This is a genomic window from Streptomyces sp. NPDC057617, from assembly GCF_042800555.1.
Lineage (GTDB): Bacteria > Actinomycetota > Actinomycetes > Streptomycetales > Streptomycetaceae > Streptomyces.
Map to the genome: position 1 here is coordinate 492,152 of NZ_JBHVGV010000003.1, position 52,613 is coordinate 544,764.

Annotated in this window: 46 protein-coding genes, 1 tRNA gene and 1 pseudogene (1 of these 48 cut by a window edge); 31 read left to right on the top strand and 17 right to left on the bottom strand. The window is 71.1% G+C overall.

Annotated features, from left to right (window positions below):
* The 4 genes from priA to ACFU9P_RS11075 form a co-directional block, all read left to right on the top strand.
* On the top strand, nt 1–715 hold the 3' portion of the coding sequence (gene priA / locus ACFU9P_RS11060) for a bifunctional 1-(5-phosphoribosyl)-5-((5-phosphoribosylamino)methylideneamino)imidazole-4-carboxamide isomerase/phosphoribosylanthranilate isomerase PriA (protein WP_376375348.1). It extends 20 nt beyond the left edge of the window; 715 of the gene's 735 nt are visible here — the last part of the coding sequence; the start codon falls outside the window, past its left edge; it ends in the stop codon at nt 713–715.
* Nucleotides 712–1,146, top strand: coding sequence for a RidA family protein (locus tag ACFU9P_RS11065; protein ID WP_384078696.1), 435 nt, complete (start codon nt 712–714; stop codon nt 1,144–1,146). Before priA ends, ACFU9P_RS11065 begins: the two co-directional genes overlap by 4 nt.
* Nucleotides 1,143–1,898, top strand: coding sequence for an imidazole glycerol phosphate synthase subunit HisF (hisF, locus tag ACFU9P_RS11070; protein ID WP_376375062.1), 756 nt, complete (start codon nt 1,143–1,145; stop codon nt 1,896–1,898). Before ACFU9P_RS11065 ends, hisF begins: the two co-directional genes overlap by 4 nt.
* A gap of 292 nt (nt 1,899–2,190) precedes the next feature.
* The gene (locus ACFU9P_RS11075; protein ID WP_384078699.1) at nt 2,191–3,111 is read left to right on the top strand and encodes an alpha/beta hydrolase; all 921 of its coding nucleotides are present in this window, start codon (nt 2,191–2,193) and stop codon (nt 3,109–3,111) included.
* A 69-nt stretch (nt 3,112–3,180) separates the two neighbouring features.
* On the opposite strand, the gene ACFU9P_RS11080 is transcribed toward ACFU9P_RS11075, so the two are convergent.
* Nucleotides 3,181–3,813, bottom strand: a complete 633-nt coding sequence (locus ACFU9P_RS11080; protein ID WP_376375068.1) for a TIGR03085 family metal-binding protein — start codon at nt 3,811–3,813, stop codon at nt 3,181–3,183.
* Between the two features lie 83 nt (nt 3,814–3,896).
* Here ACFU9P_RS11080 and hisI point away from each other — a divergent pair, with 83 nt between their 5' ends.
* The 11 genes and pseudogenes from hisI to lgt all read left to right on the top strand — a co-directional run bounded on the left by hisI (nt 3,897) and on the right by lgt (nt 12,797).
* Nucleotides 3,897–4,271 (top strand): phosphoribosyl-AMP cyclohydrolase, encoded by a 375-nt coding sequence (gene hisI, locus ACFU9P_RS11085; protein ID WP_046500891.1) that lies wholly within the window; start codon nt 3,897–3,899, stop codon nt 4,269–4,271.
* A 69-nt stretch (nt 4,272–4,340) separates the two neighbouring features.
* Nucleotides 4,341–5,843 carry an anthranilate synthase component I gene (locus ACFU9P_RS11090; protein ID WP_384078702.1) on the top strand — a complete coding sequence of 501 codons (1,503 nt, stop codon included), beginning with the start codon at nt 4,341–4,343 and terminating at the stop codon, nt 5,841–5,843.
* Nucleotides 5,844–5,857: 14 nt separating this feature from the next.
* On the top strand, nt 5,858–6,532 hold the full coding sequence (locus ACFU9P_RS11095) for a TIGR02234 family membrane protein (RefSeq protein ID WP_384078704.1): 675 nt from the start codon (nt 5,858–5,860) through the stop codon (nt 6,530–6,532).
* A 119-nt stretch (nt 6,533–6,651) separates the two neighbouring features.
* Nucleotides 6,652–6,897 (top strand): annotated as a pseudogene (locus tag ACFU9P_RS11100) (HGxxPAAW family protein); the annotation flags it as partial.
* 192 nt (nt 6,898–7,089) lie between these two features.
* A complete protein-coding gene (locus ACFU9P_RS11105) occupies nt 7,090–7,560 on the top strand; it encodes a DUF2752 domain-containing protein (protein ID WP_384078961.1) in 471 nt (156 codons plus the stop codon).
* Between the two features lie 127 nt (nt 7,561–7,687).
* The gene (gene trpC, locus ACFU9P_RS11110; protein WP_046500885.1) at nt 7,688–8,497 is read left to right on the top strand and encodes an indole-3-glycerol phosphate synthase TrpC; all 810 of its coding nucleotides are present in this window, start codon (nt 7,688–7,690) and stop codon (nt 8,495–8,497) included.
* A gap of 7 nt (nt 8,498–8,504) precedes the next feature.
* The gene (gene trpM / locus ACFU9P_RS11115) at nt 8,505–8,681 is read left to right on the top strand and encodes a tryptophan biosynthesis modulator TrpM (protein WP_384078706.1); all 177 of its coding nucleotides are present in this window, start codon (nt 8,505–8,507) and stop codon (nt 8,679–8,681) included.
* A gap of 123 nt (nt 8,682–8,804) precedes the next feature.
* On the top strand, nt 8,805–10,040 hold the full coding sequence (trpB, locus tag ACFU9P_RS11120) for a tryptophan synthase subunit beta (RefSeq protein WP_384078708.1): 1,236 nt from the start codon (nt 8,805–8,807) through the stop codon (nt 10,038–10,040).
* Nucleotides 10,037–10,849 carry a tryptophan synthase subunit alpha gene (gene trpA / locus ACFU9P_RS11125; RefSeq protein WP_376375088.1) on the top strand — a complete coding sequence of 271 codons (813 nt, stop codon included), beginning with the start codon at nt 10,037–10,039 and terminating at the stop codon, nt 10,847–10,849. The genes trpB and trpA overlap by 4 nt, the downstream gene beginning before the upstream one ends.
* A 76-nt stretch (nt 10,850–10,925) precedes the next feature.
* Nucleotides 10,926–11,792, top strand: coding sequence for a DsbA family protein (locus ACFU9P_RS11130; protein WP_384078711.1), 867 nt, complete (start codon nt 10,926–10,928; stop codon nt 11,790–11,792).
* Between the two features lie 69 nt (nt 11,793–11,861).
* Entirely contained in the window at nt 11,862–12,797 is a 936-nt protein-coding gene (lgt, locus tag ACFU9P_RS11135) for a prolipoprotein diacylglyceryl transferase (RefSeq protein ID WP_384078713.1), read from the top strand.
* A gap of 69 nt (nt 12,798–12,866) precedes the next feature.
* Here lgt and ACFU9P_RS11140 read toward each other — a convergent pair whose 3' ends face one another.
* From ACFU9P_RS11140 to ACFU9P_RS11170, 7 genes are read right to left on the bottom strand one after another with little or no spacing between them, the layout of a single operon-like run.
* Nucleotides 12,867–13,619: an HpcH/HpaI aldolase/citrate lyase family protein gene (locus ACFU9P_RS11140; RefSeq protein WP_384078964.1), complete on the bottom strand. Its 753-nt coding sequence runs from the start codon at nt 13,617–13,619 to the stop codon at nt 12,867–12,869.
* 47 nt (nt 13,620–13,666) lie between these two features.
* Nucleotides 13,667–14,887, bottom strand: coding sequence for a CaiB/BaiF CoA transferase family protein (locus ACFU9P_RS11145; protein WP_384078715.1), 1,221 nt, complete (start codon nt 14,885–14,887; stop codon nt 13,667–13,669).
* Complete coding sequence (gene rbsK, locus ACFU9P_RS11150; RefSeq protein WP_384078717.1) at nt 14,888–15,769, bottom strand: ribokinase; 882 nt, start codon at nt 15,767–15,769, stop codon at nt 14,888–14,890. It lies immediately after the preceding gene.
* Nucleotides 15,766–17,484 (bottom strand): ADP-ribosylglycohydrolase family protein, encoded by a 1,719-nt coding sequence (locus ACFU9P_RS11155; RefSeq protein ID WP_384078719.1) that lies wholly within the window; start codon nt 17,482–17,484, stop codon nt 15,766–15,768. Before ACFU9P_RS11155 ends, rbsK begins: the two co-directional genes overlap by 4 nt.
* Nucleotides 17,481–18,800, bottom strand: a complete 1,320-nt coding sequence (locus ACFU9P_RS11160; RefSeq protein ID WP_384078721.1) for an ADP-ribosylglycohydrolase family protein — start codon at nt 18,798–18,800, stop codon at nt 17,481–17,483. Before ACFU9P_RS11160 ends, ACFU9P_RS11155 begins: the two co-directional genes overlap by 4 nt.
* Entirely contained in the window at nt 18,691–20,124 is a 1,434-nt protein-coding gene (locus ACFU9P_RS11165; protein ID WP_384078723.1) for an ADP-ribosylglycohydrolase family protein, read from the bottom strand. The genes ACFU9P_RS11160 and ACFU9P_RS11165 overlap by 110 nt, the downstream gene beginning before the upstream one ends.
* Nucleotides 20,112–21,152: an ADP-ribosylglycohydrolase family protein gene (locus tag ACFU9P_RS11170; protein WP_376375354.1), complete on the bottom strand. Its 1,041-nt coding sequence runs from the start codon at nt 21,150–21,152 to the stop codon at nt 20,112–20,114. The genes ACFU9P_RS11165 and ACFU9P_RS11170 overlap by 13 nt, the downstream gene beginning before the upstream one ends.
* Before the next feature lie 266 nt (nt 21,153–21,418).
* On the opposite strand from ACFU9P_RS11170, the gene ACFU9P_RS11175 reads away from it, so the two are divergent.
* The 9 genes from ACFU9P_RS11175 (at nt 21,419) to ACFU9P_RS11215 (ending at nt 33,264) form a co-directional block, all read left to right on the top strand.
* Nucleotides 21,419–22,147, top strand: coding sequence for a VIT1/CCC1 transporter family protein (locus tag ACFU9P_RS11175; protein WP_384078725.1), 729 nt, complete (start codon nt 21,419–21,421; stop codon nt 22,145–22,147).
* A gap of 473 nt (nt 22,148–22,620) precedes the next feature.
* Nucleotides 22,621–27,180, top strand: a complete 4,560-nt coding sequence (gene gltB / locus ACFU9P_RS11180; RefSeq protein WP_384078727.1) for a glutamate synthase large subunit — start codon at nt 22,621–22,623, stop codon at nt 27,178–27,180.
* Nucleotides 27,173–28,633, top strand: coding sequence for a glutamate synthase subunit beta (locus ACFU9P_RS11185; RefSeq protein WP_384078729.1), 1,461 nt, complete (start codon nt 27,173–27,175; stop codon nt 28,631–28,633). The genes gltB and ACFU9P_RS11185 overlap by 8 nt, the downstream gene beginning before the upstream one ends.
* 227 nt (nt 28,634–28,860) lie before the next feature.
* Complete coding sequence (locus ACFU9P_RS11190) at nt 28,861–29,589, top strand: vWA domain-containing protein (RefSeq protein ID WP_384078731.1); 729 nt, start codon at nt 28,861–28,863, stop codon at nt 29,587–29,589.
* 121 nt (nt 29,590–29,710) lie between these two features.
* Nucleotides 29,711–30,190 (top strand): pyridoxamine 5'-phosphate oxidase family protein, encoded by a 480-nt coding sequence (locus ACFU9P_RS11195; protein ID WP_376375124.1) that lies wholly within the window; start codon nt 29,711–29,713, stop codon nt 30,188–30,190.
* 165 nt (nt 30,191–30,355) lie between these two features.
* Nucleotides 30,356–30,559, top strand: coding sequence for a cold-shock protein (locus ACFU9P_RS11200; protein ID WP_015607926.1), 204 nt, complete (start codon nt 30,356–30,358; stop codon nt 30,557–30,559).
* A 91-nt stretch (nt 30,560–30,650) separates the two neighbouring features.
* Nucleotides 30,651–32,198 carry a DEAD/DEAH box helicase gene (locus tag ACFU9P_RS11205; protein ID WP_384078733.1) on the top strand — a complete coding sequence of 516 codons (1,548 nt, stop codon included), beginning with the start codon at nt 30,651–30,653 and terminating at the stop codon, nt 32,196–32,198.
* A gap of 259 nt (nt 32,199–32,457) precedes the next feature.
* Nucleotides 32,458–32,847: a ribonuclease domain-containing protein gene (locus ACFU9P_RS11210; RefSeq protein WP_384078735.1), complete on the top strand. Its 390-nt coding sequence runs from the start codon at nt 32,458–32,460 to the stop codon at nt 32,845–32,847.
* 30 nt (nt 32,848–32,877) lie between these two features.
* A complete protein-coding gene (locus ACFU9P_RS11215; protein ID WP_376375133.1) occupies nt 32,878–33,264 on the top strand; it encodes a barstar family protein in 387 nt (128 codons plus the stop codon).
* A 41-nt stretch (nt 33,265–33,305) separates the two neighbouring features.
* On the opposite strand, the gene ACFU9P_RS11220 is transcribed toward ACFU9P_RS11215, so the two are convergent.
* Nucleotides 33,306–34,805: an ankyrin repeat domain-containing protein gene (locus ACFU9P_RS11220; protein WP_384078737.1), complete on the bottom strand. Its 1,500-nt coding sequence runs from the start codon at nt 34,803–34,805 to the stop codon at nt 33,306–33,308.
* Between the two features lie 41 nt (nt 34,806–34,846).
* Complete coding sequence (locus tag ACFU9P_RS11225) at nt 34,847–35,914, bottom strand: hypothetical protein (RefSeq protein ID WP_384078739.1); 1,068 nt, start codon at nt 35,912–35,914, stop codon at nt 34,847–34,849.
* 345 nt (nt 35,915–36,259) lie between these two features.
* On the opposite strand from ACFU9P_RS11225, the gene ACFU9P_RS11230 reads away from it, so the two are divergent.
* From ACFU9P_RS11230 to ACFU9P_RS11245, 4 genes are all read left to right on the top strand, one after another.
* Complete coding sequence (locus ACFU9P_RS11230) at nt 36,260–37,069, top strand: serine protease (protein WP_376375142.1); 810 nt, start codon at nt 36,260–36,262, stop codon at nt 37,067–37,069.
* 162 nt (nt 37,070–37,231) lie between these two features.
* Entirely contained in the window at nt 37,232–37,618 is a 387-nt protein-coding gene (locus tag ACFU9P_RS11235; RefSeq protein ID WP_384078741.1) for a chorismate mutase, read from the top strand.
* Between the two features lie 120 nt (nt 37,619–37,738).
* Nucleotides 37,739–40,258: an aminopeptidase N gene (gene pepN, locus ACFU9P_RS11240; protein ID WP_384078743.1), complete on the top strand. Its 2,520-nt coding sequence runs from the start codon at nt 37,739–37,741 to the stop codon at nt 40,256–40,258.
* A gap of 258 nt (nt 40,259–40,516) precedes the next feature.
* Nucleotides 40,517–41,926 (top strand): lysine N(6)-hydroxylase/L-ornithine N(5)-oxygenase family protein, encoded by a 1,410-nt coding sequence (locus ACFU9P_RS11245; RefSeq protein ID WP_384078745.1) that lies wholly within the window; start codon nt 40,517–40,519, stop codon nt 41,924–41,926.
* A 75-nt stretch (nt 41,927–42,001) separates the two neighbouring features.
* On the opposite strand, the gene ACFU9P_RS11250 is transcribed toward ACFU9P_RS11245, so the two are convergent.
* Nucleotides 42,002–43,795, bottom strand: coding sequence for a bifunctional metallophosphatase/5'-nucleotidase (locus tag ACFU9P_RS11250; RefSeq protein ID WP_384078747.1), 1,794 nt, complete (start codon nt 43,793–43,795; stop codon nt 42,002–42,004).
* 216 nt (nt 43,796–44,011) lie between these two features.
* On the opposite strand from ACFU9P_RS11250, the gene ACFU9P_RS11255 reads away from it, so the two are divergent.
* Nucleotides 44,012–44,776: an SIMPL domain-containing protein gene (locus ACFU9P_RS11255; protein WP_384078749.1), complete on the top strand. Its 765-nt coding sequence runs from the start codon at nt 44,012–44,014 to the stop codon at nt 44,774–44,776.
* Nucleotides 44,777–44,939: 163 nt separating this feature from the next.
* Nucleotides 44,940–46,373, top strand: a complete 1,434-nt coding sequence (gene pyk, locus ACFU9P_RS11260; RefSeq protein WP_384078751.1) for a pyruvate kinase — start codon at nt 44,940–44,942, stop codon at nt 46,371–46,373.
* 11 nt (nt 46,374–46,384) lie between these two features.
* On the opposite strand, the gene ACFU9P_RS11265 is transcribed toward pyk, so the two are convergent.
* Nucleotides 46,385–47,155 carry a transcriptional regulator gene (locus ACFU9P_RS11265; protein WP_384078753.1) on the bottom strand — a complete coding sequence of 257 codons (771 nt, stop codon included), beginning with the start codon at nt 47,153–47,155 and terminating at the stop codon, nt 46,385–46,387.
* A 107-nt stretch (nt 47,156–47,262) separates the two neighbouring features.
* Nucleotides 47,263–47,337: transfer RNA gene (locus tag ACFU9P_RS11270), tRNA-Leu, on the bottom strand.
* A 98-nt stretch (nt 47,338–47,435) separates the two neighbouring features.
* On the opposite strand from ACFU9P_RS11270, the gene ACFU9P_RS11275 reads away from it, so the two are divergent.
* Entirely contained in the window at nt 47,436–48,119 is a 684-nt protein-coding gene (locus tag ACFU9P_RS11275) for an ANTAR domain-containing response regulator (protein ID WP_376375166.1), read from the top strand.
* Between the two features lie 88 nt (nt 48,120–48,207).
* Here ACFU9P_RS11275 and ACFU9P_RS11280 read toward each other — a convergent pair whose 3' ends face one another.
* From ACFU9P_RS11280 to ACFU9P_RS11295, 4 genes are read right to left on the bottom strand one after another with little or no spacing between them, the layout of a single operon-like run.
* Nucleotides 48,208–48,924, bottom strand: coding sequence for an ABC transporter ATP-binding protein (locus ACFU9P_RS11280; RefSeq protein WP_376375169.1), 717 nt, complete (start codon nt 48,922–48,924; stop codon nt 48,208–48,210).
* Nucleotides 48,921–49,817, bottom strand: a complete 897-nt coding sequence (locus ACFU9P_RS11285) for an ABC transporter ATP-binding protein (RefSeq protein ID WP_384078967.1) — start codon at nt 49,815–49,817, stop codon at nt 48,921–48,923. The genes ACFU9P_RS11280 and ACFU9P_RS11285 overlap by 4 nt, the downstream gene beginning before the upstream one ends.
* A gap of 5 nt (nt 49,818–49,822) precedes the next feature.
* Nucleotides 49,823–51,613 (bottom strand): branched-chain amino acid ABC transporter permease, encoded by a 1,791-nt coding sequence (locus ACFU9P_RS11290; RefSeq protein ID WP_384078756.1) that lies wholly within the window; start codon nt 51,611–51,613, stop codon nt 49,823–49,825.
* A gap of 5 nt (nt 51,614–51,618) precedes the next feature.
* Nucleotides 51,619–52,548 (bottom strand): branched-chain amino acid ABC transporter permease, encoded by a 930-nt coding sequence (locus tag ACFU9P_RS11295; RefSeq protein ID WP_217309142.1) that lies wholly within the window; start codon nt 52,546–52,548, stop codon nt 51,619–51,621.
* Nucleotides 52,549–52,613: the final 65 nt, after the last annotated feature.

Sequence of the window (52,613 nt, forward strand, 5' to 3'; positions counted from 1 at the left end):
CCCCGCCGTCGATGTCCGCGACGGCCAGGCCGTACGCCTGGTGCACGGTGAGTCCGGTACGGAGACGTCCTACGGCTCCCCCCTCGAAGCCGCCCTCGCCTGGCAGCGCTCCGGCGCCGAGTGGCTGCACCTCGTCGATCTCGACGCCGCCTTCGGCACCGGCGACAACCGGGAGCTGATCGCCGGGGTCACCGCCGCCATGGCGGACACCGGCATCAAGGTCGAACTCTCCGGAGGCATCCGCGACGACGCCTCTCTCGCCGCGGCCCTCGCCACCGGCTGCACCCGGGTCAACCTCGGCACGGCCGCGCTGGAGACCCCCGAGTGGGTCGCGCGGATCATCGCCGAGAACGGTGACCGGATCGCGGTCGGTCTGGACGTACGGGGCACGACCCTGCGCGGCCGGGGCTGGACGCGGGACGGCGGCGACCTGTACGAGACGCTGGCCCGGCTGGACTCCGAGGGCTGCGCCCGCTACGTCGTCACCGACATCGCCAAGGACGGCACCCTCCAGGGCCCCAATCTGGAGCTGCTGAAGAACGTCTGCGCCGCGACCGACAAGCCGGTCGTCGCCTCCGGCGGCGTCTCCTCGCTGGCCGATCTGCGCGCCCTCGCCTCGCTCGTACCCGTGGGCGTCGAGGGCGCGATCGTCGGAAAGGCGCTGTACGCCAAGGCGTTCACCCTGGAAGAGGCGCTCGCGGCGGTGGCCGGATGACCGCCGGAGCGGGAGCGGCCGACACGGGCGCCACAGGCACGGGCGTCAGAAGGGTCTCGTCCGGCGGCCCCTGGGAGGAGGCCTTCGGCTACTCCCGCGCGGTCGAACTCCCCAACGGCCTGGTCCTGGTGTCCGGCTGCACCTCCGTGGTCGACGGCAGGATCGCGGAGGGCGGCCCGTACGAGCAGGCGAGGACCGCCTTCGGCGTCGCGATCAAGGCGCTCGGAAAGCTGGGCCTCGGCGCCGAGCATGTCGTCCGTACGCGTATGTACATCACCCATGTCAGGGACGCCGACGAAGTGGGGCGGGCGCACAAGGACCTGTTCGATGCCGTACGTCCGGCCGCCTCGATGGTCGTCGTCGCCGGGCTGATCGACCCGAGCCTGTTCGTCGAGGCCGAGGTCGAGGCGTACCGGGGAGGTACCCGGTGACTCTTGCCGTACGGGTCATCCCCTGCCTGGACGTGGACAACGGCCGGGTCGTCAAGGGCGTCAACTTCCAGAATCTGCGGGACGCCGGCGACCCCGTCGAGATGGCCGAACTGTACGACGCGGAGGGCGCCGACGAGCTGACGTTCCTCGACATCACCGCGTCGTCCGGCAACCGCGAGACCACCTATGACGTGGTGCGCCGCACCGCCGAGCAGGTCTTCATCCCGCTCACCGTCGGCGGCGGCGTCCGGACCCCCGAGGATGTCGACAAGCTGCTGCGGGCCGGCGCGGACAAGGTCGGGGTCAACACCGCGGCCATCGCGCGGCCCGAGCTGATCCGGGAGATCGCCGAGCGGTTCGGGCGGCAGGTGCTGGTGCTGTCGGTCGACGCGCGCCGTACGCCGTCGGGCTCGTTCGAGGTCACCACGCACGGCGGGCGCCGGGGCACCGGGCTCGACGCGGTCGAATGGGCGCACCGGGCGGCCGAGTTGGGGGCGGGTGAGATCCTGCTCAACTCGATGGACGCGGACGGTACGAAGGACGGCTACGACACCGAGATGATCGCGGCCGTACGCCGGCATGTGACCGTGCCCGTCATCGCGTCGGGCGGCGCGGGCCGGCTCGCGGACTTCGCGCCCGCGGTCGAGGCGGGCGCGGACGCCGTGCTGGCGGCCTCCGTCTTCCACTTCGGTGATCTGCGGATCCCGGAGGTCAAGAACGCGCTGCGGGAAGCGGGCCATCCGGTGCGCTGAGGCCGGGTGTTGACGCTGTTCGTTGACGTGGGCGCTGTCGCGGGCGTCGGCGCGGGCCCCGTGCGGGCCCGTGCGGGCGCCGGCTCGGGTGCTGACCCGGTGCTGCTTGCGGTCCGGGTCAACACCCGCGTGCACCGCTCCGTTTGTGAAATCGGGTGGATTCCGGTGAAATCCGGTGAAGACTGACGGCTTCCGGTGAAGACCGGTGAACTCACTGGTGCTTTTCGGGCGAATGCACCGGGACAGTGGAAGCGCCAGCCGTCACGACCTCGTCACCGAGAGGGCCCCCACCGTGCAGCAGCAGCTCGCTCAGCCGCGTACCCCTGCCCGTATCCGCCGGATCCGCACGGTCAGAGGCTTACTCGCCGCGACCGCCGCGACCGGCGGTCTCCTCGCCGCCTCGCTCCCCGGTACGGCCGCGGCGGCGGCCAATCCGTACGAGCGCGGACCGGCCCCGACCGTCGCCAGTATCGAGGCCCCTCTCGGCCACTACACCGTCTCGCAGACCACCGTCGCGCGGTCGAGCGTCACCGGCTTCGGCGGCGGTACGGTCTACTACCCGGCCTCCACCGCGGACGGCACCTTCGGCGCGGTCGCCATCGCGCCCGGCTTCACCGGTACCCAGTCGAGCATCGCCTGGTACGGGCCCCGACTCGCGTCGCAGGGCTTTGTCGTCTTCACGATCGACACCGTCACCGTGCTCGACCAGCCCGCAAGCCGGGGCCGTCAACTCCTCGCCGCACTCGACTATCTGACAGGCGGCAGCTCGCCGGTCATAAACCGGATCGACCCCGCCCGGCTGGGCGTCATGGGCCACTCCATGGGCGGAGGCGGCTCCCTCGAAGCCGCCAAGAGCCGTACGTCCCTGAAGGCGGCGATCCCGCTCACCGGCTGGAACCTGGACACCACCTGGCCCGAGGTCCGTACACCCACCCTGGTCGTCGGGGCCGACGGCGACACGGTCGCGCCGGTCACGGTGCACTCCGAGCCGTTCTACACGTCGCTGCCCTCCGCCCTCGACAAGGCGTATCTGGAGCTGAAGGGCGCGGTGCACCGGACGCCGATCACCGCCAACACCACGATCGCGAAATACAGCGTCTCCTGGCTGAAGCGGTTCATCGACGCGGACACCCGCTACGAGCAGTTCCTGTGCCCGCTGCCCGCGCCGGGCCCGACGATCGCCGAGTACCGGGGGAACTGCCCGCACTCCTGAGGGCTTTCGGTGCGGCCGTACGGGCCGTACGGCCGGCTCTTCGGCACGACCGTACGACCGTACGGCCGCTCAGATCCCGAGCTTCGCCTCCTGGACCCGCGCGATCGCGTCCTTGTCGCCGTCCAGCTCCACATCCGCCGCGCTCTGCCGCCCGAACACGAACAGCACCAGCTCACCCGGCTCGCCGGTGACCGTCACCACGGGCGTGCCGCGGTGGGCCACCGCCGTCTGGCCGTCCGGACGGCGCAGCACCAGGCCCACCGGGGACCTGCGCCCCAGCATCCGGCCGCCCTTCTCCACCCGCGACCACAGCGTGTCCGCGAAGACCCGGTCCAGCTCGCGCGGAGTCCAGTCGGGCTGCGCCCGCCGGACGTCCTCGGTGTGCACATAGAACTCGATCGCGTTGGCCGCCTCGTCGATCTGCTTGATGCCGTACGGGGAGAGCCGCGGCGGTCCCGTACGGATGAGCTGGATCAGCTCCTCGTACGGCTTCGCGACATATTCGGCCTGGACCCGCTCCATCCGGTTCCTGAGCGCGGGCACCAGCAGCCCGCCGGCCGCGTCGGGGCGGCGCTCGCGCACCACCACATGGGCCGCGAGGTCCCGGGCGAGCCAGCCCTCGCAGAGGGTCGGCGCGTCGGGCCCCGCCGCTTCCAACAGATCGGCGAGCAGAAGCCGTTCACGCTTGGCATGGGTCGACATGGCACCCAGCGTACGGCGGCCGGGACCCGTCCGCCCAGTGGACACCGGGCCGGCCGGCGGCGCGGGCGCGGCACAATGAACACATGAGCAGCACCGGTACCCCCGGCCCGGGCGGCGGACTCGACCCCGCCATCGCGGACCGCCTCAAGCGCACCCCCGACGGACTGCTTCCGGCCATCGCCCAGCAGTACGACACCGGCGAGGTGCTGATGCTGGGCTGGATGGACGACGAGGCCCTGCACCGCACCCTCACCACAGGACGCTGCACCTACTGGTCGCGCAGCCGCCGCGAGTACTGGGTCAAGGGCGACACCTCCGGCCATGTCCAGCACGTCAAGTCCGTCGCGCTGGACTGCGACGCGGACACCGTGCTGGTCCAGGTCGACCAGGTGGGCGCCGCCTGCCACACCGGCGCCCGCACCTGCTTTGACGCCGATGTCCTGCCGCTCGGACGGTGACCGGACCGGGTGTCCCGTCGCTCGAACAGTGACAGAACCGGCCCGTCACACCGAGTAGGGTCAGCCGCCATGCACCTTGAGACCTTCCGCAAGCTGGCGGTGGACCGCCGCGTCATCCCCGTCAGCCGGCGTCTCCTCGCGGACGGCGACACCCCGGTCGGCCTGTACCGCAAGCTCGCCGCCGAGCGCCCCGGCACCTTCCTGCTGGAGTCCGCGGAGAACGGCCGCTCCTGGTCCCGCTACTCGTTCGTCGGGGTACGGTCCGCCGCCACGCTCACCGAGCGCGACGGCCGTACCCACTGGCTCGGCACCCCGCCCGTCGGCGTCCCCGTGGACGGCGACCCGCTCGCCGCGCTGCGCGCCACCGTGGAGACCCTGCACACCCCGCGCGACCTCCCCGCCGGCATGCCGCCCTTCACCGGGGGCATGGTCGGCTACCTCGGGTACGACATCGTCCGCCGCCTGGAGAAGATCGGCGAGCACGCCCGCGACGACCTGCGGATCCCCGAGCTGACCATGCTGCTCACCTCGGACCTCGCCGTACTGGACCACTGGGACGGCACGGTCCTGCTGATCGCCAACGCGATCAACCACAACGACCTGGACACCGGGGTGGACGAGGCGTACGCGGACGCCGTCGCCCGGCTCGACGCGATGGAGGCCGATCTGGCCGAGCCGGTCCACTCCGCGCCGGCCGCGCTGCCCGCCTCCGAACTGCCCGAGTACACCGCGCTCTGGGGCGGTCCCGACTACCGGGCCGCCGTCGAGGACATCAAGGAGCGGATCAGGGCGGGCGAGGCCTTCCAGGTCGTCCCGTCCCAGCGGTTCGAGACCCCCGTCAGCGCGAGCGCCCTGGATGTCTACCGGGTGCTGCGGGCCACCAACCCGTCGCCGTACATGTACCTCATGCGCCTGCCCCACGAGGACGGCGGGACCTTCGATGTGGTGGGCTCCAGCCCGGAGGCCCTGGTCAAGGTCGAGGACGGACGGGCCATGGTGCATCCGATCGCCGGGACCCGCCCCCGGGGCGCCACCCCGCAGGAGGACCAGGCGCTCGCCGAGGAGCTGCTCGCCGACCCCAAGGAGCGCGCCGAGCACCTCATGCTCGTCGACCTCGGCCGCAACGACCTGGGCAGGGTCTGCGCGCCCGGCACCGTCGAGGTGGTGGACTTCATGTCGGTCGAGCGCTACTCGCACGTCATGCACATCGTGTCCACCGTCACTGGCCGGGTCGCGCAGGGCCGTACCGCCTTCGACGTGCTGACCGCCTGCTTCCCCGCGGGCACGCTCTCCGGGGCGCCCAAGCCGCGTGCCATGCAGATCATCGACGAGCTGGAGCCCACCCGGCGCGGGCTGTACGGCGGCTGCGTCGGCTATCTCGACTTCGCCGGGGACTCCGACACGGCCATCGCCATCCGTACCGCCCTGCTCAGGGACGGTACGGCCTATGTCCAGGCGGGCGCGGGCGTGGTCGCCGACTCCGACCCGGTCTCCGAGGACATCGAGTGCCGCAACAAGGCGGCCGCCGTGCTCCGGGCGGTGCATACCGCCAACCGGCTGAACACCGGGTGACACGGTAGGGGATAGTGGGGTACGTGAGTGCCGTACCCGTACCCCAGCCCCGCCCCGCCGCCCAGGCGGGCACCGCGCCCGGCCGCGGCCGACGCGGTCTCGCGGCGGCCCTGCTCCTCGGTGCCGTCGGCGCCGCCGTGGCGCTGATCGCCTCCGGCCAGATATGGGCCGAGGGCACGGCGGCCGTCGGCGGCGGTTCCGTACCGCTCGACGCCGACGGCCGTGATGTGACCGGAGTCCCCGCGGCCCTCGCCGTCGTGGGACTCGCGGCGCTCGTCGCCGTCTTCGCCGTCCGCAGCGCCGGGCGGCTGCTGGTCGCCGCCCTGCTGGCGCTGAGCGGCGCGGGAGCGGCCCTGGCCGCGTTCCTGGGCGCCTCGGACAGCGCGGCCCTGGACGAGCTGGCCGCGAAGACCACCGGGGACACCGCCGCGACGGTGGACGCCCTGAGCCATACCGCCTGGCCCTATGTGACCGCGGCCGGCGGCGTGCTGATCCTGCTCGCGGGGGTGCTGGCGGTGCTGTACGGCAGCCAGTGGCCCGCGATGTCCGGGCGGTACGAGCGGACCGGCGGCCCCGGCACGGGCGCCGCCGGGCGTGGTCCCGGCCGTACGCCCACGGTGGACCCCGACCGTCCCGAGGACCTGTGGAAGGCCCTGGACCGGGGCGAGGACCCGACGCGCGAGAGCTGAACCACATCGCCCGACCCCGCGCCGCCGAACGGGTGGCGCATGCGGGACAATGTCGGTCGAGCGTCCGACGCACACTCCGACACACTGCACATCAGGACATCAGGAACGAGGAGCACCTCATGGCGCACAGCGGCGGCCACGGACACACCCCGGCGGCTTGGACCGGTGTCATCATCTCCTTCATCGGCTTCTGCGTCGCGGGGGTCTTCATGGTCGCGGCGAACTCGGCCGGGTTCTGGGCCGGGATCGGTCTCATCGCGCTCGGGGCGCTCGTCGGCCTGGTGATGAAGGCGGCGGGCATGGGCACGCCCAAGGAGCCCGAGGAACTGGTACGGGCGAGGGCGCTGGCCGCGAGGCCGCAGGCGGCCCAGGCCGTGGCCGGGGCGGGAGCTGCGGCTGAGACCGGCACCGCGAAGGCCGAGGCGCAGACCGAGCCCGAGCCCCAGACGCAGACCGCCTGACGGCCGGCCCCTCGGAAACACAGACGCTCCGACGCAGTCCGGCCGGGCCGGGCTGCGTTTTTCCGTAGCAGCGGCGACAATCACCGGGTGGACGCCATGCCAACTCCCGCGCACGACCCGTCCTCCCCGCCCTCCCTGCCGGTCCCGCCCGTGTTCGCACCGGCTCCCGCCCCGCTCGCGCGGCGGCTGTTCCCGCCGGTCGCCGTCCTCGGCGGGATCGCCGTGGCCTGGACCTATGTCGGTCTGGTCGACCCGAATGAAACCGGCCACTACCCGGTCTGCCCGCTGCTCCTGCTGACCGGTCTCTACTGCCCCGCCTGCGGCGGTCTGCGCAGCGCCCACGCCGTCGCGCACGGTGACCTGGCCACCGCCTTCGGCGCCAACGCGCTCGCCGTCATCGGCTACGCGATCTTCGCCGCGGTGTGGGTGGCCTGGGTCGTACGCGCCGGGAAGGGCCTGCCCGTACGGATCACCCTCGGACCCCTCTGGTGGTGGGGCCTCGGCGCGGTGGTCCTGATCTTCACGGTGGTCAGGAACCTGCCTTTCGGCTCCTTGCTCGCCCCGTGAAATGCCAGGTGGGGCGGGGCGCGGCCAACCGGATGCGGAGCCTTCGGCCAGTTCCGGATAGCATCGATATGGCTGATCCTGAACCTGTACCTCGACTACCACTCCACCTGGAAAGGGGGCCGCTCGCGTGAGTGTGCTCGACGAGATCATCGAAGGCGTACGCGCCGACCTCGCAGAGCGGCAGGCGCGCGTCTCCCTCGACGAGCTGAAGCGGCGCGCGGCCAGGGCCCCGGAGGCCAGGGACGGGGTGGCCGCGCTGCGCGGCGACTCGGTCCAGGTCATCTGCGAGGTCAAGCGCTCCAGCCCGTCGAAGGGCGCGCTGGCCGCGATCGCCGACCCCGCCGGGCTCGCCGCCGACTACGAGGCGGGCGGCGCGGCCGTCATCTCCGTACTGACCGAGCAGCGGCGCTTCGGCGGCTCGCTGGCCGATCTGGAGGCCGTACGGGCCCGGGTCGACATCCCGGTCCTGCGCAAGGACTTCGTCGTCACCTCGTACCAGCTCTGGGAGGCGCGGGCGTACGGCGCGGACCTGGTGCTGCTGATCGTCGCCGCACTCGACCAGCCCGCGCTGGTCTCGCTGATCGAGCGGGCCGAGTCGATCGGGCTCACGCCGCTGGTCGAGGCGCACGACGAGGAGGAGGTCGAGCGGGCCGTGGACGCGGGCGCGCGGATCATCGGCGTCAACGCGCGCGATCTGAAGACCCTGAAAGTGGACCGCGGAACATTTGAGCGGGTCGCCCCCGAGATCCCGGCCGGCATTGTGAAGATCGCCGAGTCCGGGGTGCGCGGGCCGCACGACCTGATCGCGTACGCCAACGCCGGGGCCGACGCCGTTCTGGTCGGCGAGTCCCTGGTGACCGGGCGCGACCCGAAGGCCGCGGTGGCCGACCTCGTCGCGGCGGGCGCCCACCCGGCGCTGCGGCACGGCAGGGACTGACCCCGCCGTGCACACCGCCGCCGTACCCGTACCGCACACGCCGCACGCGGCCCTGGCGCGCGGCTGCCGCCCGCGCGGGTGCCGCGCGCCGGCCCGGCGGGTACACGGGCGGCGGGTCCGGTACGTGATCGGCGACGAGCCGGGCCAGGTCAACGGCATGCGATGGCGCGAGGCCGCGTCTTAGGCGTGGCCGGGCCGAGGGTGCGGTGACCGTGCGTGGTGCGTACGGTGCCGTGCCGCGGGCTGTCGCGCCTTGGCGCAACACGGTGCTCTCTCCCCGTCTTCGTTGCTTCTGAGGAGTTCTCGCGTGTCCGAGTTCTTTGTTCCCGACCCCGAGGGTCAAGTCCCCAGCGCCGAAGGGTACTTCGGTGCCTTCGGCGGCAAGTTCATTCCCGAGGCGCTGGTCGCCGCCGTCGACGAGGTCGCCGTCGAGTACGAGAAGGCCAAGGGCGACCCCGCCTTCGCCGCCGAGCTGAACGGGCTGCTCGTCGACTACACCGGCCGCCCCAGTGCGCTGACCGAAGTGCCGCGGTTCGCCGAGCACGCCGGGGGCGCCCGGATCTTCCTCAAGCGTGAGGACCTCAACCACACCGGATCCCACAAGATCAACAATGTGCTGGGGCAGGCGCTGCTGACCAGGCGCATGGGCAAGACCCGGGTCATCGCCGAGACCGGCGCCGGACAGCACGGCGTCGCGACCGCCACCGCCTGCGCGCTGTTCGGGCTCGACTGCACCATCTACATGGGCGAGATCGACACCCGGCGCCAGGCCCTGAACGTCGCCAGGATGCGGATGCTCGGCGCCGAGGTCGTGCCCGTCTCGTCCGGCAGCAGGACGCTGAAGGACGCCATCAACGAGGCGTTCCGCGACTGGGTCGCCAATGTGGACCACACCCACTATCTGTTCGGCACGGTCGCCGGCCCGCACCCCTTCCCCGCGATGGTGCGCGACTTCCACCGGGTCATCGGGGTGGAGGCCAGGCGCCAGCTCCTGGAGCGCGCGGGCCGGCTGCCCGACGCGGCCGTGGCATGCGTGGGGGGCGGGTCCAACGCGATCGGGCTCTTCCACGCGTTCATCCCCGACACGGCCGTACGGCTGGTGGGCTGCGAGCCCGCCGGGCACGGGATCGACAGCGGCGAGCACGCCGCGACCCTGACCGCGGGCGAACCCGGCATCCTGCACGGCTCGCGGTCGTACGTCCTCCAGGACGAGGAGGGCCAGATCACCGAGCCGTACTCGATCTCGGCCGGCCTCGACTACCCGGGCATCGGCCCGGAGCACGCGTATCTCAAGGACAGCGGCCGTGGCGAGTACCGCGCGGTCACCGACGACGACGCGATGCGGGCGCTGCTGCTGCTGTCGCGCACCGAGGGCATCATCCCGGCGATCGAGAGCGCGCACGCGCTGGCCGGCGCGCTGGAGGTGGGCCGGGAGCTGGGGAAGGACGGGCTGATCGTCGTCAACCTCTCCGGGCGCGGCGACAAGGACATGGACACGGCCGCCCGCTACTTCGGGCTGTACGACGGGGAGGGCACCAAGTGAGCGGGAACATCCGGCTGTTGGGCAAGACGCTCGCGGCGGCGAAGTCCGAGAACCGGGCCGCGCTGATCGCCTATCTCCCGGCGGGCTTCCCGACCGTGGACGGCGGGATCGAGGCCGTGAAGGCGGTCCTGGACGGCGGCGCCGACGTGGTCGAGGTGGGGCTGCCGCACAGCGACCCCGTGCTCGACGGGCCCGTCATCCAGACCGCCGACGACATCGCGCTGCGGGGCGGGGTGAAGATCGCCGATGTGATGCGTACGGTCCGTGAGGCGTACGAGGCGACCGGCAAGCCCGTCCTCGTGATGACGTACTGGAACCCGATCGACCGCTACGGCATCGAGCGCTTCACCGCCGAGCTGGCCGAGGCGGGCGGCGCCGGCTGCATCCTGCCCGACCTGCCCGTACAGGAATCCGCGCTCTGGCGCGAGCACGCGGAGAAGCAGGGGCTCGCGACGGTCTTCGTGGTCGCGCCCAGCAGCAAGGACGCCCGGCTGGCCACGATCACCGCGGCGGGCAGCGGTTTTGTGTACGCGGCGTCGCTGATGGGCGTCACGGGTACGCGTGAGTCGGTCGGCCGGGAGGCCCAGGACCTGGTGGCGCGCACCCGCGCCACGACCGAGCTGCCGGTGTGTGTCGGGCTCGGTGTGTCCAACGCGGACCAGGCCGCCGAGGTCGCGGGCTTCGCGGACGGTGTCATCGTCGGCTCGGCGTTCGTGAAGCGGATCCTGGACGCGCCCGACACGGCGGCCGGACTGGTGGCCGTACGGAAGCTGGCGGCCGAGCTGGCCGAGGGCGTTCGCAAGCGCTGACGGGTCGGCTCACACGTACGGGTGGACCTGGGACCGGGGAGGTGCGCAGGCACCTCCCCGGTTCGTTGCTGTGGGCGTGAGCGAGAAGAACCGTGAGGCAAAACGGAGCGCGAGAGAGCGGCTCCAGCAGGAACGTGCGGCGGACCGGGTGCGGGAGAAGCGGCGGCGCACCGTGGTCATGTCCGTGGCGGTCGTCGGGGTGCTCGGCGCGGTCGGAGTGATCGGCGTGGTCGCCGCCGAGGTCGGCAAGGACAGGAGCGACAGCGCGGGGCAGCCGGCGAGCGCGCCCTCCGGGGCCGTGGGCAAGGGCGGTCTCGCGATTCCGGTCGGGTCACCCGACGCGCCGTCCATGCTCACGGTCTGGGAGGACTTCCGCTGCCCGGCGTGCGCCCAGTTCGAGAACGGGTTCCGGGACACGATCCACAAGCTGGAGCGGGCGGGACAGCTCAAGGTCGAGTACCACCTCGCCACGATCATCGACGGCAACATGGGCGGCAGCGGCTCGCTGCGCGCGGCCAACGCGGCGGCGTGCGCCCAGGACGTCGGCAAGTTCTCCCCGTACCACGACGTCCTGTACCAGAACCAGCCGCTGGAGACGGACGACGCCTTCGCCAAGAACAGCCATCTGCTGGATCTGGCGCGCAAGGTCGAGGGGCTGGAGTCGGCGCCCGGGTTCCGCCAGTGCGTGGAGAAGGGCGAGCACGACGACTGGGTGCAGAAGTCCGCCGCGGCGTTCCGGACGGGCGGCTTCTCCGGGACGCCGGCGGTCCTGCTGAACGGTGAGTCGGTGCTGCCGAAGAAGGGCTCCGAGAACATCACGCCGGACAATCTGAAGAAGTGGGTCGAGGAGGCCAACAAGGGCAAGAAGCCGGTGACGCCCTCGGCATCCGCCTCGCCCGCCTCGGCCCCTGACTCCTCGCCCGCCGCGTCCCCCGCCGTCTGACCTCGTTATCCAGAAGTTGCCGGGCGGGTCGCCCCAGATCCCGCCCGGCACTGTACGGTCGGTTCTGCCATGGACTTCGCCTACATTCCCAGCCCGTCGACCGGAGTGCTCCACCTCGGACCACTCCCGCTGCGCGGCTATGCGTTCTGCATCATCATCGGTGTCTTCGTCGCGGTCTGGTACGGCGGCAAGCGCTGGGTCGCCCGGGGCGGCAAACCCGGCACCGTGGCCGACATCGCCGTCTGGGCGGTGCCCTTCGGCCTGGTCGGCGGGCGGCTCTACCATGTGATCACCGACTACCAGCTCTACTTCAGCGACGGTGAGGACTGGGTCGACGCCTTCAAGATCTGGGAGGGCGGCCTCGGGATCTGGGGCGCGATCGCGCTGGGCGCGGTCGGCGCCTGGATCGGCTGCCGCCGCCGGGGCATCCCGCTTCCCGCGTACGCCGACGCCATCGCGCCCGCGATCGCCATCGCGCAGGCGATAGGGCGCTGGGGCAACTGGTTCAACCAGGAGCTGTACGGGAAGCCGACGGATCTGCCGTGGGCGCTGGAGATCTCCTCCGGCACCAACCGCGAGGCGGGCCTCTACCACCCGACGTTCCTGTACGAGTCGCTGTGGTGCATCGGTGTCGCGCTGCTGGTCATCTGGGCCGACCGCCGCTTCAAGCTCGGGCACGGGCGGGCGTTCGCCCTGTACGTCGCGGCGTACTGCGCGGGCCGCGCCTGGATCGAGTACATGCGCGTCGACGAGGCGCACCACTTCCTCGGTCTCCGGCTGAACGTCTGGACGGCGGCCGTCGTCTTCGTCCTGGCGGTCGTCTACTTCGTGGTGTCGGCGCGGGTACGCCCCGGCCGCGAGGAAGTGGTGGAACCGGAGCGGGACGCGGTGGTCGAACAGAAGCCGAAGGACGACGAAGCCGAGGCGGAGGGGGACGCGGACGCCGACTCCAATGGCGCTGCGGTGACCGCCACCCCTGGCGCCGAGCCGGCCGACAAGACCTGACCGGCGCGAAGCTGACCGGTTGCGTGGCAGACGGCCACGCCTGTCCTCAATCGCCGGACGGGCTGAAATTCAGCCCGTCCGGCGATTGAGGACAAGGGCCAGCGTCCGCCTCGCCGCCGCCACGATCGCCGCATCCACAAAGCGGCCGTCGGGCAACGCATGCGCCCCCGCCTCCGCGGCCGCCGCCTCGATGATCTCCTCCGCCTCCGCCACCTCCCGCGGCGTCGGCAGATACGCCCGTTCGATCACCGCGAGCTGACGCGGATGGATCGCCGCCCGGCCCAGCATCCCCAGCGTCCGGCCATGGCGGCACGACGCCGCCAGGCCGTCCATGTCGCGGACATCGGGGAACACCGACTGGACCGGCGGGGCCAGACCCGCCGCGCGGGCCGCGACCACGGCCCGGCTGCGCGACCAGTCGAGCCCGGAGTCGTCCCGTACCCCCAGATCCGCGCGGAGATCCGCCTCGCCCAGGGCGATGCCCCGTACCGCCGGGTGCGCGCAGGCGATGGCGTGCGCGTGCTCCAGGGCGAGCGCCGATTCCAGCAGGGCGTACAGCGCGACATCCGGGGCCCGGGCCGCGATCCGGTGGATGTCGGAGGGGTGCGTGACCTTCGGGAGGCGCAGCCCGGTCAGTCCAGGCAGCCCCACCAGCCACGCCAGATCGTGCTCGTCGGTGATCCGTACATGCACCGGGACCGGATGCGGCGAGGACAGGAACTCGGCGACGGCGTCCCGCGCGTACTCCTTGCGGTCGGGAGCCACCGCGTCCTCCAGGTCCACGATCACCACATCCGCACCGCAGGACAGCGCCTTCGTCATCACCTCCGGCCGGTCCCCGGGTACGTACAGCCAGGTCAGAGCGATGGTCACAGCGCGCCGTCCGAGCGGAGCGCGGCGATCTCGGATACGGACAGACCCAGCTCGGTGAGGACCGCGTCGGTGTCCGCGCCATGCGGGCGGCCCGCCCAGCGGATGGCGCCCGGGGTCTCGGAGAGCCGGAAGAGGACGTTCTGCATCCGCAGCGGCCCCAGCTCCGGGTCCGGGACCTCGGTGACGGTGTCCAGCGCCCGGTATTGCGGATCGTCCATGATGTCCCGGATGTCATAGACCGGTGCGACCGCTGCCTCGGCCTTCTCGAACGCTGCCATCACCTCGGCGCGGGTGTGCCGGGCGATCCAGCCTCCGACCGCCTCGTCGAGTACGTCGGCGTGCGCGGCGCGTCCGCTTCCGGTGGTGAACCAGGACTCGTCGATCAGCTCGGGCCGGCCCACCAGCCGCATCACCCGCTCCGCGACCGACTGCGCGGAGGTGGAGACCGCCAGCCAGGAGCCGTCGGCGGCGCGGTAGGTGTTGCGCGGGGCGTTGTTGCCGGAGCGGTTGCCCGTACGCGGCTGGACCAGGCCGAGCTGGTCGTACCAGAGCGGCTGCGGCCCGAGCACGGTCAGGATCGGCTCGATGATCGCCAGATCGACCACCTGGCCGCGGCCCGTGAGGGTCCGCCCGCTGAGGGCCGTCATCACCGCGTACGCCGTGGCCACCGCGGCGATCGAGTCGGCGAGGCCGAAGGGCGGCAGGGTCGGGGGTCCGTCCGGCTCGCCCGTCATGGCGGCGAAGCCGCTCATCGCCTCGGCGAGGGTGCCGAATCCGGGGCGGTGGGAGTACGGGCCGAACTGGCCGAAGCCGGTCACCCTGGCCAGCACCAGCCGGGGGTTGGCGAGCGAGAGTTCGGGCCAGCCGAGACCCCATTTCTCCAGGGTGCCGGGCCGGAAGTTCTCGATGATCACATCCGCCCGGCCGGCCAGCCGGAGCAGCAGATCGCGTCCGCCGGGGGTGGACAGATCGAGGGTAACGGCGCGCTTGTTGCGGCCGAGGAGCTTCCACCACAGGCCCACCCCGTCCTTGGCGGGGCCGTGCCCGCGCGAGGGGTCGGGTCGGCTCGGATGCTCGACCTTGATCACATCGGCGCCGAAGTCACCGAGCAGGGTGGCGGCGAGGGGACCCGCGAAGAGGGTCGCGAGGTCGAGTACCCGCAGCCCGGCGAGCGGGGGAGTGGCCGCTGAGGTGGTGGTGGGGGCCGGCACGGTCATTCAGGCCTCGATCTCGGTGCGGTACGGCATGGAGGTGGACGCCCCGGGGCGCTGTACGCAGAGCGCGGCGGCGGCCGAGGCCCAGCGCATCGCCTCGGGCATCGGCCGGCCCTCGCCGAGCGCCACGGCCAGCGCGCCCACGAAGGTGTCCCCGGCGGCGGTGGTGTCCACGGCCTCGACCCTCGGCGCGGGCACGGCGAGGGCCCTGCCGCCGCGCGCCGCGTACAGGCTGCCCGACGCGCCGAGGGTGATCACGACCTCGGGGACCTGCCGGAGCAGGGACTCGGCCGCGCCATGGGCGTCGGCGATCCCGGTGAGGGTGGCCGCCTCGTGCTCGTTGGGGACCAGCAGGTCGACGGCGGCGAGCAGATCGGGCGGCAGCGGCTGTGCGGGCGCCGGGGTGAGGACGGTCCGTACGCCATGGCGGCGCGCGGCCCCGGCGCCGGCCCGTACGGCGCTCAGCGGAAGTTCGAGCTGGAGCAGCAGGGTGTCCGCGGCGGCGATCACGGTCTCGTCGCCGGGGACGAGATGGGTGACGGTGCCATTGGCGCCGGGGACCACGACGATCGCGTTGCTCCCCTCGTCGTCCACGACGATGTGCGCGGTGCCCGAGGGGCCCTCGACGGTGCGCAGCAGATCCGTGTCGACGCCGGACGCTTCGAGGGTGTGCCGCAGCCGCTCCCCGAACTCGTCCTCGCCGACCGCGCCGATCATCGCCACCTCACCGCCCGCGCGGGCCGCGGCGACGGCCTGGTTGGCGCCCTTGCCGCCGGGGACCGTACGGAACTCCCGGCCGGTGACGGTCTCGCCGAGCTTCGGGGCGCGCGCGGCGTACGCGACGAGATCCATATTGGTGCTGCCGAGCACCACGATGCCGGTCATGGGCGGAGCGCCTCCCTGTGGGTGAGTTCTGCGAGTGCGTCGAAGCCGATGCCGTCGAAACCGGCGACGGAGGTGGCGAGACGGTTCTTCAGCGGGACCGTCCACCGCTCGGGCAGTGCGGCCGGATCGCCGGCGAGCAACCCGGTGACGGAACCGGCGGTCGCGCCGTTCGAATCGGTGTCCCAGCCACCGGACACGACACGGCAGATGGACCCGCCGAAGTCGCCGTCGGCATGGGTGAGCGCGGCGGCGAGCAGCGCGGCGTTCGGGACGGAGTGGACCCAGTGGTAGTGGCCGTAGGCGGAGTGGATCCGGTCGACGACGGCCGCGAAGTCCGCCTGCTCGCCGGCGGCTTCGATGCCGAAGCGTACGGCCCCGGCGAGCCGGGATCTCGGCGGTACGACGGACAGTCCGGCCCGCAGACAGGCGTGTACGTCCTTGGGCCCGGTGATGTACGGTCCGGCCGCGGCGGCGATCATGCCCGCGACGAACATCGCGCCGTACACCCCGTTCGCGGTGTGGGTGAGCGTCGCCTCCCGGTGCGCCTGCGCGGCGGCGGCCCCGGGGGCGCCGGGGTGTGTCCAGCCGTGCACGTCGGCGCGGATCGCCGCGCCGATCCACTCCCGGAACGGATTGCGGTACCGGGCGGTGTCCGGCGGCTCGATCCCGCAGAGCAGATTGCGGTACGCGACGCGCTCGGCGGTGAACGTACAGCCCGCGGGCAGCTCGTCCAGCCACACCCGGGCGACATCCGCGGTGGTGAACGAGCGGCCGTGGCGGCGCAGGAGGAGCAGATTGAGCAGGGGGTAGTTGAGGTCGTCGTCCTCGGGCATGCCGTCGATGTTCTCGGCGAGGGAGGTCGGCGCGGAGCGGCGGTTCCAGGGGTACGCGGCGGCGAGCCCGGGAGGCAGCCCCTCGGCGGTGAACCAGGTGCGCAGGGGCCAGTTGCCGGTGGCCCGGGCGAGCGCGCGGATACCGGTGAGGGGCAGCTTCTCGACGGGCTTCCCGAGCAGACAGCCGACCGCCCGCCCGAGCCAGGCGGCATGAAGCCGGGCGACGGTGAGATGGACGGCGGCTTCTCGACCGTCGGCGGCGGCGCTCGCCGTACCGTACGGCGGGCCTGACGAGGCGCTCGTACCGTACGGCCGGCCTGGCGAGGCGGCCGTACCGTCGCCGGTACGGTACGGCAGGTCCCGCGCTGCGGGGCCGCCCGGTCGGCCTCCTGCCGGAGCCGTCTCGCCTCTGGCGGCCGGCTCCGCCGGGGCGTGCGGGCGGTCCGGCGCGGCGGGCGTGCCGCCTTCCCGGGCGTACGGTCGGCCTTCTGCCGGAGCCGACTCGCGCGCGGCGGCCGGCTCCGGCGCGGCGGGTCTGCCGACTGCGGTACGGGCCTCTGGCGCGGCTGATCCGTTGCCGCGGCCCGGCCTGCCCGGCCAGGCCGGGCAGGCCGCCCTGATCGCTGACAGCTCCGTCGGTTCGTACTGCTCCTGGGGGCAGGGGAGCAGCGCCAGTTCGTCGAGGAGTTCCTCCGCCAGCGCGCGCAGGTGCGGGGGCGCGGGAGCGGGGGAGGCGCCCGTGCGGGGCGGGGCGGTGGTGCCGCCCGCCGTGTGCCAGCGCTCGGCGACGGCCTTGGCATCGCGGCCGTCCTCCTCGGCCTGGCGCAGCTCGTGGCCGACCAGATCCTCCGGTTGCACCCAGGTCAGACGGAGGTCCGTCATCGCGCCGCCACCGGCCGGGTCTCCGCACGCCGTGCGTCGTGCGGGGTGTTCGGCGGGGCCGGCGCGTCCGGCGCGTCGCTCAGCCGGTCGTCCGTCAGGCGCCCGAACGCCGACTCGTGCGCCCGGCGCCGCTCCGTGTCCCTGGTGAACATCTCGTACGCCACCTCCGTCAGCACCTGCGCGGGAGCGTGCAGATCGAGGCGGCTCGCGTCGGCCACGCGATGCGCCCAGTCCGCCGGGATCGCGGCCTCACCGCCCAGCGCCCCGGCGAGCGCGCCGCTCATCGTGGCGATCGAGTCGCAGTCCCTGCCGTAGTTGACCGAGCCCAGCACCGTACGGTGATAGTCGCCCCCGCCGATCAGCAACATGCCCAGCGCGATGGGGAGTTCCTCGATGGAGTGCAGCCGGGACGGACGGCGGGCGCCCAGCGAGGGGTTGCGGTAGTGGGGGCCGACCGTGTCGAAGGGGGCGACGGCCTCGCGCAGCCCGCGCAGCGCCGACCCGCTGTCACGGTGCCGGGCGGCGACCCCGCACACCGCCTCGATCGCCGCGCGCGTACCGTCCTTCGCGAAGCGGAGACAGGTCTCGACGACGGTCGTGGGCGTGGCGTCCGGGAGACAGGCGGCGGCGACCGCCGCGGCGAACACCCCGGCGGCCTCCCGCCCGTACGACGACTGGTGCGCGCCCGCGATGTCGATCGCCTCGGCGTACGCGGCGGCCGGATGCGCCGCGTTGACCAGCCCCACCGGCGCCATGTACATCGCCGCGCCGCAGTTGACGATGTTCCCGGTGCCCGCCTCGCGCGGGTCGACATGCCCGTAATGCAGCCGTGCGACCAGCCACTTCTCCGCGAGGAACAGCCGCTGGAGGAGCAGCGCCTCGCTCTCCAGCTCGGGGATCCAGCGGGGGACGGTCATCAGATCGGGGACGAGATGGTCGGCGATCGCGTACGCGTCGAGATGGTCGCGGACCGTTTCGTACACCCGGACCAGCGCGTGGGTCATCAAGGTGTCGTCGGTGACATGTCCGTCGCCCTTGTGGTACGGGGCGATGGGGCGGGCGGTGCGCCAGTTGTCGTTCCAGGGGCCGACGATGCCGGAGACCCGGCCGCCGTGGCGCTCCACGATCTGCTCGGGGGAGTAGCCCTCGACCGGGCCGCCGAGCGCGTCGCCGACGGCCGCTCCGACCAGACAGCCGGTGATCCGGTCAGCGAGCGTGCGTGTCACCGTGCGCGCGGAGGGGGTGCCCTGCGGTCGCGCGGCGGCGGCCGGGGCCGGCTCCGGAGCCGGGGTGGGGGGAGTGCTCAGCGTCGTCATGCCGGAATTGTCCCCCCGGAACGGTCAGTTCCGTGGCTGCCAGGAGCCCGGCGAGTTCCACCAGATCGGTTCTGGCGAGCCGGGGCAGCGCGCATCCCGCGAGGGTGCGGCAGGCGTCCCGCCAGGTGGCGGGAACGGAGTCGCCGCCGCCGAGCGCGCCGGTCAGCGCGCCGGCGAGGGCGGGCGCGGAGTCGGCGACCCGGGAGAGACAGGCCGCGGCGGGCACCGCGCCGCTGACCTCGCCCCGGGCGGCGAGGGTCAGGGCGAGGGCGACCGGGACGGTCTCGGCGGCGGCGATGCCGTAGCTGTAGACATGGTCGACGATCTGGTGTTCCAGCAGCGGTACGAGCGCGAAGGCGCCGGCCGGTTCATGGGCGAAGTCGCGGGCCGGTTTGAGGGCGTGCCGGGCGTTGCGGCCGATCTCCGTGGTCGTGGGCAACTGGTCGAGCGCGGCCTCGACGGCGGCCTCGGCGTCCGCGCCGTCCAGCGCGGCGGCGACGGCGGCGGCCATGGCGCGGGCGCCGTGCACCCCGTCCCCGTCCTGGGTGTAGCGGGCGTCGAACTCGGCGAGTTCGGCGGCGGCGGCCGGGCGGCCGGGGTGGACGACGGCCAGCACGGCGGCCCGTACACAGGCGGCGTCGTCGAAGAAGTGCGGGTTGTCGTGGCCGGTGGCGGGCGGGCGCAGCCCGGTGGCGAGATTGCCGAGGCCCGCCCGTACGGAGATCCGCGCCCGCAGCGGCGGTACGGCGGACTCGACCTCGGGCGCGCGGGCCGCCGCCGCGGCGATCTCGCTGGCCAGGGAGTTCCAGGCCAGATCGACGGCGGCGCGCATCCGGCGGTCGGCACTGAGCCCGTCGAAGTGGCGTCCGGCGGCGGTGAGGACGGACTCGGCGGTGAAGGCGGCCCATTCGGCGTCGTCGGAGGGGCCGAGCCGCAGCGGCTCGGGCGGCTGGTTGAGCGCGATGGGGACGGGCAGCGTGGTGGTCGCGTTCTGCTCGGCGAAGGTGTCCAGCTCCCGGGTGAGCCGCCGGGTCCACTCGGGCATCCGGGCGGCGCGGTGCCGGGCGGCGGGCCATCCGGCGGCGTCCCCGGCGGCGAGCCCGAGCAGCAGCCCCTCGATCCGGCGCAGCGGATCCCGCCCGGTGCCGTACGGTCCGGTCCCGTCCGTGCCGGTGCCGGTGCCGGTGTCGTGCCGTCCGGTGCTGTGCTCTCCCGGGTCGTCCCGTCCGCCGGTCCCGTCGCGGGCGCCCGAGTACGGCGTCTCCGGCCGGGCGCCGTCCTTACCGGACCGTCCCGGCGGGGCGCCCCCGGTCACCGGTGCCATGACGCCACCTCGTCCTCGTCCGGGGTCAGCAGGTCGGCGATGTCCAGGACGTGGTAACCGCGCATCGAGGGGAGACAGCTTCCCCGGGCCGGGCCGATGGACGCGGACCACTCGGGGGGAATCGCCCGCGCCCCCGACACCGCTCCGGCCAGCGCGCCCGCCACCGCCGCGGTGGTGTCCGCGTCGCGGCCCATGTTGACCGCGGTCAGGACCGACGTACGGAAATCGCCCCGGGCCGCCGCGAACGCGCCGAAGGCCAGGCCCACCGCCTCCGGGGCCAGATCGGTCCAGGGATAGCCGCCGATGACCACCGAGGAGCGCAGCGCCCGCTCCATGGTGAGGGTGTCCGGATACCCGCGGCCGGCGGCGACGACCCCCCGGCGCAGGGTGCGGGCCGTCCAGGAGTCCATGGGTACGACGGAGAGTGCCGCGGCGATCACGGAGGCGGGCCCCGCGCCGGTCATCGCGGCGGCGACCCCCGCCGCCACCGCCCGGCCGCCGTAGATCCCCTCTCCGTCGTGGCTGACGGTGCCGTCGACGGCGACCAGCCGGGCCGCCTCCGCGGGGCGGCCCGCCGCGAACACCCCGAAGGGCGCCGCGCGCATCGCCAGTCCGTCGCTCCAGGCGTGCCGGTGCTGGGCGGTGATCGGGGCGGCGAGCCCGCGCCGGAGGTTCTCCAGCGTGCCGCGCTCGCTGAAGCCCGCACCGCGGAACGGGCCCTCGTCGAGGTCCGCGATCCAGTGGTGCCAGGCGTTCTCGACATGGGCGACGGTCAGCGCCGAGCCGTGCCGGGCGAGCAGCAGCCCGGAGAAGATGGCGTACTCCGTGTCGTCCGTGCCCGCCGGGCTCTCGGTCACGAAACCCTCGATACGGCCCCAGCGGCGGCGGATCTCGGAGGGCCGCATGTTCTCCGCGGGGGCGCCGAGCGCGTCCCCGACGGCGAGTCCGAGCAGCGCGCCGCGCGCGCGGTCGCGGAGGACCTCGGACGCGTCGGGACCGGCGGCGGGGCCGCATGCGGTCGACTCCATCATGTGGCCCTTTCACACGCGCCCGGGTGCGGGATGTGTTCCCGGTGGTCCTGGATCTCTGCCACGCCGGGCGCCCGGGGAGTCCGGGAAACGCCGCTGTCACCCGGCTGACACGGCCCGCCGCCCCCGTCCCCGATGCCGTCCCCGATGGCTTGTCATGCTCGGTAAGTACGGCCTTCCTTGCTGGCGGGAGCGGTTTTTCGTGCGTATTTTCGAAGCGTTGAGACGTTGGGAAGAAGCGTCGGGACGTCGGGAAAGGGAGAACCATGTCGATCATCGACACCGAGGCCACGCTCCACGAGGCACACCGCGACAACCACACGCACCGTGATGTCAACGGCGGCTGGCTGCGTCCCGCGGTCTTCGGCGCGATGGACGGGCTGGTCTCCAATCTGGCGCTGATGACCGGGGTCGCGGGCGGCGCGGTCTCCCAGCAGACGATAGTGATCACCGGGCTCGCGGGTCTCGCGGCCGGTGCCTTCTCGATGGCCGCCGGCGAGTACACCTCGGTGGCCTCGCAGCGCGAGCTGGTTCAGGCGGAGCTGGAGGTGGAGCGCGGCGAGCTGCGCAAGCACCCCGCCGACGAGCTGGAGGAGCTGGCCGCGCTCTACGAGTCGCGCGGGGTGGAGCCGAAGCTGGCCCGTGAGGTGGCCAGGCAGCTCTCCCACGACCCCGAGCAGGCCCTGGAGATCCACGCGCGCGAGGAGCTGGGGGTCGACCCGGACGATCTGCCGTCGCCGGTGGTCGCCGCGGTGTCGTCGTTCGGGTCCTTCGCGCTGGGCGCGCTGCTGCCCGTACTGCCGTATCTGCTCGGTGCGACGGCGCTGTGGCCCGCGGTGGCGGTGGCGCTGGGCGGACTGTTCGCCTGCGGCGCGCTGGTGGCCCGGGTGACCGCGCGGAGCTGGTGGTACAGCGGGCTGCGGCAGCTGGTGCTCGGCGGGACGGCGGCGGCGCTGACGTACGGTCTCGGAGCCCTGTTCGGGGCGGCGCTCTGACCGGGGCGCGTCGCCCCGACCCGGGGGAGCCCCTTCGTACAGCGCCCCGGTAGCGCCCTCCGCTACAGCACCCCGACCCACGCCCGAACGGGCCCTCCGTACCCCCTCCGGCCTTGCGGTACGGGCATCGAGCCCGCACCCTGTGACGTACATCCCCGGCCGTTCCGGGCGCCGGGGTGCGACACTATGCCCGGCGCCACATATGCCGCCGTTACCCGGCGGTTTCGAGTCGTTAATGACCGGGCATGAGCCGAAGGCGCCGCGGGCAACGAAGCCTGCTCCGCCGCCCCCGGACGGACGACGATCTGTCCGTCTGCTCCCCACATCCACCGCTACGAGCGGTGTCCACATGCTGGAATAAGCTATCCGTTCCGCGAGAAGCTACCCATCATGTAACCTGCGTGAAATTTCTTGGAGGGCCAGCGTCGTCCCTCGGTAATCGCATATGCCACGAAACGACGACGGGAGAGCCGATGCGTTCCGACGCCTGGTCGCCCATGGACGGTCGCCCCGCCCCTCAGGGTATGTACGACCCCCGTAACGAGCACGACGCCTGTGGCGTCGGGTTCGTGGCCACCCTCACCGGTGTAGCCAGCCACGCGCTGGTGGAGCAGGCGCTGACCGTACTGCGCAATCTGGAGCACCGGGGCGCCACCGGGTCCGAGCCCGACTCCGGCGACGGCGCCGGGATCCTGCTCCAGGTGCCGGACGCCTTCCTGCGCGAGGCCGCCGGTTTTGATCTGCCCGAGGCCGGCTCGTACGCCGTGGGCATCGCCTTCCTGCCCGCCGACGACGCCACCGAGGCCGTCTCACGGATCGGGACGATCGCCGCCGAGGAAGGCCTGACCGTCCTCGGCTGGCGCGAGGTGCCCGTCGCCCCCGGACTGCTCGGCGCCACCGCGCGCGCCACGATGCCGGCCTTCCGCCAGCTCTTCGTCGCGGACGGTACGAGCACGGGCATCGCCCTCGACCGCAAGGCGTTCCTGCTGCGCAAGCGCGCCGAGCGCGAGGCCGGGATCTACTTCCCCTCGCTCTCCGCCCGTACGCTCGTCTACAAGGGGATGCTCACCACCGGCCAGCTGGAGCCGTTCTTCCCCGACCTCTCGGACCGCCGGCTCGCCACCGCCATCGCGCTGGTCCACTCACGGTTCTCCACCAACACCTTTCCGAGCTGGCCGCTGGCCCACCCGTACCGCTTCGTCGCGCACAACGGCGAGATCAACACGGTCATGGGCAACCGCAACTGGATGCGCGCGCGTGAGTCGCAGCTCGCCTCCGAGCTGTTCGGGCCCGACAAGCTGGAGCGGATCTTCCCGGTCTGTACGCCCGACGCCTCGGACTCCGCGACCTTCGACGAGGTCCTCGAACTGCTCCACCTCGGCGGCCGTTCGCTGCCCCACTCCGTGCTGATGATGGTCCCGGAGGCCTGGGAGAACCATGACTCCATGGACCCGGCCCGGCGTGCCTTCTACCAGTTCCACGCCACGATGATGGAGCCGTGGGACGGCCCGGCCTGTGTCACCTTCACCGACGGCACCCAGGTCGGGGCGGTCCTCGACCGCAACGGGCTGCGCCCCGGCCGCTACTGGGTGACCGACGACGGCCTCGTCGTCCTCTCCTCCGAGGTCGGCGTCCTCGACATCGACCCGGCCAAGGTCGTCCGCAAGGGCCGCCTCCAGCCCGGCCGGATGTTCCTGGTCGACACCGCCGAGCACCGCATCATCGAGGACGACGAGATCAAGGCGGACCTCGCCGCCGAGAAGCCGTACCGGGACTGGCTCGAAGCCGGCGAGATAGAGCTGGAGGACCTGCCCGGGCGCGAGCACATCGTGCACACCCACGCCTCGGTCACCCGCCGCCAGCAGACCTTCGGCTACACCGAGGAGGAGCTGCGGGTCCTGCTCGCGCCGATGGCGCGCGCGGGCGCCGAGCCGATCGGTTCCATGGGCACCGACTCGCCGATCGCCGCGCTCTCCGCCCGGCCCCGGCTGCTCTTCGACTACTTCACGCAGCTCTTCGCGCAGGTCACCAACCCGCCGCTGGACGCCATCCGCGAGGAACTGGTCACCTCGCTGCGCTCGTCACTCGGCCCGCAGGGCAATCTCCTGGAGCCCACCGCCGCGTCCTGCCGCAGTGTCACCCTGCCCTTTCCGGTGATCGACAACGACGAGCTGGCCAAGCTCGTCCACATCAACGCCGACGGCGACATGCCGGGCATGAAGGCCGCGACGCTGTCCGGTCTCTACCGGGTCGGCGGCGGCGGAGAGGCACTCGCCGCCCGGATCGAGGAGATCTGCGCCGAGACCGACGCCGCCCTGGAGAGCGGCGCCCGGATCATCGTGCTCTCCGACCGGCACTCCGACGCCGAGCACGCCCCGATCCCCTCGCTGCTGCTCACCGCCGCCGTGCACCACCACCTCATCCGCACCAAGCAGCGCACGCAGGTCGGGCTGCTCGTCGAGGCCGGCGACGTCCGCGAGGTGCACCATGTGGCGCTGCTCATCGGATACGGAGCCGCCGCGGTCAACCCGTACCTCGCCATGGAGTCCGTCGAGGACCTCGTCCGCGCCGGTACGTTCATCGAGGGCCTCGCGCCCGAGCGGGCCATCCGGAACCTGATCCACGCCCTGGGCAAGGGCGTCCTCAAGGTCATGTCCAAGATGGGCATCTCGACCGTCGCCTCCTACCGGGGGGCACAGGTCTTCGAAGCCGTCGGCCTCGACCAGTCGTTCGTCGACAAGTACTTCAACGGCACCGCCACCAAGATCGGCGGTGCCGGTCTCGATGTGGTCGCCGAGGAGGTCGCAGCCCGGCACGCCAGGGCGTACCCGGCCTCCGGGATCTCCGCCAGCCACCGCAAGCTGGAGATCGGCGGCGAGTACCAGTGGCGCCGCGAGGGCGAGCCGCATCTCTTTGACCCGGAGACGGTCTTCCGCCTCCAGCACGCCACCCGCGCCCGCCGCTATGACATCTTCAAGAAGTACACCGAACGGGTGAACGAGCAGTCCGAGCGGCTGATGACCCTGCGCGGCCTCTTCGGCTTCGCCCCCGACCGTGAGCCGGTCCCGCTCGACGAGGTCGAGCCGGTCTCCGAGATCGTCAGGCGCTTCTCCACCGGCGCCATGTCGTACGGCTCCATCTCCCGCGAGGCGCACGAGACCCTCGCCATCGCCATGAACCAGCTCGGCGGCAAGTCCAACACCGGCGAGGGCGGCGAGGACGCCGATCGCCTGTACGACCCGGCGCGCCGCTCCTCCATCAAGCAGGTCGCCTCCGGGCGCTTCGGCGTGACCAGCGAGTATCTGGTCAACGCCGACGACATCCAGATCAAGATGGCGCAGGGCGCCAAGCCCGGCGAGGGCGGCCAGCTCCCCGGGCACAAGGTCTACCCCTGGGTGGCCAGGACCCGGCACTCCACCCCCGGCGTCGGGCTGATCTCCCCGCCCCCGCACCACGACATCTACTCCATCGAGGACCTCGCCCAGCTCATCCACGACCTCAAGAACGCCAACCCGCGGGCCCGTATCCATGTGAAGCTGGTCTCCGAGGTCGGCGTCGGCACGGTCGCCGCCGGGGTCTCCAAGGCACACGCCGATGTGGTGCTGATCTCGGGACACGACGGCGGTACGGGCGCCTCGCCGCTCACCTCCCTCAAGCACGCCGGCGGCCCCTGGGAGCTGGGTCTCGCCGAGACCCAGCAGACCCTCCTGCTCAACGGTCTGCGCGACCGGATCGTCGTCCAGACCGACGGGCAGCTCAAGACCGGCCGGGATGTCGTCATCGCCGCGCTGCTCGGCGCCGAGGAGTTCGGTTTCGCGACCGCGCCCCTCGTCGTCTCCGGCTGCGTCATGATGCGCGTCTGCCACCTCGACACCTGCCCGGTCGGCATCGCCACCCAGAACCCGGTGCTGCGCGAGCGGTTCTCCGGCAAGGCCGAGTACATCGTCAACTTCTTCGAGTTCATCGCCGAAGAGGTCCGCGAGATCCTCGCGGAGCTCGGCTTCCGTACCCTCGAAGAGGCCGTCGGCCACGCCGAACTCCTCGACACCGAGCGGGCCGTGGACCACTGGAAGGCCCAGGGCCTCGACCTCAAGCCGCTCTTCCACGTCCCCGACCTGCCCGGGAACGCCGTACGCCACCGGACCGTCGAGCAGGACCACGGCCTGGAGAAGGCCCTCGACAACGAGCTGATCAAGCTCGCCGCCGACGCCCTCGCCGCCGACAGCGCCGAGGCCGCCCAGCCGGTGCGCGCCCAGACCGGCATCCGGAACATCAACCGGACCGTGGGCACCATGCTCGGCCACCAGGTGACCAGGAAGTTCGGCGGCGCGGGCCTGCCCGACGACACCATCGACATCACCTTCACCGGCTCGGCCGGCCAGTCCTTCGGCGCGTTCCTGCCGCGCGGCATCACCCTGCGGCTGGAGGGCGACGCCAACGACTATGTCGGCAAGGGCCTGTCCGGCGGGCGCGTGATCGTACGGCCCGACCGCGGCGCCGACCATCTCGCCGAGTACTCCACCATCGCGGGCAACACCATCGGCTACGGCGCGACCGGCGGCGAACTGTTCCTGCGGGGCCGCACCGGCGAGCGCTTCTGCGTCCGCAACTCCGGCGCCACCGTGGTCTCCGAGGGCGTCGGCGACCACGGCTGCGAGTACATGACCGGCGGCCACGCCGTGGTCCTCGGCCCGACCGGGCGCAACTTCGCCGCCGGCATGTCCGGCGGCATCGCGTACGTCGTCGACCTCGCCCCGGACAATGTCAACGCCGGGAACCTCGCCGCCGTGGGCCCGCTCGACGACACCGACAAGCAGTGGCTGCACGACGTGGTGCGCCGCCACCAGGAGGAGACGGGCTCCACCGTCGCCGGGAAGCTGCTGGCCGAGTGGGACACCGCCGTGGACCGCTTCAGCAAGATCATCCCCACTACGTACAAGGCAGTGCTCGCCGCCAAGGACGCCGCCGAGCTGGCCGGTCTCTCGGAGACCGAGACCACCGAGAAGATGATGGAGGCGGCGACCCATGGCTGACCCGAAGGGCTTTCTCACCACCGGCCGTGAGGTCGCGCCCACCCGCCCGGTCGCGGAGCGCGTCAGGGACTGGAACGAGGTGTACGTTCCCGGTTCGCTGCTCCCGCTGATCAGCAAGCAGGCCGGCCGCTGCATGGACTGCGGCATCCCCTTCTGCCACAACGGCTGCCCGCTCGGGAATCTGATCCCCGAGTGGAACGACTACGCGTACCGCGAGGACTGGACGGCGGCGAGCGAGCGCCTGCACGCCACCAACAACTTCCCCGAGTTCACCGGGCGGCTCTGCCCCGCGCCCTGTGAGTCCGCGTGCGTGCTCGCCATCAACCAGCCCGCCGTCACCATCAAGAACGTCGAAGTCTCCATCATCGACAAGGCCTGGGACAGCGGCGACGTCACCCCGCAGCCGCCCGACCGGCTCTCCGGCAAGACCGTCGCAGTCATCGGCTCGGGACCGGCCGGACTGGCCGCCGCCCAGCAGCTCACCCGCGCCGGTCACACCGTCGCGGTGTACGAGCGCGCCGACCGGATCGGCGGGCTCCTGCGGTACGGCATCCCCGAGTTCAAGATGGAGAAGTCGCACATCAACCGGCGTATCGAGCAGATGCGCGCGGAAGGCACCAAGTTCCGTACGGAGATCGAGATCGGCCGGGACATCGACGCCGCGAAGCTGCGCAAGCGGTACGACGCGGTGGTCATCGCCGCGGGCGCCACCGTCTCGCGTGATCTGCCCGTCCCCGGCCGCGAGCTGAACGGCATCCACTTCGCGATGGAGTATCTGCCGCTCGCCAACAAGGTGCGCGAGGGGGATCTGACGGTCTCCCCGATCAGCGCCCAGGGCAAGCATGTCGTGGTCATCGGCGGCGGCGACACCGGCGCGGACTGCGTCGGTACGGCCCACCGCCAGGGCGCCGCTTCCGTCACCCAGCTCGAAATCATGCCGAGGCCCGGCGAGGAGCGCGCCCCGCACCAGCCGTGGCCGACCTTCCCGATGCTCTACAAGGTCACGTCCGCGCACGAGGAGGGCGGCGAGCGGGTCTACTCCGTCTCGACCACCCGCTTCGAGGGCGACGAGCACGGCGATGTGCAGTATCTGCACCTGGTCGAGGTCGAGTTCAAGGACGGCAAACTGGAGCAGAAGCCCGGCACCGAGCGGCGGATCCCGGCCCAGCTCGTCACCCTCGCCATGGGCTTCACCGGCACCGACCAGGCGAACGGTCTGGTCGAGCAGTTCGGCCTGGAGCTGGACGAGCGCGGCAATATCGCGCGGGACGCGGACTTCGCGACCAATGTGCCCGGTGTGTATGTCGCCGGGGACGCGGGGCGCGGACAGTCGCTGATCGTGTGGGCGATCGCCGAGGGCCGCTCGGCGGCGCGCGGAGTGGACCGCTATCTCACCGGCGCCAGCGAACTGCCGGCCCCGATCCGCCCGACCGACCGCGCTCTGACAGCCTGACCGCGCGGCACATACACGCCACCCACATAACGGCACACACATAAGAAGCTCCCGTACAACGGCGTACGGGCGGTATCGGCCCGGGGAGCGTCTCCCGGGCCCTCCGCAAGGCGCGGCGCCTGCCCCCCAGTCCCCGACCGGACCGACGGCAGGCGCCGTGTCCCTCGCCTGTCCGCTCGGTCGCGTACCCTCAACAGGTCCGCGCACCGAGACACAGGGGGAGCCTCGTGGGACCCGGACCCGCCATCAGCCTGCGCAAGGTCGAGGAGACCGCACCGGCGCTCGTCGGTCTGTACAAGAGTGCGGCCGTCTCGCTGGAGAAGAACGGGCTCAACGGCCAGCGGGCGGCCGTGTATCTGGTTCTCGACCACTCGGGCTCGATGAAGGACTACTACCGGGACGGCAGTGTTCAGGCCCTCGCCGACCGGGTCCTCGGCCTCTGTGCCCATCTCGACGACGACGGCACCGTCCCGCTCGTCCTCTTCTCCACCGGCATCGACGCCGAGACGGACATCTCACTGGCCAACCATCACGGCCGTATCGACACGATCGTCGCCGGGCTCGGGCACATGGGCAGGACCAGCTATCACATCGCGATGGACGCGGTGATCGACCACTATCTGGACAGCGCGTCCACCGCGCCCGCGCTGGTGGTCTTCCAGACCGACGGCGGTCCGACCAGCAAACCCGCGGCGGAGCGGTATCTGTGCAAGGCCGCGCGGCTGCCGCTGTTCTGGCAGTTCATCGGATTCGGTGACCCGGGCAGCAGACAGTTCGACTTCCTCCGCAAGCTCGACGAACTCCCCGTACCGGCGAAACGGCCCGTCGACAACGCCGGGTTCTTCCACGCGGGCGAGGACCCGCGCAAGGTCGGGGACGCGGAGCTGTACGACCAGCTCGTCGGCGAGTTCCCGCACTGGCTGCGCCGGGCGCGCGAGCTGGGCATCGTGGGTTGAGGCCTTCGTACGCCCGCGGCGACGGCTCGTACACCCGCGAGGGCACCCCCGTACCGAATCCGCGGTGAATCCCAGGTTATTCCTGACAGAAGATGTCGGGTATCGGCGGTTGGCTGGGGGCATGACATTCACCTGGCCGGATTTCCGGTCCGCGGAGCCGGACTTCGCCGAGACCGTGCAGCGCCGATTCGAGACGTATCCCCACCATGTGCTCGCCACCCTCCGCAAGGACGGCTCCCCGCGGCTGTCGGGGCTCGAAGCCACCTTCCGTTTGGGGGAGTTGTGGCTCGGCATGATGCCGAATTCCCGTAAGGCGCTCGATCTGCTGCGCGATCCGCGCTTCGCGCTGCACGCGAATCCGGGCGCCGACAACACCCTGTCCGACGGCGATGTACGGATCGGCGGCCGGGCCGTGGAGGTCACCGACGCGGACACGCGCGGGCGGTTCACCGACGAGGTCCGGCCGCCGGAGCCGTTCCAGCTCTTCCGGGTGGAGCCCACCGAGGTGGTACGGACGTGGATCGAGGACGACGCGGTGACCGTACGGGTCTGGCACCCCGGCCGCCCGCTGCGCACCCTGCGCCACGGCGTGCTAGGCTGACCGCGTTGCAGTTTTGGTACCCATGAACTTTATGTGCGCCTGACGGGAAATGTTCGTCAGGCGCATTATTGTTTTCGCCGGCTTTCTCCGGATGGGGCTCAACGCGGCGACGAGGAATTCGCGCAGTGCGAATTTCCGGCTCTGCACCTGTTTTAGGAGAATGACATGGCCACAGGCACCGTGAAGTGGTTCAACTCGGAAAAGGGCTTCGGCTTCATCGAGCAGGACGGCGGCGGCGCCGACGTCTTCGCCCACTACTCCAACATCGCCACCCAGGGGTTCCGTGAGCTCCAGGAGGGCCAGAAGGTCTCGTTCGACGTCACGCAGGGCCAGAAGGGCCCGCAGGCGGAGAACATCGTCCCGGCCTAATTTCCGGACGCGTACCTCGCAGCCGGGGCCCGCACCACGCAGGTGCGGGCCCCGGCTCGCGCTGTCCTCAGGCCCAGGAAGGCATTTCCGCATGACTCGATCCGAGCGGTACGACCGTGCCGCCCGCCCCGCCGGCAAGCGCCCGGTGAACTCCCGCGCCAAGGGACCCGCGAAAGGCCCGGCCAAGGCACCCGCCCGGCGCGCCGCCGCCCGTCCGCAGGAATTCACTCTGCCGGAAACCATCACCCCCGCGCTGCCCGCCGTCGAGGCGTTCGACGAGCTGGACATGCCCGCGGGCCTGCTCAAGACCCTCACCGCACAGGGGGTGACGCAGCCGTTCCCCATCCAGGGCGCGACCCTGCCGAACTCCCTCGCGGGACGCGACATCCTCGGCCGGGGCCGCACCGGCTCCGGCAAGACCCTCGCCTTCGGCCTGGCGCTGCTCGCCCGTACGGCGGGCCGGCGCGCCGAGCCGCGCGCGCCCCTGGCGCTGGTGCTGGTGCCCACGCGCGAGCTGGCGCAGCAGGTGACCGACGCGCTCACCCCGTACGCCACCGCCGTCAACCTCAAGCTGACCACGGTCGTCGGCGGGCTCTCCATCACCAAGCAGGCGGGCGCGCTGCGGCGCGGCGCCGAGGTGCTGGTGGCTACGCCGGGCCGGCTCAAGGACCTCATCGAGCGCGGCGACTGCCGGCTCGACCGGGTCGCGGTCACCGTGCTCGACGAAGCCGACCAGATGGCCGACATGGGCTTCATGCCGCAGGTCACGGCGCTGCTCAAGCAGGTCGAGCCGGGCGGGCAGCGGATGCTGTTCTCGGCGACCCTGGACCGCAATATCGACCGGCTCGTACGGCAGTATCTGACCGACCCGGTGGTCCACTCCGTCGACCCGTCGCAGGGCGCGGTCACCACGATGGAACACCATGTGCTGTACGTCCTCGACGAGACGGACAAGAAGGAGATCACCACCCGGATCGCCGCGCGCGACGGGCGGGTGCTGCTCTTCCTCGACACCAAACGGTCCGTGGACCGGCTGGTCAAGCGGCTGCTGGCGAGCGGGGTACGGGCCTCGGGGCTGCACGGCGGGCGTTCCCAGCCGCAGCGCAACCGGACGCTCGAACAGTTCAAGACCGGCCTGGTCACCTGTCTGGTCGCGACCAATGTCGCGGCGCGCGGCATCCATGTGGACGATCTCGACCTGGTCGTGAACGTCGACCCGCCCGTCGACCACAAGGACTATCTCCACCGGGGCGGGCGCACCGCCAGGGCGGGGGAGTCCGGCAGTGTGGTGACGCTGGTGCTGCCCGAGCAGCGGCGCGAGATGACCCGGCTGATGTCGGACGCGGGGATCGTGCCGCGGTCGGCGCGGATCACCTCCAAGGACGAGGAACTGGTACGGCTGACGGGTGCGCGGGAGCCCTCCGGGGTGGCCGTCACCATCGATGTGCCGCAGCCCGTCGTCCAGGCGAAGCAGCGGACCCGGAGCTCGCGCCCGGCGCGCTCCGGCGCGGGCGGCGGTGGCGCGGCGCGTCTCGGCGGAGCCGGCGGTACGGGTGCGGGTACGGGCCGTGGTGGCCGGGGCCGGCGCGGCGGCCGTCCGGACCGGGGCGCCGACGGAGGCCGGCGCACGGCCGCCTGAGCGGAACCGTCTTCACGCCGGGGGCCCGGCGGCGTCCGAACGCGCCGCCGGGCCCCGGGCGTTCGTCCGGCTGCCGGCCCCGGGCCCCGGCGTTCCGCCCGGCCCCGGTCCTGGCCGAAACCCCGCGCATACGGTGCGGCCGGCGGGTCGGACGGCCGGTGTACGGGGTGCTACCGGCCCGGATCGACCGGTTAACTTCCCGGAAATTCCCCGCTGTTGGGATTGACGTGTACAGGTCTACGCGCGTCATCATGAAGCCATGCGAATTCCCCCACGTATCGCCGCCCTCGGTGGCGCCGCCGCTCTCGCGGCCACGGTCCTCGTCGGCGGAGTCACCGCCACCGCCACCGCCGCCCCCTCGGCCGTCGGCAGCATCTGCTACTCCCGGCTGCCCTCCCAGGCCCACACCACCCTCCGTCTCATCGACGCCGGCGGGCCCTTCCCGTACCGGCAGGACGGCGGCGTCTTCCAGAACCGGGAAGGCATCCTGCCGAGCCAGTCGAACGGCTACTACCACGAGTACACCGTTGTCACGCCCGGCTCGTCCGACCGCGGCGCGCGTCGGATCGTGACCGGTCAGCGGAACAACGAGGACTACTACACCTCCAACCACTACGCGTCGTTCTCGCTGGTCAACTACGGCTGCTGAGACCGCTGACCGGAAGGTAACCTCCGTTCCATGACGGTGACGTATGTGATCGACGGGGCGGAGGTCACCGACCTCGATCGCTTCTGGCAGGTGATCGGGGCGGCCGTGAACGGGCCCGGTGGCTACTTCGGGCGTAATCTCGACGCGCTCGCGGACTGTCTGCACGGGGGGTACGGCACGCCCGACGACGGTGACTTCGTCATCGAGTGGCGCCGGCACGACCTCTCGCGCAGCGCGCTCGGTCAGGAGGAGACGGCGCGTACGCTCCAGCGGCGGCTGGAGCGGGCGCACCCGGACAACAGGGCCGCCATCCAGGCGGAGTTGGACGACGTTCTGGCCGGGCGCGGCCCCACCGTCTTCGACGAGCTGGTGCAGCTCATCGAGGAAGAGGCGCCCGGAGTACTGAGACTCGACTAGCAAGCCCCCGTACTTGTACGGCGTGCAACAGGGCCCGGGGTTCAGCGGCGGCGCGGCAGTGTCCGTTCCAGGCGCCGCCGCTCCGGGCCCTTCCGTACGTAACGGACCGCGTCCGCCGCTGTCGCGCGGGCGTACCCGTCCGGCGGTTCGTCCGCGAGGATCCGGGCCAGCGCGTCGATCGCGCGCGGATCCTGACGTACCGCCAGGCCCCTGGCCGCCCCCGCGGCCGTCTCGGCGTCCGGATCGTTCAGCCGCGCCGCCAGCGCCTCACGGATCTCGCGGGTGTCCGCGTCCACCTCAGCCAGGGCCGGCACCGCCCGGTCCCTGACCGACGCGTCCGCGTCCCGGCTCAACAGGATCAGCGCCCACACCCCGTCGCGGTGATCGCCCGGTACGAGCCCGGTCAGGGCCAGCGCGGCCCGCCGCCGCACCCCCGTGTCCGGATGGCCGGTGTGCCGCAGGATCTCCGGCAGCGCCGCCGGATCGGCGTGCTGGCCGAGACCCACCACCACCGCGCGCACCAGCTCCGGCTCCACCGCCTGCCGGGACAGCTCGCGCAGCAGCGGCACCGCGCGGTCCGCGAACGGACTCAGCCCGTCCACCGCGCCCAGCCGCGCCAGCACCTCCGCGCCGAACGCCTGCCGCAGCGGCTCGTCGCTCCCGCACCAGGCCGCGGCCGCCTCGAAGGTCTCCTCGTCGCCGCGCCGCCACAGCGCCGACACCGACTCGATCCAGTCGTCCCGCGCGGGATCGCCGCAGCTCAGCGCCCGCTCCGCCAGCTCCTCGAACGGGGTCGCGAGTCCCAGTTCCGCTTCGAGCAGCGTCGCCACGGCCGCGTGCCCGGTCCGCTGCTCCTGACCTGCCAACGGCACCCCGTCCCGCAGCAGTTCGACGACGACGGTCTCCGAGCCGTCCTCCTCGATCCGGCGCACCACCGTCTCGTACCCCTCGCCGTAGGCGCGCGCCAGACCGTCCCGCAGCTCCCGCTCCACATCGAGCCCCATCCAGCGGCGGGCCTCGGCGAGCGCCGGCTCGTGCGCGCCCGCGCCGTACCGCAGCAGCACCCGTACGGTCGGCGGGGAGCCGTGGCGGGCGGCCAGCAGCAGGGGCGGCTCCCCGCCGGGGCCCGGCAGATCGGGGTCGGCGCCGTACTCAAGCAGCGCCTCCACCGTGTCCGCGAACCCCTGGCGCACCGCCCACACGACCGCCGTCAGATCGAACTCCTCGCGGCTGTCCGGCAGCGCGCCGGCCGCGAGCAGCGCCCGTACGACCTCGGTGTGCCCGCCGCAGGCCGCTCCGCACAGCGGCAGGTCCCAGCCCTCCGGACCGCTCGCCCGGTTCGGATCGGCGCCCGCCGCGAGCAGCAGCCGTACCGCGCCGGGACGGTCGCTGACCGCGGCGCGGTAGAGGGCCGTCTCGCCGTCCTCGCCGGTGGCCTCGGCGGGCACGCCCGCCCTCAGGAGCCGTACGACGGTGTCGTCCGCACCGCCCCCCACCGCCTCGAACAGGTCCGCGATGCCCGCTGTCGGCTCTTTCGTCATGCTTCGACTCTACGTTCCCCGGGCGGGCGTTCCACGGTCGGTCACGTGTCGCAGTCCAGCACCGTCCGGCACAGTCCGCAGCGCGCCCGCACCCGGCCGCGGACCGGGACCCGGATGCGCTGGAGGCAGGTGGGGCAGGGGAACGAGACGCGCAGCCCGTCCGGCTGCCGTTCGAAGCTGTACGGCGAGAGGTCGCCCGGCGGGTCGGAGGGCGTGCCGCCGGGGCGGGCGCCGCCCGGGTGCGTACGGCGGGGACGGTCACCGCTGGGGTGACCGCCGCCGGGATGACTGGCCCCGGGGTGGCCGGCGGAGTGCCCGCCGGGGTGGCCGCTTGCGTGGCTGCTCGGGGCGCTGCTCGCGTTGCTGCTCGGGGCGTCGCTTTCTGAGTGTTCGAGCGCGTAACGGCGGTCCTTGGCGTACCGGTGCCGTCCCGACCAGCCGGCCGTGGTCAGCGGCGGCTGCTGCTCGTCGCGCAGCGCCTGCGCCCGGCCCTTCGTATACGACGTGTAGCCCTGCGGGCTGGTGAACCAGACCCGGGGGTCCTCGTCGAAGACCATCGCCCTTTTGGCGAGGACATAACCGAACTCCTCCGGCGTCAGATAGCCGAGCTTCTGGCTGGAGTCACGGTCCTCGCGGTAGGCGTCGAGCAGCAGCCAGCCCGCGCCCAGATACGTCGTGGCCGTGTCGGTGAGGATCTCGTTGTCGTGGGTGCCGGGGAAGCTCAGCCCGAGCCGGTGCAGCAGGACATGGGTGATCTCGTGGGCGAGGGCGGCGCCGATGTCACGGCGGTGGGTGCGGAAGCGGTTGTTCAGCTCGATGAAGTACTCGGGGCCCGCCGCCAGCTCGACACTGGCCGCCTGGTCCATCTCGCGGAAGCTCACGATCATGCGCGCGTCGGGCAGCCGGAGCTGCTGGACCAGGGCGTGCGCGACCCGCTGGGTGCCGAGATGGAGATCGTCCAGATCGGAGAAGGCGACATCGGCCGGGGCGACGCTGGGGGCGAAGGCGCGGATGCCCTCCGGTGTGAGCCGCCGGTAGAGCGCGGTGATCGCGGCCCGCGCCGTATCGAGATGCGGATAGCCGTGCACGACCTCGCCGCCGTTCGTCACGTCCGTACCCCCCTCCCCCCGCGAGGACGGTCCACCCCGCCGGTCTCCTCAACGCCGACGCCGTCACCCTCGTCAACCCCGCCGACCGGAATCCACTCTACGGGGCGGTGCGGACGATCCCCTGTCCGATCAGCGGACACCGACTGGCACATGCCGCGTCGGTGTGGCCGAAAACAGGTTCTTGTGGCGTGGCTGAACCGCCTCCCATAATCCGGATCACGCTTTCTTGTCGGGCCCATGTCAGGGCGACGCAACGCGCGTCGACCCGGACCCGGCGGGTCGGCTGACCCCACGTACGGCCACCGAGCACCACCCCCACATCCAGCCCCCCACGAAAGGCAGGCCATGAGTCTTCTGAGCGTCCTCAAGAGAACCGCCGCCGCCGGCACCGTCATCCTCGCCGCCTTCAGCCTCAGCCCGTCCGGCGCGTCCGCCGCGCCCGCGCCGGTCGCCAAGACCAAGGCCGTCGCGCCCGTCGCGCCGCCCGTCGTCGGTGGCACGCGTGCCGCGCAGGGCGAATTCCCCTTCATGGTCCGGCTCTCGATGGGCTGTGGTGGCGCGCTCTACTCGCCCACCGTCGTCCTCACCGCCGCGCACTGTGTGAGCGGATCCGGCAACAACACCAGCATCACCGCCACCGCCGGTGTCGTCGACCTCAACAGCACCAGTGCCATCAAGGTCCGGTCCACCAAGGTCTACCAGGCCCCCGGCTACAACGGTTACGGCAAGGACTGGGCGCTGATCAAGCTCGCGCAGCCCATCAACCTGCCGACGCTGAAGATCGCCACCACCACGCAGTACAACACCGGCACCTTCACCGTCGCCGGCTGGGGTGCGGCCACCGAGGGCGGCGCCCAGCAGCGCTACCTCCTCAAGGCGACCGTCCCGTTCGTCTCCGACGCGAGCTGCAACGCCTCGTACGGCGGCGACATCATAGCCGCGGAAGAGATCTGCGCCGGCTACGCGCAGGGCGGCACCGACACCTGCCAGGGCGACTCGGGCGGCCCGATGTTCCGCCGGGACAGCGCCAACGCCTGGATCCAGGTCGGCATCGTGAGCTGGGGCAACGGCTGCGCCCGGCCCAACTACCCCGGTGTCTACACCGAGGTCTCGACCTTCGCCTCCGCCATCGCCTCGGCCGCGTCGACTCTCTGACGTGAACCGGTAGGGCAGCGGCAGTATCAAAGCGCCAAGGAGGGGCGGGTGCCGGGCGTACGGGCCCGGCGCCCGCTCCTCCGCCCCGGCACCGGGCACCGCCGGTCCCGCATCCTGATCACGGACCTGCCGTCACGCCCGTCGCGTCTAAGCTGCCGGACCATGACCACGAGCGACCCCGGCACCGGGTCCACCGAATCCACCGAAGAGACGGTCGTCGCGGAGTCCGTACGGGCCGAGCTGAACCGTTTGCGCGAGAGCATCGACAACATCGACGCCGCCGTCGTCCATATGCTCGCCGAACGCTTCAAGTGCACCCAACAGGTTGGCCATCTCAAGGCCGAACACCGGCTCCCGCCCGCCGATCCGGCCCGGGAGGCCAGCCAGATCGCCCGGCTCCGCCAACTCGCCGAGAGCGCCCGGCTCGACCCGGCCTTCGCGGAGAAACTCCTCACCTTCATCATCGCTGAGGTCATCCGCCACCACGAGACGATCGCGGGCGAGACTCGCGACGGGCACGGCTCCGGCGCCCGCGCCGACGGGACGTAACAGCGCCACGACGCCCCGTAACCCCGCGGGCACCGCGGCCCCGGAACGGCCCGCCGCGTGCGCTCAGAGCGGACAGAACCCTACTGTGCGGCCCGTACCCCATCGGGCAGCATGGCCCCCATGTCCGTACTGACGCGCGACGAAGCGCAGCTCCGAGCCCAGTTCCTCGATGTCCACCGGTACACGATCGCGCTCGATCTGACCACCGGCGAGGACACCTTCGACTCCCGTACCGTCATCCGCTTCACCGCACGGGCCGCCGGAGACACCTTCGTCGAAGTCAAGCCCGCCGCGCTGCGCTCGGTCACCCTCGACGGACGGACACTCGACCCGGCGGGGCTCGACGGCAACCGGCTCGCGCTCACCGGACTCGACGCGGGGGAGCACGAGCTGCGCATCGAGGCGGACATGCGCTACTCCCGCACCGGCGAGGGCATGCACCGCTTCACCGACCCCACCGACGGCGAGACCTACGTCTACACCCAGCTCTTCATGGAGGACGTCCAGCGCGTCTTCGCCGCCTTCGACCAGCCGGACCTGAAGGCCGTGTTCGAGCTGACGGTCACCGCGCCCGAGGACTGGACGGTACTGGGCAACGGCATCGCGGAGCCGGCGGACGGGACGGACGGGCAGGAGCGCTCCGGTGCGCGCCGCTGGACCATCGCCCCCACCCCGCCCATCTCCACCTACCTCGTCGCGGTCGCCGCGGGCCCCTGGCACTCCGTACGCACCGAACACGCCGGACTGCCCTTCGGCCTGCACTGCCGGCGCTCCCTCGCCCCCCATCTCGACGCCGACGCCGACGAGATCCTGGACATCACGCGCGCCTGCTACGACCGCTACCACGAGAAGTTCAAGGAGCCGTACCCCTTCGACTCCTACGACCAGGCGTTCGTCCCCGAGTTCAACGCCGGCGCCATGGAGAACCCCGGCCTCATCACCTTCCGCGACGAATTCATCTACCGCTCCGCCGTCACCGACACCGAGCGGCAGACCCGCGCCATGGTCATCGCCCACGAGATGGCCCACATGTGGTTCGGCGACCTCGTCACCCTCACCTGGTGGGACGACATCTGGCTCAACGAGTCCTTCGCCGAGTACATGGGCTACCAGACCCTCACCGAAGCCACCCGCTTCACCGACACCTGGGTCGACTTCGCGATCGGCCGCAAGCCCTGGGGGTACGAGGCCGACCAGCGCCCCTCCACCCACCCCGTCGCCCCCGACCCGGCCGCCGTCCCCGACACCGCGTCCGCGCTCCTCAACTTCGACGGCATCTCCTACGCCAAGGGCGCCTCCGCGCTGCGCCAACTCGTCGCCTGGCTCGGCGAGAAGGACTTCCTCGCGGGCATCAACATCCACTTCGCCCGGCACAAGTTCGCCAACGCCACCCTCGCCGACTTCATCGACTCCCTCGCCCAGGCCACCGACCGCGATGTGCACGCCTGGGCCGCCCAGTGGCTCCGTACCACCGGCGTCGACACCCTCACCCCGGTCATCGGCGGCAGCGAGACCGGCTGGACCCTCGACGTCGTACGGGACGGCAGCCGCCCGCACCGTATCGCCGTCGGAACGTACGACGCCGATGCCGCCGACCCGGACCGGCTCGTCGCCCGCGACCTCATCGAACTCGACCTGCCGCTCACCGGAGAACCGCCCGTCAGGCCCGGCCGCCGCCCCGCCCTCGTCCTCCTCAACGACGGCGACCTCACCTACGCCAAGGTCCGCCTCGACGCCGCGTCCTGGAAGACCGCCCTGCGCTCGCTCTCCGGCCTCCCCGACCCGCTCACCCGCGCCGTCATCTGGAACGCCGCCCGCGACATGGTCCGCGACGGCGAACTCGCCCCCGCCGCCTACCTGGACGCCGCCCGCGCGCACCTCCCGTACGAGACGGACCTCGCCCTCGTCCAGGGCGTCCTCGCCTTCGCCGCCGGCCAGATCACCGACCGCTATCTGTCCCCCGCCGACCGCCCCGCGGGACTCGCCGCGCTCACCGAGATCTGCCGCGACCTGATGCGCCGCACCGAGGACGGCAGCCACCCCGGGCTGCGTCTGACCGCCGTACGCCACCGCATCGACGCCGCCGGCCAGCCCGACACCCTCCAGGACTGGCTCGGCTCCGGCAGCGTGCCCGGCGGGCCCGAACTCGACCCCGAACTGCGCTGGCGCATCCTCACCCGCCTCGCCGTCCTCGGCGCGATCGGCAACACCACCATCGACGCCGAACTCGACCGCGACCCCAGCGCCACCGGCCAGGAAGGCGCCGCCCACTGCCGCGCCGCCCTCCCCGACCCGGCCGCCAAGGCCGACGCCTGGGCCCGGCTCTTCGGCTCCGACGACCTCTCCAACTATCTGTTCACCGCGACCGCAAAGGGCTTCTGGCAGCCCGAACAGGCGGAACTCGTCGAGGAGTACATCGCCCGCTTCTACCCCGACGCCACCGCCCTCGCCGACCGCCGCGGCCCCGTCATCGCCGAAGCCGCGGGCCGCTACGCCTTCCCCGCCCACGCCGTCGACGAGGAATCGCTCCGCCTCGGCCAGAACCACCTGGCCACCGCGCCCATGATCCCGGCCCTCCACCGCCGCCTCACCGACCAGCTCGACGACCTCCGGCGCGCCCTGAAGGTCCGCCAGGCCTGAACCGTGCCCCGTGCCTTCGGGGGCTGAGCCGCGTCCGAGAGGGTACGAGCCGCCGCCTGAGCCGCGCCGCCCCGGGATCCGTCCGTACAGCCCGTACTACATGTACCGGTCGTACGAGCGGATCCCGGGGCGGGGCGTTTTCAGCCGTCCTCGCCGGGCGGCGATACCCACGGGCGCGTCGGGTCGTTGTGCCGGGTGGACACCGCCACCGGACCCCGGGCGACCCGGGGTCCCACTCGTGGAAGGCAGCAGCCGCCGATGACCGCGCAGCCCAACGACCTCGACCACCCCCACGATCTCGTGGGCATCGGCATCGGGCCGTTCAACCTCTCCCTCGCCGCGCTCGCCGACGGCGTCCACGGCGGGCTCGACACCGTCTTCTACGACCAGAGCCGCGACTTCCGCTGGCACCCGGGCCTGCTCATCGAGGACGCCACCCTCCAAGTGCCGTTCCTCGCCGACCTCGTGACCCTCGCCGACCCCGCCAGCCGCTGGAGCTTCCTCAACTACCTGAAGACCCGAGACCGGCTCTACCCCTTCTACTTCGCCGAGCGCTTCCACATCCAGCGCGCCGAATACGACGCCTACTGCCGGTGGGTCAGCGGACAGCTCCCCGGACTCCACTTCGGCCACCAGGTCGACGCCGTCCGCTGGAACCCCGAACGCGCCCTGTTCGAAGTCGACTTCACCCAGCTCGACCGGGACGGCGAAGTCGAGGCCCTCGGCCGCGCCCACACCCGCCACCTCGCCCTCGGCATCGGCACCGAGCCGTACATCCCCGAGCCGCTCAAACCCCTCGTCGAAGCGCCCGTGGCCCCGGTCATCCACTCCGCCGACTACCTCGCCCACCGCGACCGGCTGCTCGCCGCCGAGCACATCACCGTCATCGGATCCGGGCAGTCCGGCGCGGAGATCTTCCTCGACCTGCTGCGCGCACGCCCCACCGGCCGCGAGAAGATCCACTGGCTGTCCCGCACCGAAGCCCTCGCGCCCATGGAGTACTCCAAACTCGGCCTGGAGCACTTCACCCCCGACTACACCCGCTACTTCCACGCCCTGCCCGAGCGGGTACGGGACGACCTCCTGCCCCGGCAGTGGCAGCTCCACAAAGGCATCGACGCCGGCACCCTCGCCGCCATCCACGACGAGCTGTACCGGCGCACCCTGCACGGCGGCTGGCCCGACGCCGTCCTCAGCCCCGGAATCCGTGTCCGTACGGCAGGACGCGTCGCCACCACCAAAGTCGAACTCCACCTGGAACACACCCAGCAGGCCACCAGGACCCGGCTCATCACCGACGCCGTCGTCCTCGCCACCGGCTACCGCGAACGCCCGCTCGGCCAGCTCCTCGCCGGGCTCGACCCGTATCTGCGCAGCGACGACAGCGGACGCCCCCGTATCGACGAGCACCACCGCATCGCGCTCGCCCCCGCCGTCACCGGCTCCGTCTACGTACAGAACGCCGAACGGCACACCCATGGCGTCGGCGCGCCCGACCTCGGGCTGGCAGCCTGGCGCAGCGCCACCATCCTCAACCACCTCACCGGCACCGAGCCCTACCCGCTGCCCCGGCGCACCGCCTTCACCAGCTTCGGACTTGAGGGGCTGGACCGGACCCGCCGGGCCTACACACCGACGGATCTGGTCCCGCTCACCGAAGCCCGCTGACGCGCTCGGCCGCGCAGGCCACGCGGCCCGCGCAGGCCACGCGAGGCCCGCGCAGGTCCGTGCGGCCCGTACAGGTCAGAAGACCGGCACGCCGTCCCGCGTCAGCTTCCAGTCCACCGAAGCGAACTGCGCCGGGTCGATCGTGCCCGCCGCCTTCACCCACGTGATGATCGTGTTACGGACCTCGTCCGAGTTCGACCACAGCTGCTTCGACGCCGCGACATGCGGGAAGTTGCCGCCACCGCTCGCCCGGTAGTTGTTCACCGCGAACACGAACTGCGCCGCCGGGTCCAGCGCCTTTCCCTGGAACTGAAGGTTCACGATCCGCGAGCCCGCCGGCTTCGCGATGTCGATCTCATACGTCACACCCGACACCACGTCATAGTTGTAGTCCGGGGTGCCCTGCGCATTGGTGAGCCTCGACTTGTCCACCGGCGCGCCCGCCGGCGTCTGCACGTAGTACCTCGCCGAGAACTCCAGGTAATCCCTGATCTGCGCACCCGTCAGCAGGCGAGCCTCCATGGTGTTCTCGTACACGTACAGGCCCGCCGCGTCCTTGATGGTCACCTGGCCCGCCGGGATCACCGCCGAACGCGAGAAGCACGACGCCTGCGACAGCACCGGCAGCGCCGCCCACTCGGTGCCCGCCAGAGCCGCCTTCACCGTCTCCGTCTGGACATGGTTGATCAGATCGATGATCGGCTCGTCCTGCCACGGTGCGTCGACCGTGGTGATCGTCGCCGTCGACGTACCGATGACTTGATTGACGTACTGAACGACCTTGCGGTGCTCATCGATGAGCAGGTCGGCGATCTTCGGGTCCTCCTCCACGGCATTGGAGTTCAGAATCTTCGCGGAGACCCTCTCGACCTTCCAGGAACCCCGCTCCTCCACCAGCTCGAAGTCGAACGTCGTCAGCCGCATACCCCAGCGGGACGGCTCCGACAGCACAACCTCCTTGCCGGTCTCCTTGTTGACCACCCGGCGCTCCGCGATCTCCGAGTGCGCGTGGCCGACCAGAATCGCGTCGATTCCCGGCACCTGCTCGGCCACCAGCGTCGCCGCGTTCTCCACATACGGGAGCTGGTCGCCGTACGAGGACGTACCGCTCGTACCCGAGTGCGCCGACACGATGACCACATCCGCGCCCATGGACCGCAGCTTCGGCACCCACTTCGCCGCCTGCTCCTCAAGGCCCGGGAACGTCATCTGTCCCTGGACATTCGACTTGTCCCAGATCGCGATACCCGGGTTCGTCAGACCGAGGATCGCCACCCGCACATCCTGGGCGTGCGTCACACGCATCTTCTTGATCACATACGGAGGGAAGGCCGGCTGGAGCGTCTTCGCGTCCAGCGCGTTCGCACCCAGCAGCGGGAAGTCGCACTGCTTCTCGAACTTCCGCAGCACCGGAATGCCGTAGTTGAACTCGTGGTTGCCCAGCGCCGCCGCGTCGTACTCCATCGCGTTCATGGCCTGCGCCATCGGGTGCACCGGACCGCGCTTGGCGGTGATCGGGTCGACCTTCGCGTAGTAGTACGAGAGCTGGGTGCCCTGAATGGTGTCACCCGCGTCGATCAGCAGGGTGTTCCGACGGCCCTTCGCCTCACGGATCTGGTTGACCAGCGTGGAGATCTTCGCGAGACCGATGTCGTTGTGGGCGGAGTCGTCGTACTCCTTGTCCGTGAAGTAGTCCCAGTTGAAGACGTTACCGTGCAGGTCCGTCGTCCCCATCACGGTGAACGAATACCGCTCCGGATCCCGGTCGCGGCTGTCGGCCGCGGCCGGCACAGTCGCCCCTCCCGCCAGGGCAACACCCGCACCGGCGGCAGCCGTGCTGCCCAGGAACGTCCTACGGTTCAGCGGCATTTCGTTCTCTTCTCCCTCGACCCGGCTCTGTCCGGCTGTATCCGGTGTATCCGGAAAACAACGCGCGTAGATTCTGGCCCGGAAGCCCCGTACCGCAACACCCCCGCAAGGTTTCGATCAGATGACTGCCGACTGTCGTACGCGGGTGCGAGAGTGGGCGGTACGCCGCGCACCGCGGCCCCTTCGTACACCGCCGCATGAAGGAGTGAGCTGTAGATGAGCGCCGAGCCCACCGACACCCCGGGGACCGGGCCCGCTCCAGGGGCCGCCGCCGCGGGGGCCACCGCACCGCCCTACGGCACCCCCGAGATCCCGCGGGTCGCCGTCCGCGGCGAGGCACGGCTCGAAGTCGACCCCGAAATCGCCAGAATCGTCGTCACCATCGGCGCCCGCGGCACCGACCGGCGCACCGCGCTCGAAGACCTCACCCGGCGCAACGGCGAAGCCCTCACCCTCATCAAGTCCTACGGCCCCGCCGTCGAGAAACTCGAAACCGGCACCTTCTCCATCAGCCCCGAACTCACCAAACGCGGCCGGGGCGAACGCGTCCGCGCCTACCACGGCCGGGTCCAACTCACCGCCGAACTCACCGACTTCACCGCCCTCGGGGAACTCGCCACCCGCCTCGCCGACCTCGACCTCACCCAGGTCAACGGACCCTGGTGGGCCCTGCGCCCCGACTCCCCGGCCCACGGCGACGCCCGCCGCAAGGCCGTACGGGAAGCGGTCCAGCGCGCCCGCGAATACGCCGAAGCCCTCGGCGCCCGGCTCTCCGCCCTTGTCGAGCTGGCCGACCAGGGCGCCGAGACCCCCGTCGCGTACGGCATGCCGCCCGGCGCCGGCGCCCTGCGCAGCCGCGCCTTCGGATCCGCCGAATCGGCCGACACGGCCCCCGCGCTCGATCTCGAACCACAGCGCCAGACCGTCTACGCGCAAGTCAACGCGCGCTTCACCATGACCCCGCCCGATCTCACCACCTGAATCCGACAGCCCACGGCCCACAGCCCACAACTCACAGCCGGAAATGCTCATCGGAGCGGCCCTCCGCACAATTCAACACTTGTCAACAAGCCTTCATCCAAAGGTTGTTGAGTAGTCACGCGCGACCAATTCGCTACCGGCGGGTAAGCCCTAGTCTCGATATATGCGCCGAGCGAAGATTGTCTGCACCCTGGGACCTGCCACCGACTCATACGACCAGATCAAAGCGCTGGTAGAGGCCGGAATGGACATCGCGCGCCTCAACCTCAGCCATGGCACCTACGCCGATCACGAGGAGCGCTACCAGCGCGTACGGAAAGCCGCCGACGAAACCGGCCACAGCGTCGGAATCCTCGCGGACCTTCAAGGCCCGAAGATCCGCCTCGGCCGCTTCCGCGAAGGACCCGTACTCCTTGAACGCGGCGACGAATTCACCATTACCGTCGAACCCCTCGAAGGCGACCGCCACATCTGCGCCACCACCTACGAAGGACTCGCCGCCGATGTGACCACCGGCGAACGCATCCTCGTCGACGACGGCAAGGTCACCCTCGAAGTCACCTCCGTCGACGGCCCCCGCGTCCACACCCTCGTCGTCGAGGGAGGCATGGTCTCCGACCACAAAGGCCTCAACCTCCCCGGCGTCGCCGTCTCCGTCCCCGCACTCTCCGGCAAGGACATCGACGACCTCCGCTGGGCCCTACGCACCGGCGCCGACGTCATCGCGCTCTCCTTCGTACGCAGCGGAGCCGACATCGACGACGTCCACCGGGTCATGGACGAAGAAGGCCGCCGCGTCCCCGTCATCGCCAAAATCGAAAAACCACAGGCCGTCGGCAATATCGACGAAATCGTCGCCGCATTCGACGGAATCATGGTCGCCCGCGGCGACCTCGGCGTCGAAATGCCCCTCGAACACGTCCCCGTCGTGCAGAAGCGCGCCATCAAACTCGCCAAGCGCAATGCCAAACCCGTGATCGTCGCCACGCAGATGCTCGACTCGATGATCGACAACTCCCGGCCCACCCGCGCCGAAGCGTCCGACGTCGCCAACGCCGTCATCGACGGCACCGACGCCGTAATGCTTTCCGGCGAGACCAGCGTCGGAAAATACCCCGTCGAAACCGTCAGGACCATGAGCCGAATCGTCGAAGCCGCCGAGGAGGACATCCTCGCGAAAGGGCTCCCGCCGATCACGGAAAGCAGCAAACCCCGCACCCAGGGCGGCGCGGTCGCCCGCGCGGCAGCCGAAATCGGAGACTTCCTCGGCGCGAAATTCCTGGTCGCCTTCACCCAGTCCGGCGACACCGTCCGCCGCCTCTCCCGCTACCGCTCCCCGATCCCCCTCCTGGCCTTCACCCCCGACCCCGCCACCCGCGCCCAGCTCAACCTCACCTGGGGCGTCGAAGCCTTCCTCGGCCCGCACGTCGACTCCACGGACGCGATGGTCGCCCAGGTCGACGACCAACTCCTCCGCCTGGGCCGCTGCGCGAAGGGCGACACGGTAGTCATCACAGCCGGCTCCCCACCCGGAGTCCCAGGCTCGACCAACCTGGTCCGCGTCCACCACATCGGCGAGGACGACAGCCCGAAGTAGCCGGTACGGGGTCAGTACTTGGCCCCGATGTGCGCGTCCATCAGTGCGACGGATGCGCGCTGGGCGACGGAGATGTTCTTTGCGTTTGCCCGCCGCCACGCGACGCCGACGGCATCAAGGGTGTTCGTGTACAGCCGCAGGACGTCGGCGGACAGGTTGCTGAAGAAGTACCGCGGGTACTCGTACCGCTTCTTCTCGCCGGCGACGGTCCGGCTGGTCCAGTTGGTCACCCGACAGCCGTCGGAGTGGATGAGTCCGCGCAGCAGCTCCCAGGGGTGTGCGTGCACGATCCGCTGCTGCCAGGGTTCGAGGACGATGGGGCGATGGTGCTTCTTGCCCGGTCCGTACTGAGGGAACAGACACGGCCAGTGCCGTCCGTAGCCGGTCACCATGACGCACCCCTGTTTCTGGAGGACGTACACGCGGTCCTCCGGCCGGACGGCGGCGATGGCGGCCCGGCACATCTCGATGAGCCCCGGCCAGGCGTCGGCGCATGCGATACGCAGATAGTGGCCACCGGACCGGTGCGCACTGATGCACCCGTCGCCGAGGTAGAGGCCTAAGAGGTAGGTGTACGAAGCGGAGTCGGCCGGGGTGCCGGGCTCGGGCAGACACCGCGGGCACGGGCGGGCCTGGGCGGCCATTCGTGGCAGCGGCTCGACGCGGGACTGCCATGAACGGATCGCCGCGCGCGATATGCCGGTCTGCTTGCTCACGGCGTTGAGACTGCGCCCCTGGCCCACCAGGGCCAAAGCTCGCTGACGTGTCTGGATGTCGTACATGGGGCCGATCCTGGTCACTGGACCGGTGGCACGGCCTATAACGCTGAAAGATCGCCCGATTGGGTGGCCAACGCCCGTCCCCAAGCGGCCTTGGAATCGAAGGAAAGTGCCCCAGGTGGGATTCGAACCCACACTGTCCGCTGTTTGAGAGCGGCCTCTCTGACCAATTGGAGTACTGGGGCCTCAGAATGAAAGGAACGCGCGTCCCCCGCCGAAGCCCACTTTACCGCAGCTCGGTAGGCTCATGCTGAGCAGCATCCTGTCTGAACGAGGAGCCCCCGTGACCGCCCCCGAGTCGCCCCAGCCCGTCGATGATGACGACAAGTCGCACGTTCCGCCGCTGACGACGCGTGTCGTTATCGCTGAGGACGAGGCTCTGATCCGTCTTGATCTGAAAGAGATGCTGGAGGAAGAGGGGTACGCGGTCGTCGGTGAGGCCGGGGACGGGGAGCGGGCGGTGGAGCTGGCTCGGGAGCACCGGCCGGATCTGGTGATCCTGGATGTGAAGATGCCGGTGCTGGACGGGATCTCCGCGGCGGAGCGGATCGCGAAGGAGTCCATCGCGCCCGTGCTGATGCTGACCGCGTTCTCGCAGCGGGATCTGGTGGAGCGGGCGCGGGACGCCGGGGCGATGGCGTATCTGGTGAAGCCGTTCAGCAAGAGCGATGTGGTGCCGGCGATCGAGATGGCGGTGTCGCGGTTCACGGAGCTGCGGACGTTGGAGCGTGAGGTCGCGGATCTGACGCAGCGGCTGGAGACGCGGAAGCTGGTGGACCGGGCGAAGTCGATTCTGCAGACGCAGTACGGGCTGTCGGAGCCGGCGGCGTTCCGGTGGATTCAGAAGACGTCGATGGACCGGCGGCTGTCGATGCAGCAGGTGGCCGAGGCGGTCATCGAGGACGCGCGGGAGAAGAAGGCTTCCAAGGGTGAGGCGTCCAAGGGTGAGGCGTCGAAGGGGGAGTAGCCCCGACCCCGACCCCGTACGGACTTGCGTACGGAAGAGGCCCGCCCCGAACGCATCGGGGCGGGCCTCCTCGTACAGCCGTACAGGCTCAGTCCTCGCCCAGGTACGCCTTCCGCACCGATTCGTCGTGCAGCAGGTCCTGGCCGCTGCCGGACAGGACGATCTTGCCGACCTCCATCACATGGCCCTGGTCGGCGAGCGAGAGCGCCGCCTGCGCGTTCTGTTCGACGAGCAGGATGGTGGTGCCCTGCGACTTGAGTTCGCTGATCGTGGCCATGATCTTCTGCATCATGATCGGCGAGAGCCCCATGGAGGGCTCGTCCAGCATCAGCAGTTTGGGCCGTGACATCAGTGCGCGCCCCATGGCGAGCATTTGCTGTTCGCCGCCGGAGAGTGTGCCGGCTGCCTGCTTCCGCCGTTCCCCGAGGATGGGGAACAGGTCGTAGGAGCGCTGGATGTCCTGTGCGATTCCGTCGCTGTCCTTGCGGAGGAACGCCCCGAGCTGGAGGTTTTCCGCGATGGTGAGCCGCGGGAAGATCCGGCGCCCTTCGGGGGAGTGCGCGAGGCCGAGCGCGACGATCTTGTGTGCGCCGATTCCGCCGAGTGGCTTCCCGTCGAAGGTGATGCGGCCGCCGGCGGGCTTGAGGAGCCCGGAGAGGGTGCGCAGGGTGGTGGTTTTTCCTGCGCCGTTGGTGCCGATCAGGGTGACGATCTGGCCAGCTTCGACGCTGAAGGAGATGCCTTTGACGGCTTCGATCTTGCCGTAGGCGACCTTGAGGTCCTCGACTTCGAGGAGTGCGGTCACTGGTCTTCTCCTTCTGTGCCGGACGAGCCGCTCGTACCGGATGTGCTGTGTGCTTCCGCGTCCTCCACTTCGGCGACTTCGTCGGCGCCGGGGGCGCCTTCGTAGGGGGTGCCGAGGTAGGCGGCGACGACGCGTTCGTCTCCTTGGACGACTTCCGAGGTGCCTTCGACGAGTTTTTCGCCCTGGACGAGGACGGCGACGCGGTCGCACAGGTTGAAGATGAAGCGCATGTCGTGCTCGATGACGAGGACGGCGATGCCTTGGTCGCGGATGGCGAAGACGAGGTCCTGGGTGGTCCTGGTCTCCTGGGGGTTCATTCCCGCGGTGGGTTCGTCGAGGAGCAGCAGTCCGGGTTCGCTGGCGAGGGCGCGGGCGATTTCGAGCTTGCGCTGTTCTCCGTAGGGGAGGTTGCGCGCGAGGTGGTCGCGTTTGGCGGCGAGTCCGGTGAATTCGAGGAGTTCCATGGCGCGTTCCTCGGATTCGCGTTCGGCCTTTTTGAATCCGGGGCCGCGGAGGAGCGCGGACCAGAGGCCTTCTTTGGTGCGGGTGTGGCGGCCGACGAGAACGTTTTCCAGGACGGTCATGTTGGCGAAGAGCCTGATGTTCTGGAAGGTGCGGGCGATGCCGGCCTGGGTGACGAGATGGGATTTGTGCGGGAGGACGGCGCCCTTGTAGGAGACGGTGCCTTCGGTGGGGATGTAGAGGCCGGTGAGGCAGTTGAAGAAGGTGGTCTTGCCGGCGCCGTTGGGGCCGATGAGTCCGACGATTTCGCCGCTGTTGACGGTGAGTTCGACGTTGCGTACGGCGGTGAGTCCGCCGAATCGCATGGTGACTCCGGCGGCGTGGAGTACGGCTTCGGGGGTGGCCACGGTGGTGGCGGTGTCGTTGGTCATGGTGTTCACGCCCCCGCCTTGCTGAGGCCGATATCGCCCTTGGGGGTGTCGAGTTGGCCGGTTTCGTGGAATTCGAGCTGCTTCCTGCGGTCGGCGATGAGGCCTTCGGGGCGGAATCGCATGAGCAGGATGAGGGCGATTCCGAAGAGCAGGAGCTGGTAGTCGGACATGAACTGGAGTTTGGCCGGGATGAGGTAGAGGAGTGCGGCGCCGATGAGGGGTCCGCTGACGGTGCCCATGCCGCCGAGGATGACCGCGGCGAGCAGGAACGCGGAGTTGGGCGGTACGGCTTCGACGAATTTGTACTGGGCGGGTGTGACGGTGAAGGTCACGTGTGCCTGTACGGTGCCGGCCATTCCGGCGAGGGTGGCGCCGAGGGCGAAGGCGAGGAGCTTGAGCCGGAAGGCGTTGATGCCCATGGCGCGGGCGGCGGTCTCGTCTTCGCGGATGGCGACCCAGGCGCGGCCGATCCGGGACTGGTCGGAGCGGCGGAACACGGTCACGACGATGATCGTGAAGAGGAGCATCAGCAGGTAGTAGTTGGAGAACCTGCCGAGTTCGACGCCGAGGACCGTGTGGGGTTCTCCGAGGTTGAAGCCGAAGAGTTCGAGGTCCGGGATGTTGGGGATGCCGTTGGGCCCGTTGGTGATGTCGGGGCCGGAGGAGCCGTCCATGTTCTGCATGGCGATTCGGAAGATCTCACCGAATCCGAGGGTGACGATGGCGAGGTAGTCGCCGTGCAGTCGCAGGGTGGGGGCTCCGATGACGACGCCGAAGATGAGCGAGGCGGCGGCGCCGGCGAGCACGGCGGCCCAGAAGGGGAGCGTGATGCCGATGGTGGAGGACGGCGATCCGGACAGGAGTGCGGCGGTGTAGGCGCCGACGCCGAGGAACGCGACGTATCCGAGGTCGAGGAGGCCGGCGAGGCCGACGACGACGTTGAGGCCGAGTGCGACGGTCGCGAAGATCAGGATGTTCGCGCCGATGGTGGCGTAGGCGTCGTTGGACTGGGTGAACGGGAACGCGAAGGCGGCGACGAAGGCCGCGGTCACGGTGACGTTCTTGTGGGTGGCGGTGAGCGCGGAGAGGCGGCGGTTGAGGCCGGCCCGGGAGATCGCGGTGGCGCCGAAGCCGACGAGGAGCAGGAACCCGATGAAGAGTTCGGCGTATTCGGTGTCGATGCCGTAGGTGAAGACGAACAGTCCGAGGCCGAAGGAGACCGCGATGATCAGGATCTCGGCCCAGGAGGGCAGCGGGGCTGCCTTGTCCGGGGTGGGCGCTTTGAAGGACTGGACGAACCGTGCCCAGGGGGACGCGTTGCCGGTGTCGGCGGGCACGTCGCCGGGCAGCCCGAGGGCGCCGACGAGGGTGATGAGGGAGGTGACGAGCGCGACCCAGCCGCCGGGTTCGAGGTTGGCGAGTCCGCCGAGTTCGACCGCGATGGCGATGACGGTGTACCAGGTGACGGCGAAGGTGCCGAGGGCGAGGAGCAGCACGGGGCTGTTCTTGCCGCCGGGGGTGAGCCAGCCGAGTCCGCGCAGGCCGCGGCCGGCGAGGACGAAGAGAAGGGTGAGGAGCGCACCGGTGAGGGTGAGGAGCTGGAGGCCGCCGGGGTAGCCGGTGACGGTGAGGTCGCCGGGGAATTCGGCGGTCCAGGTCCAGGCGAGGAAGGTGCTCGCGAAGGTGAGGACGGCTCCGGCGGCAGCGGTGAGGCCGGCGGCGGCCGCGGGCAGGGGGAGCAGCCCGGGGGTCTTCCGGGGGGTGTCCGTGGTGGTCTGCTGGGTGGTGGTGGTCATGGGTATCACGCCCGATCCGCGACGCGCTGGCCGAGGAGGCCTTGGGGCCTCAGCAGCAGGACGAGAATGAGGAGGACGAAGGCCCATACGTCCTTCCAGGCGCCGCCGCCGAGCTGGGACATGCCCGGGATGTTCTCGATGTAGGCGGTGGCCATGGCTTCGGCGAGGCCGAGGACGAGGCCGCCGATCATCGCGCCGTAGATGTTGCCGATTCCGCCGAGTACGGCGGCGGTGAACGCCTTGAGGCCGGCGATGAAGCCCATCTTGAAGTTGACCTCGCCGTATTTGAGGCCGTGGGCGATGGCTGCGATGGCGGCGAAGGCGGCACCGATGGCGAAGGCCGTGACGATGATGCGGTCGGTGTTGATGCCCATGAGCTTCGCGGTGTCGGGGTCCTGCGAGGTGGCCTGCATGGCGCGCCCGGTGCGGGTCTTGGAGACGAAGAAGCCGAGGCCGATCATGCAGACGGGGGCGGCGATGAGCAGGAACAGGTCGCCGCGGCCGATGGCGAAGGCGCCGAGGTCGAGCCTGCCGCCCTCGAATTCGGGGAAGGGCCTGGACTTGGTGGCGTCCGGGTAGAAGGCCCAGATGGCCTGCTGGAGTGCGATGGAGAGGCCGATCGCGGTGATGAGGGGGGCGAGCCTGGGGGCGTTGCGCAGGGGCCGGTAGGCGAAGCGCTCGGCTCCCATGGCGACGAGCACGGAGCAGGCCATCGCCATGAGGATCATGAGGGGGAGGGCGAGGAGCAGGCTGGTGCCGTCCGGCAGCCACAGATATGCGGTCAGCGCGCCGAAGCCGCCGATCATGAATATCTCGCCGTGGGCGAAGTTGATGAGCTGGACAATGCCATAGACCATCGTGTAACCGATTGCGATGAGTCCGTACAGCGCGCCGAGTAGCAGGCCGTTGGCAAGTTGCTGCGGCAGATCGTTCACCGCGGGGCCTCCGAGTGGGGTGTGGTCAGATACGGCCGCGCGGGGGGGGGGGGGGGGGGCAGCGT

Bases quoted from the DNA above. Each gene is read 5' to 3' on its own strand.
- ACFU9P_RS11140 (WP_384078964.1), bottom strand. From the start codon at position 13,619: ATGACGAAGGCGCTGTCCTGCGGTGCGGATGTGGTGATCGTGGACCTG.
- ACFU9P_RS11165 (WP_384078723.1), bottom strand. From the start codon at position 20,124: ATGGCACCGGTGACCGGGGGCGCCCCGCCGGGACGGTCCGGTAAGGAC.
- ACFU9P_RS11265 (WP_384078753.1), bottom strand. From the start codon at position 47,155: ATGTACGACATCCAGACACGTCAGCGAGCTTTGGCCCTGGTGGGCCAG.
- ACFU9P_RS11170 (WP_376375354.1), bottom strand. From the start codon at position 21,152: ATGGAGTCGACCGCATGCGGCCCCGCCGCCGGTCCCGACGCGTCCGAG.
- ACFU9P_RS11245 (WP_384078745.1), top strand. From the start codon at position 40,517: ATGACCGCGCAGCCCAACGACCTCGACCACCCCCACGATCTCGTGGGC.
- ACFU9P_RS11285 (WP_384078967.1), bottom strand. From the start codon at position 49,817: ATGACCAACGACACCGCCACCACCGTGGCCACCCCCGAAGCCGTACTC.
- ACFU9P_RS11160 (WP_384078721.1), bottom strand. From the start codon at position 18,800: ATGACGACGCTGAGCACTCCCCCCACCCCGGCTCCGGAGCCGGCCCCG.
- ACFU9P_RS11155 (WP_384078719.1), bottom strand. From the start codon at position 17,484: ATGACGGACCTCCGTCTGACCTGGGTGCAACCGGAGGATCTGGTCGGC.
- ACFU9P_RS11230 (WP_376375142.1), top strand. From the start codon at position 36,260: ATGAGTCTTCTGAGCGTCCTCAAGAGAACCGCCGCCGCCGGCACCGTC.
- rbsK (WP_384078717.1), bottom strand. From the start codon at position 15,769: ATGACCGGCATCGTGGTGCTCGGCAGCACCAATATGGATCTCGTCGCG.
- ACFU9P_RS11220 (WP_384078737.1), bottom strand. From the start codon at position 34,805: ATGACGAAAGAGCCGACAGCGGGCATCGCGGACCTGTTCGAGGCGGTG.
- ACFU9P_RS11145 (WP_384078715.1), bottom strand. From the start codon at position 14,887: ATGACCGTGCCGGCCCCCACCACCACCTCAGCGGCCACTCCCCCGCTC.
- ACFU9P_RS11080 (WP_376375068.1), bottom strand. From the start codon at position 3,813: ATGTCGACCCATGCCAAGCGTGAACGGCTTCTGCTCGCCGATCTGTTG.
- ACFU9P_RS11210 (WP_384078735.1), top strand. From the start codon at position 32,458: ATGCGAATTCCCCCACGTATCGCCGCCCTCGGTGGCGCCGCCGCTCTC.
- ACFU9P_RS11175 (WP_384078725.1), top strand. From the start codon at position 21,419: ATGTCGATCATCGACACCGAGGCCACGCTCCACGAGGCACACCGCGAC.
- ACFU9P_RS11105 (WP_384078961.1), top strand. From the start codon at position 7,090: ATGCCAACTCCCGCGCACGACCCGTCCTCCCCGCCCTCCCTGCCGGTC.
- lgt (WP_384078713.1), top strand. From the start codon at position 11,862: ATGGACTTCGCCTACATTCCCAGCCCGTCGACCGGAGTGCTCCACCTC.
- ACFU9P_RS11185 (WP_384078729.1), top strand. From the start codon at position 27,173: ATGGCTGACCCGAAGGGCTTTCTCACCACCGGCCGTGAGGTCGCGCCC.
- ACFU9P_RS11290 (WP_384078756.1), bottom strand. From the start codon at position 51,613: ATGACCACCACCACCCAGCAGACCACCACGGACACCCCCCGGAAGACC.
- ACFU9P_RS11090 (WP_384078702.1), top strand. From the start codon at position 4,341: ATGCACCTTGAGACCTTCCGCAAGCTGGCGGTGGACCGCCGCGTCATC.
- ACFU9P_RS11215 (WP_376375133.1), top strand. From the start codon at position 32,878: ATGACGGTGACGTATGTGATCGACGGGGCGGAGGTCACCGACCTCGAT.
- ACFU9P_RS11200 (WP_015607926.1), top strand. From the start codon at position 30,356: ATGGCCACAGGCACCGTGAAGTGGTTCAACTCGGAAAAGGGCTTCGGC.
- ACFU9P_RS11195 (WP_376375124.1), top strand. From the start codon at position 29,711: ATGACATTCACCTGGCCGGATTTCCGGTCCGCGGAGCCGGACTTCGCC.
- ACFU9P_RS11250 (WP_384078747.1), bottom strand. From the start codon at position 43,795: ATGCCGCTGAACCGTAGGACGTTCCTGGGCAGCACGGCTGCCGCCGGT.
- pyk (WP_384078751.1), top strand. From the start codon at position 44,940: ATGCGCCGAGCGAAGATTGTCTGCACCCTGGGACCTGCCACCGACTCA.
- ACFU9P_RS11235 (WP_384078741.1), top strand. From the start codon at position 37,232: ATGACCACGAGCGACCCCGGCACCGGGTCCACCGAATCCACCGAAGAG.
- pepN (WP_384078743.1), top strand. From the start codon at position 37,739: ATGTCCGTACTGACGCGCGACGAAGCGCAGCTCCGAGCCCAGTTCCTC.
- ACFU9P_RS11205 (WP_384078733.1), top strand. From the start codon at position 30,651: ATGACTCGATCCGAGCGGTACGACCGTGCCGCCCGCCCCGCCGGCAAG.
- ACFU9P_RS11255 (WP_384078749.1), top strand. From the start codon at position 44,012: ATGAGCGCCGAGCCCACCGACACCCCGGGGACCGGGCCCGCTCCAGGG.
- hisI (WP_046500891.1), top strand. From the start codon at position 3,897: ATGAGCAGCACCGGTACCCCCGGCCCGGGCGGCGGACTCGACCCCGCC.
- ACFU9P_RS11065 (WP_384078696.1), top strand. From the start codon at position 712: ATGACCGCCGGAGCGGGAGCGGCCGACACGGGCGCCACAGGCACGGGC.
- gltB (WP_384078727.1), top strand. From the start codon at position 22,621: ATGCGTTCCGACGCCTGGTCGCCCATGGACGGTCGCCCCGCCCCTCAG.